The sequence below is a fragment of the Pseudomonas gozinkensis genome, assembly GCF_014863585.1.
Taxonomy (GTDB): domain Bacteria; phylum Pseudomonadota; class Gammaproteobacteria; order Pseudomonadales; family Pseudomonadaceae; genus Aquipseudomonas; species Aquipseudomonas gozinkensis.
Map to the genome: position 1 here is coordinate 5,154,019 of NZ_CP062253.1, position 57,671 is coordinate 5,211,689.

50 protein-coding genes (1 of these 50 running past the window's edge) are annotated in these 57,671 nt (G+C 61.0%); 25 read left to right on the plus strand and 25 right to left on the minus strand.

Annotated elements, in window-relative coordinates; genetic code table 11:
• From IHQ43_RS22870 to IHQ43_RS22890, 5 genes are all read left to right on the plus strand, one after another.
• Positions 1–1,401: the 3' portion of an RHS repeat-associated core domain-containing protein gene (locus IHQ43_RS22870; RefSeq protein WP_192562211.1), read on the plus strand. The gene continues 1,392 nt to the left of window position 1, outside the view; only the last 1,401 of its 2,793 coding nucleotides appear in the window; its start codon lies beyond the left edge, outside the window; it ends in the stop codon at positions 1,399–1,401.
• Positions 1,389–4,127: an RHS repeat domain-containing protein gene (locus IHQ43_RS22875; RefSeq protein ID WP_192562212.1), complete on the plus strand. Its 2,739-nt coding sequence runs from the start codon at positions 1,389–1,391 to the stop codon at positions 4,125–4,127. The genes IHQ43_RS22870 and IHQ43_RS22875 overlap by 13 nt, the downstream gene beginning before the upstream one ends.
• A 63-nt stretch (positions 4,128–4,190) precedes the next feature.
• Positions 4,191–5,951 carry an ATP-binding protein gene (locus tag IHQ43_RS22880; RefSeq protein ID WP_192562213.1) on the plus strand — a complete coding sequence of 587 codons (1,761 nt, stop codon included), beginning with the start codon at positions 4,191–4,193 and terminating at the stop codon, positions 5,949–5,951.
• The gene (locus tag IHQ43_RS22885) at positions 5,951–7,279 is read left to right on the plus strand and encodes a sigma-54-dependent transcriptional regulator (protein ID WP_192562214.1); all 1,329 of its coding nucleotides are present in this window, start codon (positions 5,951–5,953) and stop codon (positions 7,277–7,279) included. The genes IHQ43_RS22880 and IHQ43_RS22885 overlap by 1 nt, the downstream gene beginning before the upstream one ends.
• A 312-nt stretch (positions 7,280–7,591) precedes the next feature.
• Positions 7,592–8,911: an MFS transporter gene (locus IHQ43_RS22890; RefSeq protein ID WP_007960177.1), complete on the plus strand. Its 1,320-nt coding sequence runs from the start codon at positions 7,592–7,594 to the stop codon at positions 8,909–8,911.
• Between the two features lie 129 nt (positions 8,912–9,040).
• Here the strand turns inward: IHQ43_RS22890 and IHQ43_RS22895 are convergent, their stop codons facing one another.
• Positions 9,041–9,799 carry a COG4705 family protein gene (locus IHQ43_RS22895; protein WP_127799631.1) on the minus strand — a complete coding sequence of 253 codons (759 nt, stop codon included), beginning with the start codon at positions 9,797–9,799 and terminating at the stop codon, positions 9,041–9,043.
• 348 nt (positions 9,800–10,147) lie between these two features.
• Here IHQ43_RS22895 and IHQ43_RS22900 point away from each other — a divergent pair, with 348 nt between their 5' ends.
• Both IHQ43_RS22900 and IHQ43_RS22905 read left to right on the plus strand, forming a co-directional pair.
• Positions 10,148–10,465, plus strand: coding sequence for a hypothetical protein (locus tag IHQ43_RS22900; RefSeq protein WP_085610837.1), 318 nt, complete (start codon positions 10,148–10,150; stop codon positions 10,463–10,465).
• A gap of 274 nt (positions 10,466–10,739) precedes the next feature.
• On the plus strand, positions 10,740–11,369 hold the full coding sequence (locus IHQ43_RS22905; RefSeq protein WP_011335689.1) for a flavin reductase family protein: 630 nt from the start codon (positions 10,740–10,742) through the stop codon (positions 11,367–11,369).
• Positions 11,370–11,373: 4 nt separating this feature from the next.
• Here the strand turns inward: IHQ43_RS22905 and IHQ43_RS22910 are convergent, their stop codons facing one another.
• Entirely contained in the window at positions 11,374–11,616 is a 243-nt protein-coding gene (locus tag IHQ43_RS22910; RefSeq protein WP_007960172.1) for a hypothetical protein, read from the minus strand.
• Positions 11,617–11,659: 43 nt separating this feature from the next.
• Entirely contained in the window at positions 11,660–12,013 is a 354-nt protein-coding gene (locus IHQ43_RS22915) for a putative quinol monooxygenase (protein WP_192562215.1), read from the minus strand.
• Between the two features lie 335 nt (positions 12,014–12,348).
• Between IHQ43_RS22915 and IHQ43_RS22920 the strand changes: the two genes are divergently transcribed.
• The gene (locus tag IHQ43_RS22920; RefSeq protein ID WP_192562216.1) at positions 12,349–13,290 is read left to right on the plus strand and encodes an AraC family transcriptional regulator; all 942 of its coding nucleotides are present in this window, start codon (positions 12,349–12,351) and stop codon (positions 13,288–13,290) included.
• Positions 13,291–13,455: 165 nt separating this feature from the next.
• Here the strand turns inward: IHQ43_RS22920 and IHQ43_RS22925 are convergent, their stop codons facing one another.
• The 6 genes from IHQ43_RS22925 to IHQ43_RS22950 form a co-directional block, all read right to left on the minus strand.
• Positions 13,456–14,511: an ABC transporter ATP-binding protein gene (locus IHQ43_RS22925; RefSeq protein WP_007960168.1), complete on the minus strand. Its 1,056-nt coding sequence runs from the start codon at positions 14,509–14,511 to the stop codon at positions 13,456–13,458.
• An 18-nt stretch (positions 14,512–14,529) separates the two neighbouring features.
• Complete coding sequence (locus tag IHQ43_RS22930; protein ID WP_192562217.1) at positions 14,530–15,378, minus strand: ABC transporter permease; 849 nt, start codon at positions 15,376–15,378, stop codon at positions 14,530–14,532.
• The gene (locus IHQ43_RS22935; RefSeq protein ID WP_007960163.1) at positions 15,375–16,283 is read right to left on the minus strand and encodes an ABC transporter permease; all 909 of its coding nucleotides are present in this window, start codon (positions 16,281–16,283) and stop codon (positions 15,375–15,377) included. The genes IHQ43_RS22930 and IHQ43_RS22935 overlap by 4 nt, the downstream gene beginning before the upstream one ends.
• A gap of 186 nt (positions 16,284–16,469) precedes the next feature.
• Positions 16,470–17,573: an extracellular solute-binding protein gene (locus tag IHQ43_RS22940; RefSeq protein ID WP_064383797.1), complete on the minus strand. Its 1,104-nt coding sequence runs from the start codon at positions 17,571–17,573 to the stop codon at positions 16,470–16,472.
• A 217-nt stretch (positions 17,574–17,790) separates the two neighbouring features.
• Positions 17,791–19,239 carry an aldehyde dehydrogenase family protein gene (locus tag IHQ43_RS22945; protein WP_192565045.1) on the minus strand — a complete coding sequence of 483 codons (1,449 nt, stop codon included), beginning with the start codon at positions 19,237–19,239 and terminating at the stop codon, positions 17,791–17,793.
• Positions 19,239–20,876: a 5-guanidino-2-oxopentanoate decarboxylase gene (locus IHQ43_RS22950; RefSeq protein ID WP_192565046.1), complete on the minus strand. Its 1,638-nt coding sequence runs from the start codon at positions 20,874–20,876 to the stop codon at positions 19,239–19,241. Before IHQ43_RS22950 ends, IHQ43_RS22945 begins: the two co-directional genes overlap by 1 nt.
• Before the next feature lie 218 nt (positions 20,877–21,094).
• On the opposite strand from IHQ43_RS22950, the gene IHQ43_RS22955 reads away from it, so the two are divergent.
• Positions 21,095–21,973 carry a LysR substrate-binding domain-containing protein gene (locus tag IHQ43_RS22955; RefSeq protein WP_192562218.1) on the plus strand — a complete coding sequence of 293 codons (879 nt, stop codon included), beginning with the start codon at positions 21,095–21,097 and terminating at the stop codon, positions 21,971–21,973.
• Positions 21,974–22,212: 239 nt separating this feature from the next.
• On the opposite strand, the gene IHQ43_RS22960 is transcribed toward IHQ43_RS22955, so the two are convergent.
• Both IHQ43_RS22960 and IHQ43_RS22965 read right to left on the minus strand, forming a co-directional pair.
• Positions 22,213–22,827: an NAD(P)-dependent oxidoreductase gene (locus tag IHQ43_RS22960; protein WP_192562219.1), complete on the minus strand. Its 615-nt coding sequence runs from the start codon at positions 22,825–22,827 to the stop codon at positions 22,213–22,215.
• A gap of 46 nt (positions 22,828–22,873) precedes the next feature.
• Positions 22,874–23,752, minus strand: a complete 879-nt coding sequence (locus IHQ43_RS22965) for an MBL fold metallo-hydrolase (RefSeq protein WP_192562220.1) — start codon at positions 23,750–23,752, stop codon at positions 22,874–22,876.
• Between the two features lie 115 nt (positions 23,753–23,867).
• Here IHQ43_RS22965 and IHQ43_RS22970 point away from each other — a divergent pair, with 115 nt between their 5' ends.
• Positions 23,868–24,773, plus strand: coding sequence for a LysR family transcriptional regulator (locus IHQ43_RS22970; RefSeq protein ID WP_208492425.1), 906 nt, complete (start codon positions 23,868–23,870; stop codon positions 24,771–24,773).
• Positions 24,774–24,859: 86 nt separating this feature from the next.
• Positions 24,860–25,036 (plus strand): hypothetical protein, encoded by a 177-nt coding sequence (locus IHQ43_RS22975; RefSeq protein ID WP_007953274.1) that lies wholly within the window; start codon positions 24,860–24,862, stop codon positions 25,034–25,036.
• A gap of 100 nt (positions 25,037–25,136) precedes the next feature.
• Here the strand turns inward: IHQ43_RS22975 and IHQ43_RS22980 are convergent, their stop codons facing one another.
• On the minus strand, positions 25,137–26,033 hold the full coding sequence (locus tag IHQ43_RS22980; protein ID WP_192562221.1) for a helix-turn-helix domain-containing protein: 897 nt from the start codon (positions 26,031–26,033) through the stop codon (positions 25,137–25,139).
• A gap of 178 nt (positions 26,034–26,211) precedes the next feature.
• On the opposite strand from IHQ43_RS22980, the gene pobA reads away from it, so the two are divergent.
• Positions 26,212–27,405 (plus strand): 4-hydroxybenzoate 3-monooxygenase, encoded by a 1,194-nt coding sequence (pobA, locus tag IHQ43_RS22985; protein WP_192562222.1) that lies wholly within the window; start codon positions 26,212–26,214, stop codon positions 27,403–27,405.
• A 79-nt stretch (positions 27,406–27,484) separates the two neighbouring features.
• A complete protein-coding gene (locus tag IHQ43_RS22990) occupies positions 27,485–29,002 on the plus strand; it encodes an MDR family MFS transporter (protein WP_192562223.1) in 1,518 nt (505 codons plus the stop codon).
• Between the two features lie 36 nt (positions 29,003–29,038).
• Here IHQ43_RS22990 and IHQ43_RS22995 read toward each other — a convergent pair whose 3' ends face one another.
• From IHQ43_RS22995 to IHQ43_RS23010, 4 genes are all read right to left on the minus strand, one after another.
• Positions 29,039–29,887 carry a cache domain-containing protein gene (locus IHQ43_RS22995; RefSeq protein ID WP_192562224.1) on the minus strand — a complete coding sequence of 283 codons (849 nt, stop codon included), beginning with the start codon at positions 29,885–29,887 and terminating at the stop codon, positions 29,039–29,041.
• 124 nt (positions 29,888–30,011) lie between these two features.
• On the minus strand, positions 30,012–30,887 hold the full coding sequence (locus tag IHQ43_RS23000) for an ATPase (protein ID WP_192562225.1): 876 nt from the start codon (positions 30,885–30,887) through the stop codon (positions 30,012–30,014).
• 116 nt (positions 30,888–31,003) lie between these two features.
• Entirely contained in the window at positions 31,004–31,996 is a 993-nt protein-coding gene (locus IHQ43_RS23005) for an NAD-dependent epimerase/dehydratase family protein (protein ID WP_192562226.1), read from the minus strand.
• Between the two features lie 54 nt (positions 31,997–32,050).
• Complete coding sequence (locus IHQ43_RS23010; RefSeq protein WP_192562227.1) at positions 32,051–32,944, minus strand: LysR family transcriptional regulator ArgP; 894 nt, start codon at positions 32,942–32,944, stop codon at positions 32,051–32,053.
• A gap of 96 nt (positions 32,945–33,040) precedes the next feature.
• On the opposite strand from IHQ43_RS23010, the gene IHQ43_RS23015 reads away from it, so the two are divergent.
• The 10 genes from IHQ43_RS23015 (at position 33,041) to IHQ43_RS23060 (ending at position 47,163) form a co-directional block, all read left to right on the plus strand.
• Positions 33,041–33,442, plus strand: coding sequence for an ACT domain-containing protein (locus IHQ43_RS23015; protein WP_007953258.1), 402 nt, complete (start codon positions 33,041–33,043; stop codon positions 33,440–33,442).
• Positions 33,443–33,447: 5 nt separating this feature from the next.
• On the plus strand, positions 33,448–34,050 hold the full coding sequence (locus IHQ43_RS23020; protein WP_192562228.1) for a LysE/ArgO family amino acid transporter: 603 nt from the start codon (positions 33,448–33,450) through the stop codon (positions 34,048–34,050).
• Positions 34,051–34,226: 176 nt separating this feature from the next.
• The gene (locus tag IHQ43_RS23025) at positions 34,227–34,823 is read left to right on the plus strand and encodes a superoxide dismutase (protein ID WP_003227660.1); all 597 of its coding nucleotides are present in this window, start codon (positions 34,227–34,229) and stop codon (positions 34,821–34,823) included.
• Between the two features lie 479 nt (positions 34,824–35,302).
• Positions 35,303–37,354: a putative bifunctional diguanylate cyclase/phosphodiesterase gene (locus IHQ43_RS23030; RefSeq protein WP_102620744.1), complete on the plus strand. Its 2,052-nt coding sequence runs from the start codon at positions 35,303–35,305 to the stop codon at positions 37,352–37,354.
• A gap of 196 nt (positions 37,355–37,550) precedes the next feature.
• On the plus strand, positions 37,551–38,897 hold the full coding sequence (locus IHQ43_RS23035; RefSeq protein WP_007953245.1) for an imelysin family protein: 1,347 nt from the start codon (positions 37,551–37,553) through the stop codon (positions 38,895–38,897).
• Between the two features lie 293 nt (positions 38,898–39,190).
• The gene (locus IHQ43_RS23040; protein ID WP_192562229.1) at positions 39,191–40,618 is read left to right on the plus strand and encodes a di-heme oxidoreductase family protein; all 1,428 of its coding nucleotides are present in this window, start codon (positions 39,191–39,193) and stop codon (positions 40,616–40,618) included.
• Positions 40,619–40,644: 26 nt separating this feature from the next.
• Positions 40,645–41,709, plus strand: coding sequence for an imelysin family protein (locus IHQ43_RS23045; RefSeq protein ID WP_192562230.1), 1,065 nt, complete (start codon positions 40,645–40,647; stop codon positions 41,707–41,709).
• 14 nt (positions 41,710–41,723) lie between these two features.
• Positions 41,724–42,824, plus strand: a complete 1,101-nt coding sequence (locus IHQ43_RS23050; RefSeq protein WP_192562231.1) for a DUF1513 domain-containing protein — start codon at positions 41,724–41,726, stop codon at positions 42,822–42,824.
• A 147-nt stretch (positions 42,825–42,971) separates the two neighbouring features.
• A complete protein-coding gene (locus tag IHQ43_RS23055) occupies positions 42,972–44,120 on the plus strand; it encodes an efflux RND transporter periplasmic adaptor subunit (RefSeq protein ID WP_192562232.1) in 1,149 nt (382 codons plus the stop codon).
• 13 nt (positions 44,121–44,133) lie between these two features.
• Complete coding sequence (locus tag IHQ43_RS23060) at positions 44,134–47,163, plus strand: multidrug efflux RND transporter permease subunit (RefSeq protein ID WP_192562233.1); 3,030 nt, start codon at positions 44,134–44,136, stop codon at positions 47,161–47,163.
• 76 nt (positions 47,164–47,239) lie between these two features.
• Here the strand turns inward: IHQ43_RS23060 and IHQ43_RS23065 are convergent, their stop codons facing one another.
• The 5 genes from IHQ43_RS23065 to colR all read right to left on the minus strand — a co-directional run bounded on the left by IHQ43_RS23065 (position 47,240) and on the right by colR (position 50,965).
• Positions 47,240–47,467 carry a hypothetical protein gene (locus IHQ43_RS23065; RefSeq protein WP_011335717.1) on the minus strand — a complete coding sequence of 76 codons (228 nt, stop codon included), beginning with the start codon at positions 47,465–47,467 and terminating at the stop codon, positions 47,240–47,242.
• Positions 47,468–47,469: 2 nt separating this feature from the next.
• On the minus strand, positions 47,470–48,183 hold the full coding sequence (locus IHQ43_RS23070) for a lipopolysaccharide kinase InaA family protein (RefSeq protein WP_192562234.1): 714 nt from the start codon (positions 48,181–48,183) through the stop codon (positions 47,470–47,472).
• 4 nt (positions 48,184–48,187) lie between these two features.
• On the minus strand, positions 48,188–48,856 hold the full coding sequence (locus tag IHQ43_RS23075) for a class I SAM-dependent methyltransferase (RefSeq protein ID WP_192562235.1): 669 nt from the start codon (positions 48,854–48,856) through the stop codon (positions 48,188–48,190).
• A gap of 161 nt (positions 48,857–49,017) precedes the next feature.
• Complete coding sequence (locus tag IHQ43_RS23080; RefSeq protein ID WP_192562236.1) at positions 49,018–50,292, minus strand: sensor histidine kinase; 1,275 nt, start codon at positions 50,290–50,292, stop codon at positions 49,018–49,020.
• Entirely contained in the window at positions 50,282–50,965 is a 684-nt protein-coding gene (gene colR / locus IHQ43_RS23085; protein WP_007953224.1) for a two-component system response regulator ColR, read from the minus strand. The genes IHQ43_RS23080 and colR overlap by 11 nt, the downstream gene beginning before the upstream one ends.
• Positions 50,966–51,168: 203 nt before the next feature.
• Here colR and IHQ43_RS23090 point away from each other — a divergent pair, with 203 nt between their 5' ends.
• Together IHQ43_RS23090 and IHQ43_RS23095 are read left to right on the plus strand one after the other, a co-directional pair.
• Complete coding sequence (locus IHQ43_RS23090) at positions 51,169–53,118, plus strand: LTA synthase family protein (RefSeq protein ID WP_192562237.1); 1,950 nt, start codon at positions 51,169–51,171, stop codon at positions 53,116–53,118.
• Between the two features lie 51 nt (positions 53,119–53,169).
• Complete coding sequence (locus IHQ43_RS23095; RefSeq protein ID WP_192562238.1) at positions 53,170–53,913, plus strand: phosphatase PAP2 family protein; 744 nt, start codon at positions 53,170–53,172, stop codon at positions 53,911–53,913.
• A gap of 79 nt (positions 53,914–53,992) precedes the next feature.
• Here the strand turns inward: IHQ43_RS23095 and groL are convergent, their stop codons facing one another.
• From groL to IHQ43_RS23115, 4 genes are all read right to left on the minus strand, one after another.
• Complete coding sequence (gene groL, locus IHQ43_RS23100; RefSeq protein WP_192562239.1) at positions 53,993–55,639, minus strand: chaperonin GroEL; 1,647 nt, start codon at positions 55,637–55,639, stop codon at positions 53,993–53,995.
• A gap of 49 nt (positions 55,640–55,688) precedes the next feature.
• On the minus strand, positions 55,689–55,982 hold the full coding sequence (locus IHQ43_RS23105; protein ID WP_003227685.1) for a co-chaperone GroES: 294 nt from the start codon (positions 55,980–55,982) through the stop codon (positions 55,689–55,691).
• Between the two features lie 260 nt (positions 55,983–56,242).
• On the minus strand, positions 56,243–56,719 hold the full coding sequence (locus IHQ43_RS23110) for an FxsA family protein (protein WP_007953217.1): 477 nt from the start codon (positions 56,717–56,719) through the stop codon (positions 56,243–56,245).
• A gap of 65 nt (positions 56,720–56,784) precedes the next feature.
• Positions 56,785–57,516: a HugZ family pyridoxamine 5'-phosphate oxidase gene (locus tag IHQ43_RS23115; protein WP_192562240.1), complete on the minus strand. Its 732-nt coding sequence runs from the start codon at positions 57,514–57,516 to the stop codon at positions 56,785–56,787.
• Positions 57,517–57,671: the final 155 nt, after the last annotated feature.

Consider the following 57,671-nt stretch of genomic DNA (forward strand, 5'->3'; position numbering starts at 1 on the left):
CACTTTGTCGATGTTCGCTACTTGCAGAACCTGCAGATTCGCAGCAAGGACAACGGCGAACGTCTGCACCTCATCACCGTTGCCACCGGCGTCGTACAGGTCACTTGCCTGCACTGGGTAAACAAAAGGCCGGTAGAGATCGAGAACAATCAATTGCGTTACTCCCTGGCAGACCATTTGGGCTCGACTGTGATGGAGCTGGATGGTTCAGCGCAGTTGATCAGCGAGGAGACCTTTTCCCCCTACGGCGGTACCGCCACGCTGGCGGCACGCTCGCAGATCGAGGTGGATTACAAGTTCATCCGCCACTCGGGCCAAGAGACGGATATCTCCGGACTTAGTGACTATGGGGCACGATATTACGCGCCGTGGCTGTGTCGCTGGATCAGTGCCGATCCGGCGGGGGATGTGGATGGGCCAAACCGGTATGCCTACGTCAGCAACAATCCGTTGCGCTATGTGGATGTAACAGGCGGCAGTAAACAGGAAGCACAAATCCGGCTCGCGTCGGATTTCATTTCCACCGTGGGTGGCTTTGCAAGCCAGACCAATCAGGTCATGAATAACGTGATTCAAAGAAAATATCGGACACGAGATCTGTTGGCCAATCTGGTTGCCGAGACAGGAAAAGGCGTCCTTGGATATGAAGCCGGGGTCCAGGCTGCCGGATTCGTCGATGGCATCCTGCCCAGTGTACCGGGGGTACCTTACCTGGGATCTGGAGGGCTGATCGGAGGCAATATTGCCGGCGACGTGACCGGTGCAATGGCCGACACGATAGTCAACACCGTCGCAGAAAGACTCGGGGTCACGCTCGGCCCGCTGATTCCGCAAACATCGACAATGTCTGTCGACCGTATCAATCGCTCGTTGGGCGTTGGTCCCCCGCACAAAGCAATCAATAACTGGCAAGACGTCAAAGACCAGCGCCTGAACCCGGCCCTCGATTCGTTACTCAATCCTGAATTCGTGATGAACAGGATCATGGCGTCGTGGATATCGATCATCCCCGGTGCGCTCAACATGTTTGCCCGAGCCATTGAAACGTACGACATCGGGGTCGGCCTGGATCCGGTCAAACTCCAAAAAATAGAAACCATGTATCAGGAATGGCAAACGGCTGTCGCTGAACACGCTGCGGCCTACGAAGATGCATTCAGCCGATTGGGCGTTGACGTCATCCCGGCTACGGGGCGATTGCAACCGGCTATCAGCCTGGCCAGCCTGCGTGAAGAAACCCGTGCCACCCAGGCAGACATCGCCCATGGGCTCAGAGGCATCAGGGCCTACAGGGAAATGAACACAACGGATAGTCGTTTCCTGAGGTCACAAGCTCATCCGGACATAAGTTTTTCCCGAGCACGCAACTTGTGGTCCAAGGTCCGAGGTTGGGTAGCTTGATTCACAGGCACACCCCCTCGCTCATCGCAAATGACGGGCGAGGCCTGCCTGTTCGCCAGGTCGCCTATCTGCGCGCTATCGCCGACGCCCCGGTGGAAACGCTCATCACCCGCCTGCATCACGACACTGCCGGACGCTGGGTCGAGCAGCGGGATCCGCGTCTGTCCGTAGCCAACTTCGTGAATGTATTCGGGTTAAGTGATCAGCCTCTCAAGATCGTCAGCGTCGACGCCGACACGAGCCTGATCCTGCCAGGACTTGCCGGGGAAGAACTGCAACGCTGGGATGCGCGGGGCAATCACTGGCGCACAACCTTCGATAGTCAATTGCGGGCGGTGAGGCTCGACGTGAACGCGATGCCCGGCGTAGAAAAGATGACCTACGCCGATGCCACCCAGGATCCCGGTCACAACCTGCGCGGACAGATGATCGAGCTGGAGGATTCATCGGGCTCGCTGAAGCTGCACGGCTACGCGCTGACCGGCCCGGCACTGCACGAGACCCGCACCTTTCACGATGGCAAAGCGTATGTCAGCCGTCGCACTTTCAGCCCACTGGGCACGGTGCTGGAGACGATCGACGCTGCCAGTCACAAGCAACAATCGACGTATGACGTTGCCGGGCAACTCATACACACACGGCTCCAGATCAACGGCCAGTCCAACTGGCAACCCGTGTTGATCGGTGCCCGGTACAACCCCGCCGGACAGATCATCGAGCAACAGACCGGCAATGAAGTGCTCAGCCGCTGGCTCTACCGGTCCGCCGATGGCCGCCTGCATCGCCACTGCGCGAAGAAAGCCTCGGGGGAGACACTTCAGGATTTCGAGTATGCATACGACCGGATGGGCAACATCACCCGCATTCTCGATCATGCCTACACGCGGACGTTCTTTCGTAACCAGCAGGTCGATGGCCATCGCGAATTCAGCTACGACTCGCTCTACCGACTGATCCGCGCCACCGGTTACAGCGATGCTCCGCCGAAGGACAACCCGGGCCGACCACAACCGACCGATCCCGACGACCGGCGCAATTACATCGAAACCTACGAATACGACCCCGGTAACAATCTCATCAAGACCACCCACGAGCGCGACGGCGCCAACCACAGCTTCGAGATGTGCATCGACCCCGCCAGCAACCGTGGCGTGCGCTGGAAACCCGGTGACCCGCCACCTGACTTCGCCGGGCTGTTCGACCCGGCCGGCAATCTGCTGGCCCTGCAACCCGGCCAGCCGATGCAGTGGAACCCTCGCGGAGAACTGGAAAAAGTCACCCTGCTCGACCGCAACGGCAGCAGCGCCAACGACGAAGAATACTACCGTTACAGCCAGGGCGAACGGGTCTACAAACGCCACGAGACCCACACCACAAAACTCAGTCACTTCCACGAAGTGCGCTATCTGCCGGGACTGGAGATCCGCACCAAAGACAATGGCGAAGAACTGCACGTCATCACACTCGACATCGGCCCCGACGGCGCGCGCTGCCTGCATTGGGAGAAAGATCCGGACAACATCGGCCCCGATCAGCTGCGATTTACCCTGACCGACCACCTGGGTTCGGCGGTCAAGGAGCTGGGGGCACAGGCACAGTTGATCAGCGAGGAAGGCTATCTGCCGTTCGGCGGCACGGCTTTCTATGCCAAGCGTTCCGCCATCGAGGTCGCTTACAAAACCCTGCGTTATTCCGGCAGGGAGATGGACGTCACCAGCCTGTACTACTACGGAGCCCGCTACTACGCACCGTGGCTGGGGCGCTGGATCAGCGCCGATCCGGAAGGTCCTGTGGACGGACCGAATCTGTACGCGTTTGTGGAGAACAATCCACAGCGCTACGTTGACCTGACAGGCAACGGCAAGTGGGAGGCACTGAATCGCCTGACCCCCGATACAACGCGAGATCGACTTCTGCGCCAAGCCAACTTCCACTTCACGCTACTGGAATCAGTGAGTCTGGGGGTCCGGGATATCGAGCAGCAGGTGCTCAATCATCGAACCGGGAATGCCAGCGGCGCTATTTCCACGGCAAAGCGAACCGGATTTTTTCTCGCGGAAAAAGGTGGATCGTTTGCCATGGGGGCCGGACTGACGGCGGCGGGTGCAGCCATCGGCATTCCTGGTGGCCCATTGGGAATGGTGATCATGGGTACTCTCGGTTTTCTGGCGTCCAAAGCCCTTGGCACAACGACCAAGACCATTGGCAAGAAAATCGGCTTCAACACTTCGGTCAGCCTGCAACCCGATCGACTCAAGAGTGACAAACTCCTGAAAATGACCCGGGCTGACACCGGTCCTCTCGTCAATATCGAAACTCTCAAGGCTTACAACCCGATGACCACTGAGGGCCGGGCGCTGCTGAGAAAAGAGGGGCTGGAAGCCGGCAAAGATATTGCGTGGGCCGCAGGGGGCAAGGTCCCGTACGCAGGACCGGCGATAAAGGCGATTTCGGGGACAAGAGATATTCTCAAAGAGGTCAAAGCCATTGGCCAGGACCTTGCGCAAGAACAAATAGATGCTCTGGATTCAGACATCACCGCTCTGATGGACATGCTGCTGCTCGGCTCAGAACGATTGATCGAACGTGCGACCCTGGCGGGAGAAACACAGTTGCTGGGACGCTCGCTGGAGCGCATCAGACAGAAGACCGAAAAGCGCCGTGGAGAACTCCGGGATCTACGGACGGTGCTGCACTCCAGATCGGCGAGGTTTACCAAGGTGTAGAACACAGTGGAGCGGCGCCTCGTGGTATGGTGCCAGCCCCATTTCACCGTCAGTTTTCTCAGCATGCTGCCGACTTCCCGTACCTTGCGTCTGTCGTTGTACACCCTGCTGATCATCGCCGGCGCCGCCCTCGCCGCGACACTTGCGATCCGCCACGCCGAGCGCCAGGCGCTGGAAGAAGACGCCGCCCGGGCCAATCAGCAACTGGCGCTTTACGCCAACTCGCTGCACACCCTGATCGACCGCTACCGCGCCCTGCCCGCCGTTCTGGCGCTGGACCCGCAATTGCGTGCGGCGCTGGCGGGGCCCGTCAGCCCGGAGCAGCAGGCAGCGCTGAACCTGAAGCTGGAAAAAATCAACGGCGCCGCGCAGTCCTCGACCCTGGAACTACTCGATCACACCGGTCTTGCAGTGGCGGCCAGTAACTGGCGGCTGCCCAGCAGTTACGTCGGTCACAACTACGGCTTTCGGCCCTACTTCAGTCAGACCCGCACCCAGGGCACCGGGCGTTTTTATGCGGTCGGCGTGACCAGCGGGATTCCCGGTTACTTCCTGTCCAGCGCGGTATTGGGCGACAACGAAGAGTTTCTCGGGGCGATGGTGGTCAAGCTCGAATTCCCCGAACTCGAACGCGAATGGAGCCAGGGCAGTGACACCCTGCTGGTCAGCGATGCGCGCGGGATCATCTTCATCGCCAACCAGCCCGGCTGGCGTTATCGCCTGCTGCACCCGCTGAGCCCGGCCGATTACCGCGAGATCAAGGCCACCCGCCAATACGACAAACAGTCGCTGGTGCCGCTGACACATCTGGCGCTGCGCAGCTTCGACGACAACAGTGATCTGCGCCGCGTCGAAGGCCCGCAAGGCACGGCGGATTACCTGTGGGAATCGCTGCCGCTGACTGCCGAAGGCTGGACCCTGCATCTGTTGCGACGCCCGCAACTGTCCTTCGAAGACCAGCGCAATGCCGGGCTCGCCGCCGCCGGGGTGTGGCTGGCGCTGGTATTCCTGTTGCTGTTCCTCAATCAGCGCTGGCGCCTGGCGAAGATGCGCCAGCGCAGCCGCGAAGAGCTTGAGCAACTGGTCGAGGAACGCACCCGCGATTTGCGTACCGCCCAGGACGGCCTGGTGCAATCAGCGAAACTGGCGGCACTGGGGCAGATGTCCGCCGCGCTGGCCCACGAAATCAACCAGCCGCTGACCGCCCAGCGCATGCAACTGGCGACCCTGCGCCTGCTGCTCGATCATGGCCGGGTCGATGACGCCTACAAGGCGCTCAAACCGGTGGATGACATGCTCACGCGCATGGCGGCCCTGACCGGCCACCTGAAAACCTTCGCCCGCAAGAGCCCAAGCGGCTTGCGCGAACGGCTGGATCTGGCGACGGTGGTCGATCAGGCCCTGCAATTGCTCGATGCGCGTCTGCGCGATGAACAGGTCAGTCTGGTGCTGCACCTGACCCGTCCGGCGTGGGTGCGCGGCGATGCGATCCGCCTGGAGCAGGTGTTGATCAACCTGCTGCGCAATGCCCTCGACGCCATGCAAGGCAAGCCTTGCAAGCGTCTGGAAATCCGTCTGGAAGCCGACGAACAGCTGTGGCGACTGAGCGTTATAGACAACGGCGGCGGCATCGCCGAAGAACATCTGGGTCAGGTGTTCGATCCGTTTTTCACCACTAAACCTGTGGGTGACGGGCTGGGTCTGGGGCTGGCAGTGTCCTTCGCCATCGTCCATGAATCCGGCGGACGCCTGTGCGCCGAGAATGGCGACAACGGCGCGGTGTTCAGCCTGACCTTGCCGATCGATCTGGAGGCGCACATCTGATGCTCAATGCGGTGATGGTGGTCGATGACGAAAGCAGCATTCGCAATGCCGTCGAGCAATGGCTGAGTCTGTCCGGGTTCGAGGTGCAGCTGTTCAGCCGCGCCGAGGAATGCCTGGCGGCGCTGCCGGCGCATTTTGCCGGGGTGATTGTCAGTGATGTACGCATGCCCGGCCTCAGTGGCCTGGAACTGCTGGCCGAGGTGCAGCGTCGGGATGCCGACCTGCCGGTGATTCTGCTGACCGGCCACGGCGATGTGCCGATGGCGGTCGAAGCCATGCGCGACGGCGCCTACGACTTCCTGGAAAAACCCTTCAGCCCCGAGACCCTGCTCGGCAGCCTGCGGCGGGCGCTGGACAAGCGTCGGCTGGTGCTGGAAAACCGCGCCCTGCACGAACAGGCCGACAACCGCACCAGACTGGATGCGACGTTGCTCGGGGTATCCCGTGGCTTGCAGACCCTGCGCCGACAGGTGCTGGATCTGGCGACGCTGCCGGTCAACGTGCTGATCCGTGGCGAAACCGGCAGCGGCAAGGAACTGGTCGCCCGCTGCCTGCACGACTTCGGCCCGCGCGCCGACAAACCCTTCGTGGCGCTGAACTGCGCGGCGATTCCCGAGCAATTGTTCGAAGCCGAGCTGTTCGGGCATGAGAGCGGCGCGTTCACCGGGGCTTCCGGCAAGCGCATCGGCAAGCTGGAATACGCCGACGGCGGCACGCTGTTTCTCGATGAAATCGAAAGCATGCCGCTGGCCCAGCAGGTGAAACTGCTGCGGGTGTTGCAGGAGCAGAAGCTGGAGCGGCTGGGGTCGAACCAGAGCATTCGCGTGGACTTGCGGATCGTCGCGGCGACCAAACCCGATCTGCTGGATGAAGCGCGGGCCGGGCGTTTTCGTGAAGACCTGGCGTATCGCCTGAACGTCGCGGAGCTGCGATTGCCGCCGCTGCGTGATCGTCGCGAAGACATTCCGTTGTTGTTCGAGTCCTTCGCTCAAAGTGCCGCCCAGCGCTTGGGCCGGACTTTTCCGCCGCTCAGTGGTGCGCAGTTGAGCCACCTGCTCAGCCATGACTGGCCGGGCAATGTGCGGGAGTTGGCGAACGTGGCCGAGCGTCAGGTGTTGGGGCTGGATGAGCCCGTACAGGCTATCGATCCCGGCCAATCACTGGCGGCGCAGCAAGAGGCGTTTGAGGCGCAGTGTCTGCGGGCTGCTTTGACCCGGCACAAGGGTGATGTGAAAGCGGTGCTTGAGGAGCTGCAACTGCCGCGTCGCACGTTTAATGAAAAGATGCAGCGGCATGGGTTGACCCGGGAAATGTTCGTACCCGACTGATCGCCCCCACGTGATCGTTCCCGCGCTCCGCGTGGGAATGCCTCAATGGACGCTCTGCGTCCGCTTTGGGACGCAGAGCGTCCCGGGCAGCATTCCCACGCGGAGCGTGGGAACGATCAGAAATTTCTGACACCCCCGATCAGATAGGCGGAAATCCGCTCATTCATTCCGGATCATCGGCAAAATCCCGCTCAACCCATCTCCCCAACCCCTCTAATCCGGCCCTCCCCCCGTTGGCACAGCTCCTGCTATAGCCCTCGCAGGCTGCGTTCCAACGCGCTCCACAAAAACAATTAAACGAAGGATCCTTCAATGGATAACTCCAACGCCCTGCCTCTGGGGTCGGCTGCCGTGCCGGCCAAAGAACGAACCACCGCCAGTCGCATCAAGTCGATCTTCAGCGGTTCCGTCGGCAACATGGTCGAGTGGTATGACTGGTACGTCTACGCCGCCTTCTCGCTGTACTTCGCCAAAGCCTTCTTCCCCAAAGGCGACACCACCGCCCAACTGCTCAACACCGCCGCGATCTTCGCCGTGGGCTTCCTGATGCGCCCGATCGGTGGCTGGCTGATGGGCCTGTACGCCGACAAGGTCGGACGCAAAAAAGCCCTGATGGCCTCTGTCTACCTGATGTGCTTCGGCTCGCTGATCATCGCCCTGAGCCCGGGTTATGAAACCATCGGTGTCGGCGCGCCGATCCTGCTGGTGTTCGCCCGTCTGCTGCAAGGCCTGTCGGTCGGCGGCGAGTACGGCACCTCGGCGACTTACCTGTCGGAGATGGCGACCAAGGAGCGTCGTGGCTTCTTCTCCAGCTTCCAGTACGTGACTTTGATTTCCGGCCAGCTCATCGCACTGGGCGTGCTGATCGTGCTGCAACAGTTCCTGACCACCGAAGAGCTGTACGCGTGGGGCTGGCGTATTCCGTTCGCCATCGGCGCGCTGTGCGCAATCGTGGCGCTGTACCTGCGTCGCGGCATGGAGGAAACCGAGTCGTTCACCAAGAAGGAAAAGTCCAAGGAAAGCGCCATGCGCACCTTGCTCCGTCATCCGAAGGAGCTGCTCACCGTGGTCGGCCTGACCATGGGCGGTACGCTGGCGTTCTACACCTACACCACCTACATGCAGAAATACCTGGTGAACACCGTCGGCATGAGCATCTCCGACTCCACCACCATTTCCGCAGCGACGCTGTTCCTGTTCATGTGCCTGCAACCGATCATCGGCGGCCTGTCCGACAAGATCGGTCGTCGTCCGATCCTGATCGCTTTCGGCGTGCTCGGGACGATCTTCACCGTGCCGATCCTGATGACCCTGCACACCATCCAGACCTGGTGGGGTGCGTTCTTCCTGATCATGGCGGCGCTGATCATCGTCAGCGGCTACACCTCGATCAACGCGGTGGTGAAGGCCGAACTGTTCCCGACCGAAATTCGCGCCCTGGGCGTCGGCCTGCCGTACGCACTGACCGTGTCGATCTTCGGCGGCACCGCCGAATACATCGCGCTGTGGTTCAAGAGCATCGGCATGGAAACCGGTTACTACTGGTACGTGACCGCGTGCATCGCGGTGTCCCTGCTGGTGTACATCACCATGAAAGACACCCAGAAACACTCGCGCATCGTCACTGACTGACCGGGTTTATTCAGCCACTGCAATGGTGGCTGTTCTGGCCCTATCGCGAGCAAGCTCGCTCCCACATTGGATCGGCGTACAACTGACCCTGTGGGAGCGAGCTTGCTCGCGATTGAAGTCACCTCGGTATCAGGACAATTCGGCAACGCCCTGTTTGCTGCCATAACGCTTCTGCGCATACGACGCCCCGACAATCATCACCAGCAGAATCCCCGCCAGCACCGCCGACGAACCGATGGTGCCGAAATCCAGTCCGCCCTTCTCATGGGACTTGGTCATCAAGTCGCCCAAGGTCGCGCCAAACGGCCGGGTCAGCACGAACGCCACCCAGAACAGCGCCACCGACGAAATCTTCGTGAAGTACTTGAGCAGCACGACCACGCCAATCGCAGAGCCAATCAACAGCGCGCCACCGGCAAAACCCAGGCCCGAGTCGTCCGCCAGGTAATCGCCGAGCGCGGTGCCCAGGGTGTTGGAAAACAGGATCGCCATCCAGTAGAACATCTCGCCGCGAAAGCTCTGCACCTTGGTGACGTTGAGCGAGTCGCCGCTCAGGCGCCATGCCGCAAAGATCGCCAGCAGGATCGCAATCAGGATCATGGAACCGGTGGCGTAACCCAGTTCCAGCGTGCGGTCCATGAAGTCCGACATGGTGGTGCCGGCGGTGCTGGTGGACAGGATCACGATCCAGTACAGCAACGGCTTGTAAGTCTTGGACATCAGTTGCGCGATCAGCGTCAGGACAAACACGCTGATCAGGATCAGCGAACTGATGGCATAGCCGACGTTAAGGGTCATCGACAGCAAATCCCCCGCGGTTTCCCCCAGGGTCGTCGCGCAGATTTTCATGACCCAGAAGGCCAGGGTGATTTGAGGAAGTTTATTCATCGCGGGCAACGCTCCAGTGTGTGACGGCCGGTTTTTGGCTTTATGGCCGTGGGCAGACTGGCGTTGCGCGGGTGAAAAACCGGTCGGGAATCCATGAAAAATCTGTCACACACGCAAAAAACGGCGATTAATCACCGGTTAATGCCCCTGCCGCATCCTGCACCTACCTGATCGATTAACTGCGCGACGCTCGCTCCGACGACGAAAGCGAATTGAACGCGTCGCCCTTAATATCAAGTTAATCGATTGTTTTTAGCATTATTTTGCGCTTTTTAATCGATTTAGTTGGCGTAGCATGAAACCCATGCGAAACACATCGCCAACGAATAACGAATCTGGAGAACAACCATGAAAACCAAACTGATCCTCGCCCTGACCCTGTCCGTACTGGCTGCCAACACCTTCGCCGCCGACGGTTCGGACAAAACCAAATCCGCCGACTTCATTTCCGGCGCCAGCGCCGCCATCGAAACCAGCCACACCGGCACCTACGCTGCTGACGGTTTCGACAAGACCAATGTCGGCAAAGCGGTTGCTGCCGATGGCTTCGACAAGACCGGCACCGCCAATGCCATCGCTGCCGACGGTTTCGACAAGACCGGCACGGCCAACGCCATCGCTGCCGACGGTTTCGATAAAACCGGCACTGCCGCAGCCATCAGCTGAATATCCGCACCGCCTTCACAGCCCGGCCTCGGCCGGGCTTAGTCATTTCTGGGGGATGACAATTACTTGAGTTCACACCAAACCCTGTGGGAGCTGGCTTGCCAGCGATGACATTTTTTCATTCAAAGTCATTGTCGACTGACAGGCCGCCATCGCTGGCAAGCCAGCTCCCACAAGGTTCTCACTGGGTGGAATATCGGTGTCTGGCTGGAAATATGCGTCGTGTGCTTGCACTATTGGCCACTTGATCCCGCCCTCTTCAGGACCACCCGCCATGCCCGATGACATCCATTTCTACGAACCGGCCAACGGCCACGGCCTGCCCCACGATCCGTTCAACGCCATCGTCGGCCCGCGTCCCATCGGCTGGATTTCGTCGCAGGATGCCGAGGGCCGGTTGAACCTGGCGCCCTACAGCTTTTTCAACGCGTTCAACTACATTCCGCCGATCATCGGGTTCTCCAGCGTCGGTCGCAAAGACAGCCTGAACAACATCGAGCAGACCGGCGAGTTCGTCTGGAACCTCGCCACCCGCCCGCTGGCCGAGCAGATGAACCAGAGCTGCGCCATGGTCGGGCCGGAGGTCAACGAATTCGAACTGGCGGGGCTGACGCCGGTGGCGTCGAAGGTCATTGCCGTGCCGCGCGTGGCCGAAAGCCCGGTGTCCTTTGAATGCAAGGTCACCCAGATCATTCAGCTGCAGCGCGCCGACGGCGAGACCGTGCCGAGCTGGCTGGTGCTCGGCGAGGTGGTCGCGGTGCATATCGCCAAGTGGCTGCTGAAGGACGGGATCTACGATACCGCCGCCGCCGAACCGATACTGCGGGGCGGCGGGCCGGCGGACTATTTCCAGCTGGGGCCGGAGGCGTTGTTCAAGATGTGGCGCCCGGGGGCGACGAAGTAAGCGCTTACCAGATCAGCTCGGCGTCGTCGGTGACGCCCTTGAGCTTGTCCAGTTCATTGATCGCGGCTTCATCGGCGGCGATGGCGCCGGGGAAAACCTGATCGTTCAGCAGTTTGTGAAAGCGCGGTGCGCCGCCGTCGACCAGGGCCTTGACGGCGATGGCCGCGTGATAACCCTTGTTGCCGCCCAACTCGACGGGGACTACAGCGGAAACCGCTTCGAAGTGTTCGAACTCTTTACGTGCCATATCGCAGGTCCTGGCTCAGTCAGATGAGCCCGACATTAAACATTCAACCGGCGAGTTTGTGTATCGGCGCAGTGCATTGCCCTACGGCCTGTGCGGCCGAGACTTCCTTGAACGTGTGGAAATCCAGGCTGTTGACCACCAGTTCCTGCACCAGCTCGGCAAAGATTTCCATCGACGGGCTGCTGAAATAGGCGGTCATCGATTGCTGGTTGTTCCAGAAACCGGAGACCAGCCACAACTGCGGATCACACTGCGAATGCTGCAAGGCGAAGCTCAGGCAACCGGGGGCGGCGCGGGACGGTTCGATCAGGGCGCTCAGGCGCATGCCGAGTTCCGCCGAACGCCCGGCGCGCGCTCGAACGAAGGCCATATGACTGACGGGAATCTGCTTGGACATGTTCAACCCTCCCAGGGAGTCGCGTGGCAGCCGGGGACGGGCTGCGACAGGATTCAAGGTTACGGGCCGGGCCCTGCTCGCCGTTAGTCGATTCCTGTCGTCGCGTTGCACAATCCTGCGAGACTGTCCTGCAGACCTGTAACAAGTCGTGAATTGCTGTCACCGTCCTGTCATACCGGTTTCGAGCAAGTTTTCCGGGATGCGTCCTGTCATGTCTGGGCAGGCAAGCAACGCCATGCAGGATCAGGCAAGCATTTCGCAGGATGTGTCTACCGCTTGCGCTTGCACAAACTTATGCTCTGCACCCATTCCATCCCTTGCCGAGGAGGCTGTGCATGACGTCGTTCGATCGTTTTCAGGCGCCGCCCGATGCCGACATGGAAGCCGACATGGAAAAACAGCGCGCGGAACTGGCGGCCATCATTCGCCGCAATACATCCGAAGATGGCAGTTATGCCACCGCCGTCGGCTCGCTGTTCATGTCGCGCCACACCCAGTCCCATGACTTCGCCCCGGTGCTCGCACAACCGGCGCTGTGCATCATGGCCCAGGGTCGCAAAGAGGTGCGGCTGGCGGACGAATTCTTCAATTACGACCCGCTGAATTACCTGGTGGTATCGGTCTCGATGCCGTTGAGCGGACGGGTGGTGAATGTCTCGCCTGAGGATCCCATCCTCGCGGTGCGCCTGGATATCGATCCGGCGGAAATCACCGCGCTGATCGCCGACGCCGGTCCGATGGGTGTGCCGACCCGGCCGACCGGGCGTGGTTTGTATGTGGAAAAGATCGACAGCGCCATGCTCGATGCGGTGCTGCGTCTGGCTCGCCTGCTCGACGCGCCGAAAGACATCGCCATGCTCGCGCCGCTGATCCGCCGGGAAATTCTCTATCGCCTGCTGCGCAGTCCGCAGGGCCATCGGCTGTACGAAATCGCCATCGCCAACAGCCAGAGCCATCGCATCAGCCAGGCGATCAAATGGCTCAACGGCAACTTCGAACAGCCCCTGCGCATCGATGATCTGGCGAAGGAAGTGAACCTCAGCGTCTCGACCCTGCATCATCGTTTCAAGGCGATGACGGCGATGAGTCCGTTGCAGTATCAGAAGCAGCTGCGCCTGCAAGAGGCGCGGCGTTTGATGCTGGCTGAGGGGCTGGAGGCGTCGGCGGCGGGGTATCGGGTGGGGTATGAAAGTCCGTCGCAGTTCAGTCGTGAGTACAGCCGGTTGTTTGGCGCGCCGCCGTTGAGGGATCTGGCGCGGTTGCGGCTGAGCGTCTGATCTGGACTATTGCGTCGCGGCTACTGGCCTCTTCGTCGGATCGCCGCCCGGACCAAGCCCGCTCCCACAGTGACTGGTGTCGACTACAAAACTTTTGTACGACACAGAACCTGTGGGAGCGGGCTCGCCCGCGAAGAGGTCGGCAGAGCCAGCATCAAATCTGGATCAGGCGCCGAGCACCCGACACGCCTCACTCGGCAACGTCACCGAAACAGGATGCCCGATCCCCAACCCGAAGCCCTGACACGGCGTGCTCAGCGCCGTGAAGGTCACCCCGGAACACTCCACCGTGGTCTCGATCGTCGCGCCGATATCCCGCACAAACGTTACCTTGCCCAGCAGCCGATTGCCCGCCGTGGCCTGGGGCGCCGACAGTTGCAGGTCTTCGGGGCGGATCAGCATTTTCACTTTCTGCCCGACCACGATGCTGCTGCAAATCGGCACTTGCAGTGCATCGCCACCCGGCAGCACGACCTTGCCATCGCCCAGCGCGGTGGCCGGGAAAATATTCCCCGAGCCGATAAAGTCCGCGACGAATTCGTTGGCCGGATGCCGATAGATTTCAATCGGAGTCCCCACTTGCTGCACCCGATGCTCACCGAGGACCACCACGATATCGGCCATGGTCATGGCCTCGCGCTGATCGTGGGTCACCATGATGGTGGTGATGTTCAGGCGTTGTTGCAGCTGGCGGATTTCTACCTGCATCGACTCGCGCAACTTGGCGTCCAGCGCCGACAGCGGTTCGTCGAGCAAGAGGATTTTAGGGTGCGAGGCAATCGCCCGGGCAATCGCCACTCGCTGACGCTGACCGCCGGAGAGTTTGGCCACTGGACGATCAATCATCGGTTGCAGCTGGATCAGTTCCAGCAACTCCACCACCCGCGCCTGTTGATCAGCCTTGCTCACGCCCCGCAGTTTCAGCGGATAGGCGATGTTCTCGCCCACGGTCATGTGCGGGAACAGCGCCAGCGACTGAAACACCATGCCGAAGTTGCGCAGGTGCGCCGGGGTGTGGCCGATGTCCTCGCCGTCCAGGCGGATCTCGCCGCCGGTGAGGGTTTCCAGCCCGGCGATCATTCGCAACAACGTGGTCTTTCCACAGCCCGACGGGCCGAGGAAACACACCAGTTTGCCCTCGGGCAAATGCAGGTTGACGTCTTTTACCGCGCAGGCCGAGCCGTAGTGTTTCTCGACGTTTTCCAGAATCAGACCAGACATAAAAATCACCTCAAGAAATCAAAAGGAAACGCCGCCTTCACCGACCAGCTTCTCCAGCGCCCAGATCAGGACGAAGTCGATCAGCACGATCAGCACGGCAAACGAGAACACGGTAGGGTCGAGCGATGACACGGTGCGGCTGTACATCCAGATCGGCACGGTCATGACGTCGATGGTGTAAAGGAAATAGGTCACGGTGAACTCGTTGAACGAGACGATGAACGCCAGCAGCATCCCCGCCAGAATCCCCGATTTCATCAACGGCACCACCACGTCGACAATGGCGCGCAACGGCGAGGCGCCGAGCATCTGCGCGGCTTCTTCGACTTCGCTGCCGATGGAAAGCATGGCCGCCGTGCAGTTCTTCACCACGAACGGCAGCGCCAGAATCACGTGAGCAATCACCAGCCGCGAAGTGGTCATATGGAACGGCAGGCTGTCGAACACCAGCAGCAAGGCCAGCCCCAGCACCACCATCGGGAACACCAGCGGCAGCGACATCAGTTGCAGCGCCACGCCCTTGCCCCGGAACTCGCAACGGGTCAGCGCGTAAGCTGCCGGCACCGCAATCAGCGTGGCGAAAACCATCGTCAGGCACGCCACCAGCAAACTGGTGCCCATGGCCTGGCCGAGGCTCAGCACATCGCTGGCGTCCGGCGAGACGAAGGTGTGCCACGCCGCCTTGTACCACTGCAGGCTGTAGCTGCTCGGCGGGAAGTCGAGGTTCGACGCACCGCTGAACGACATCACGATCATGGTCAGGATCGGCAACACCGCCAGGAACAAAATGATCCCGGAAAGTATGCCGGCGAATTTGCCGGTATCGCCCGGCAGTAGCGACTGGCGCTTCTTGATCAGGGCACTCATTGCGAAGCCTCCAGCAGACGGCGACGGCGGCCGGTGATGTATTCGGACAAGGTCATGATGGCGAGCGTGGTGACGATCAGCACCACCCCGGCTGCGGATGCGGCGGGCCAGTTCATCAGGGGAGCGATCTGGTCATGCACCATCACCGCGAGCATCGGCACGCGCCGACCGCCGAGCAGCAACGGCACCACGAAGCTGCTGGCGTTGTAGGCAAACACCAGGGTCGCGCCGGTGATGATCCCCGGCAGGCTCATCGGCAACACCACCTGACGGAACACTTGAAAACGACTGGCGCCAAGGGTGGCGGCAGCTTCTTCGTAGCTGCGGGCGACACCGCGCATGGCGCTGGCAATCGGCAGCACAGCGAGCGGAAACGCGGTCTGCACCAGGCCCATCAACACGCCGTTCTGGTTGTACAGCAACATGATCGGCCGCTTGATCAGACCGAGGCCCATCAAGGTCTGATTGAGCATGCCGCCGGGGCCGAGGATCACCAGCCAGCCGTAGCTTTGCAGCAGCAGGTTGACCAGCAACGGCAACAGCACCGCCGCCAGAAAAATCCGCCGCACGAACGGCGAGGTCAGGCGCGACATGGTGTACGCCACCGGAATCGCCAGCACCACGGCAATCACCGCGCTGATCAACGCCAGACGCAAGGTCAGCAGCAACGACTTGAGGTAGTAGGGTTCGAGCAACTGCGCGTAACTGGCCAGGCTGAAACCGGACCACTCCGCGCCCTTGGTGCCGACACTCATGCGCAGCACCAAAAGGCTCGCGGCAATCAGTACGCCGAGAAACAGCATCGACGGCGTGAGGAAAAACCACGCCCGGGCAGTCGGCGAAACACCGCGCGCCGGGCGCACGTCACCCGCACCGACCGGTTGGGTCAGGGATTGATGTTCCATAGCAATGATCTCGTCAATGGAAAAACAACTGACAGACACAGGTTTTCAAACCACCGCGAACCCTGTGGGAGCTGGCTTGCCAGCGATAGCAATCTGTCAGTGACATCATTGTCGACAGGTAGGCCGTCATCGCTGGCAAGCCAGCTCCCACAGGGATTTGCGGTGCTCTGAAGGTTTGTGTTTGCGTCAGGAAGAAAAGATTTCCGTATAGCGACGAATCCACTGGTCATGCACGGTCGCCAGGAAGGCGTTGTCGTGCATGATCGCCTTCTCCGCGATCTGCTCCGGCGTGAGGATGAACGGGCTCTTGCGCGCTTCGGCGGAGATGATCGCCTTGGCGTTGACCGGGCCGTTGAAGATGTCTTCGGCCATCTTGCCCTGCACCAGCGGGTCGAGGGAGTGGTCGATGAAGGCGTAGGCCAGATCGGTGTCGCCCGGACGGTTCTTCGGCATCACCGAGAGCATCAGGTCGGTGTAGAAACCTTCCTTCATGCCGAACGTGGCACCGAGGCCATAGTTCGGATCGCGGATCTGCTTGGGGAAAAACGCCGGAGCGTAGAGGCCGCCCATGTCCAGGGAACCGGTGCGGAACAGCTCGGCGATCTGGTTGGGGTTTTCACCCAGGGTCACCACGCGGTCTTTCAACTCGGCGAGTTTCTTGAAGCCCGGCTCGATGTTGTGCTCGTCACCACCGGCCAGTTTGGCGGCGATGATGATCAGGTCCATGGCCTCGGTCCAGTTCGGCGGCGGCAGGAAAATGTTCGGCGCCAGATCGGCGTCCCACAGCGCGGCGTAACTGTCCGGCGCGGTGCTCTGGGTGCGAGTGCTGTAGACCAGACTGTTGCACCACAGCAGGTAACCGATGCCGTGACCGTTGGCCCCGGTGCGGTATTTTTCCGGGACGTCGACCAGGTTGGGAATGCGGTTGAGATCGGGTTTTTCCAGCAGTCCGGCGGCGGCCAGACCTTCGGCGCCGACGCCAGCCAGGGTGATGATGTCGTACTGCGGACGGTCACCGCCGGCCTTGAGTTTGGCGACCATTTCCGAGGTGCTGCCGGTGCGGTCGGCAATCACTTTGGCGCCGGTCTTGGCTTCGAACGTTGCGGCGATATTGCGCAGTGCGGCCAGGCCCGTGTCATCGGACCAGGTCAGCAGGCGCAGGGTCTTGCCGGCAAAGCGGGTGTCGCTGGCACTGGCCCGGATGAAGGGCATGCTCATGGCCGCCGCAGCCACCGAGGCCACGCCGACGGTTTTGATGAATTGACGCCTGTTCAGATCGTGCTCGCCCATTTAGGACTCCCATTATTCTTGTAAGTATGAGACTGATCGCAACCCTTGCAGCTGCTTGACCGATGTTGCTCAAGCGCCCGGTTTCAAAGGGCTTGAGCGTGGTCTGCGGGTTCATCCTGAGGTCGTGCAAAACACCTGACTATCGATAAAAACTCATTGAAGCCATGACGTCGGCGCATGCCTCGTTGCGAGGCATGCGCTGACCTTTTTCGGGCATTCAGAGCGCGCGGACCACGTGCTTGATTTCCTGAAATGCCGCCAGGCCCCACGGCCCCAACTCGCGGCCGATGCTGCTCTGCTTGTAGCCGCCCCACGCGGTCTGCGGGAAGATCACCTGCGGTGCGTTGAGCCACACCAGCCCCGCCTGCAAGGCGTTGGCGACCCGATCCGCGGTCTCGGCATTGCGCGTGACCACGCTGGCGACCAGCCCGAATTGGCTGTCGTTGGCCAAGGCAATCGCCTCGGCTTCCGAAGCGAAACTGCGCACACAGATCACCGGGCCGAAAATCTCTTCGCACCACAGCGCACTGTCGAGGGGCACTTCGGTGAAGATCGTCGGCTGCAAGAAATATCCGCGCGGCAGATCGGCGGGACGATTGCCGCCACAGATCAGCTTGGCCCCGGCACTGAGTCCACGGTCGATGTGACCGAGCACTCGCTGGTACTGCGCCTGATTGACCAGCGCGCCCATCTCGACTTCAGGGTCGAACGGATCGGCTACACGGATTTTTTCCGCGCGGGCCTTCAAGCGAATCAGGAATTCGTCGGCCAGTTCATCGGCCACCAGCACCCGGCTGGTGGCCGAGCACATCTGCCCGGCGTTGAAGAAACCGCCACCGCAGGCCAGTTCCACCGCCAGATCCAGGTCGGCATCTTCCAGGATCAGCAGCGAGGATTTGCCGCCCAGTTCCAGGCTCACGCCCTTCACGGTTTCAGCGGCGCGCTGCATCACTTGCACACCCACGGCGTTGCTGCCGGTGAAGGAAACCTTGGCGATGCGCGGGTCCGCCGACAGCGGCGCGCCGACCGCCAGACCGGTGCCGCACACCAGGTTGAACACACCTTTTGGCAGACCGGATTCAGCGATGATGGTCGCCAGTTCCAGCTCTGGCAGCGGCGTGACTTCCGACGGTTTGAGCACCACGCAGCAACCGGCGGCCAGGGCCGGCGCGAGTTTCCACGCGGTGGTGACCATCGGGAAATTCCACGGCACGATCAGCCCGACCACGCCGCACGGCTCGCGGCGCACGCGTGCGCTGAAGTCATCGCTGGGCAGTGGCACGTTGCAGTCCTGTTTCGCATCGAGGCCTTCGGCGAGTTCGGCGTAGTACTCGAACGTGGCGATCACGTCGTCGACATCGATGCCCGCTTCGAACTGCGGTTTGCCGTTGTTGCTCGACTGCAACTTCATCAGATGTTCGCGGCCGTTGCGCACCCCATTGGCGATGTTGCGCAGGATCGCGGCGCGCTCGGCGCCGGTGGTTTTCGACCATCCTTTAAAAGCTTCGGTTGCTGCGGTTACCGCTTGATTGACGGCACTTTCGTCACCGCCATTGACCGTGGTCAGCAGCGCTTCGGTGGCCGGATTGATCACGCGCAGGTGTTCGCGGCCAGCGGACCATTGGCCGTTGATGTACAGGCCGTCGAGTGTGGTCGGGAAATTCATCATTGGGCCACCGCCTTCATCCATTGGGTCTGGTCGATTTCGATCAGGGTCGGGCCCTGACGATCGGTGGCGGCGCGCAGTGCACCGCGCAGGTGTTCGGCCGAGCTGATCGCTTCCGCCGCACAACCCAGGGCCTTGGCCACACCGATGAAATCCGGGGTGTAGATGTCGACGCCCACCGGCTCGATGGCGCGGTTGACCATGTATTTCTTGATCTCTTCGTAACCCTGGTTATTCCACAGCAGGATGATGACCGGGGTGCGCGCTTCCACGGCGCTGGCCAGTTCCGGCAGGGTGAATTGCAGACCGCCGTCGCCGATCAGACACACCACCGGCGGACGCGCGCCGTGTTCGAGGTTGCCGCCGAGCCACGCGCCGATTGCTGCCGGCAAGGCGTAACCGAGGGTGCCGTAACCGGTGGACGAGTTGAACCAGCGACGCGGACGCTCCGGGTTGAACGTCAGGTTGCCGGTGTACACCGGTTGCGTGGAGTCGCCGACAAAGACTGCGTCCGGCAATTCGTGCAGCACGGTTTCGAGGAAGCGGGTCTGGGCCAGGGTCGGTGCATCCCAGGTCGCGGCCAGGTCTTCACGCAGACGGGCGGCGCGTACCTGCCCCCAATCGTTGCGGCGCTCGGCCAGCGGTTTGTGCGACAACGCGCTGAGCAGCGCTTGTGCGGCGTTGCGGGAGTCGGCCACCAGCGCCACGTGCGGCGGATAGTTGCGCACGGTCTGGTCTGAATCAATATCGACGCGCAGCAATTTGCCGGGGATTTCGAAACCGCCGGCGAAGGTGACGTCGTAGTCGGTTTCCGCCAGTTCGGTGCCGATCGCCAGGATCACGTCAGCATCGGCCACCAGGGCACGGGTCGCTACCAGGCTCTGAGTCGAACCGATCAACAGCGGATGGCTGGACGGCAGCATGCCTTTGGCGTTGATGGTCAGGGCCACCGGCGCATCGAGCAGTTCGGCCAGTTCGGTGAGTTCGGCAGCCGCGTCGATGGCGCCACCACCGGCGAGGATCAGCGGACGCTGGGCGCCGGCCAGCAGTTCAGTCATGCGGCTCACGGCGGCCGGCGCAGCACCGGCGCGGTCGATGTTGACCGGCACGCTGGTCAGCAGTTCGTCGGCTTCTTCGACCAGTACGTCCAGCGGAATTTCGATGTGCACCGGACGCGGACGCCCGGCCTGGAACAGCGCGAAAGCACGGGCGAGCACGCCCGGCAATTCGGACGCCGACATCAGGGTGTGGGAGAACGCCGCCACGCCGCCGACCAGTGCGCTCTGGTTCGGCAGTTCATGCAGCTTGCCGCGACCACCGCCCAGTTGACTGCGCGACTGCACGCTGGAGATCACCAGCATCGGGATCGAATCGGCGTAAGCCTGGCCCATGGCGGTGGTGATGTTGGTCATGCCGGGGCCGGTGATGATGAAGCACACACCCGGTTTGCCGCTGGTGCGGGCGTAGCCGTCGGCCATGAAGCCGGCGCCCTGTTCATGGCGCGGAGTGACGTGGTTGATGCTTGAACGGGCCAGCCCGCGATACAGCTCCACGGTATGCACCCCGGGAATGCCGAACACCTGCTCGACCCCATAATCCTCGAGTAACTTGACCAGTACTTCGCCACACGTCGCCATGTCTTTGCCCTTTTTGTTCAATTGAGACATCGGGACCTTGTGGGAGCGAGCTTGCTCGCGAAAGCGGTGGATCAGTTACATCCATGCCGGATCGCCGCCCGGGGCATGCCTGCTCCCACAGGGATCCGGGAATGGCTCATTGAAACGGGCGACCCGTAGCCGCAACAATCGATAAAAGCTCATACTAGCCATGTCCTCACGTCATACCTTGGATCCACATGAAACGACTGCCTCCCCTGCCCGCCCTGCATACGTTTCTGATCACCGCGCAGTGCTGCAACTTCACCCGGGCCGCCGAGCAGTTGCACATCACCCAGGGCGCGGTGAGCCGGCAGATCGCCGGGCTCGAGGAACATCTGGGCTATGAGCTGTTCATTCGCCTGGCCCGAGGTCTGGAACTGACGGCCGAAGGTCGCGAATGGCTGCCACGGGTGCAGCAGGTGTTCAGCCTGATCGGAGATTCGGTGGAGCAGATCGGCGCCAGGCGCGAGACCCTGCAACTCAAGGCGCCGAGCTGCGTGATGCGCTGGTTGCTGCCGCGCCTGCTGCAATGGCAGCGCGAGCGCCCGGACGTGCCGGTGAAACTCACAGCGTCGTTGCAGCACGGGGTGGACTTTCATCGCGAGCAGTTCGACGCCGCAGTGATCTACGGCACCGCGCCCCACGACTCGCCCGCCACCCTGCATCTGTTCGATGAACAACTGACACCGGTCTGTTCACCGACGCTGCTCAACAGTGGGCCGGCCCTGCACACACCGGCAGACTTGCAACAACACCTGCTGCTGCATCCGACCCACACCGATGACGACTGGACACTCTGGCTCGAAGCCGCCGAACTGCACTTGAGCAATATCGCCAGCGGTCAGCATTTCGAAACGCTGGATCAGGCGATGTCGATGGCGTCCCACGGGACGGGGGTGGCGATCGGCGACTGGTCACTGATCGGCGACGACTTGAACGCCGGGCGACTGGTGATGCCGTTCGATCTGAAGGTGAAGACGGGACTGGGCTATTACATCGTCGCGCCGGCATCGGAGCCGTCGGCGAAATTGCAGGAATTGATGGGGTGGTTGGTGGAGCAGGCGCACACACGTTGAACACCCCAAATTCCCTGTGGGAGCGAGCTTGCTCGCGAATACGGTGTGTCATTCAACGTTGATGTCGACTGACACGCCCTCTTCGCGAGCAAGCTCGCTCCCACATTGATCGTTCCCACGCTCTGCGTGGGAATGCCTCACTGGACGCTCCGCGTCCGCTTCGGCATGGGACGCGGAGCGTCCCGGGCTGCATTCCCACGCGGAGCGTGGGAACGATCAGCGAGTGAACGATCCAGTACTTAATATCCGACGGTGAACCGCTGACGCGAATGCTTCGGCGTTTCCACTTCGTCGATCAACGCAATCGCGTAGTCGGCAAAGGTGATCGAGCTCTGGCCTTCAGCACTCACCAGCAAGTCATCCTTGCCCACGCGGAACTTGCCGGTGCGCTCGCCTTCGACAAACAGCGCCGACGGCGACAGGAACGTCCAGTCCAGTTCCTTCTCTTGACGCAAGGCATCAAGGAACGCCGCGCCAGCGCTGGCCTCGGCCTTGTACTCGGCCGGGAAACCGGCGCTGTCGATCACGCGAGTGCCGTCCGGCAGCAACAGCGAACCGGCACCGCCGACCACCAGCAGACGTTTCACCCCGGCCTGTTTCACCGGACCGATCAGCGCGCTGGCCGGCACGGTGGCGAAATGCGCGGCACTGATCACCACATCGTGACCGGCGACAGCGTCCTGCAACGCCGCGGCATCCAGCACGTCGACGTTCTTGCTGACCACACCGGCACGGGCGCCGATCTTCGAGGTGTCCCGAGCGATGGCGGTGACGCTGTGGCCACGACGCAGGGCTTCTTCCAGCAATTGGCTGCCGGCACGGCCGGTGGCACCAATGATTGCGATCTTGCTCATGACATTCTCCAGTTGGCTTGAGAGTGCTGCGTTTTTCAGAATCGGGTTACCACTTCATCTCGCCCTTGGCGACTTTGGCGCTCAGCTCCAGCGAGCTTTCTTCGCCCAGTGTCGGGTAGCGTTTTTTCATCGCGGCGATCAGCGCGGCAGAGTCCTTGGCTTTCGCGGTTTCGGCATCGAACGCCTTGATGTAGTCGGCGGTGAATTTCACGGCCGCCAGCGAACGGGCGCTGTCACCCAGGTAGTGACCCGGCACCACGGTTTTCGGTTTCAGGGTTTCGATCGAGTGCAGGGTTTCCAGCCAGTCGGCGTGGGATTGCGCGGTCTGGGTGTCGGCCATCCACACGTGAATGTTCTCGGCGACAACCACACCGCCGACCACGGCTTTCAGCGACGGGATCCACACGAAGCTGCGATCCGGTTGTTTGCCTTCCAGGCCGACCACCTGCAGTTTCTGCCCTTCGAGCATCAGGCTGTCGCCCTTGAGCACGCCCGGCACGATGGTTTTGGTCGGCACGTCGGCGCCCATTTTCGGGCCCCAGAAGGCGAGTTTGCCGTCGACGGTTTTTTTGATGTGATCAACGGTCGGTTGCGAGGCCAGGACCTTGGCATTCGGGAAGGCTTTGGTCAGGGTGTCGAGACCGAAGTAGTAATCCGGGTCACCGTGGCTGATGTAGATAGTGGTCAGTTGCTTGCCGCTGGCGCGGATCTTTTCCACCACTTGCTCGGCCTGGGATTTGCCGAACTGGGCGTCCACCAGAATTGCGTCCTTCTCGCCGCTGACCAGCACCGAAGTCACCGGGAAGATCGCGTTGGTGCCCGGGTTGTAGACGTCGAGAGTCAGGTTGGCAGCCGCTGCGTGGGCAGCAAAGCCGAGGGTGGCGGTGGCCAGTAAAACGCGCTTGAGGGTGGTGAAGCCGATCATGGGTTGCTCCGCTGTTCGAATGCCGTGCTTGGCGATGGGGACAGAGCTTAGTTGCCAGACTCGTTACAAAAAATGCGATGCTTGAACATAGTTTGTTTCTGAAAGCGGGCAAATCATGGATCGTCTCCAAGCAATGCGGGTGTTTGTCACGGTGGTGGATCTGGGCAGCCAGTCGGCGGCGGCCGATCACCTGGACCTGTCGCGCCCGGTGGTGTCGCGCTATCTGGCGGAACTGGAAGACTGGGTCGGCGCGCGCCTGATGCACCGCACAACGCGCAAACTGAGCCTGACCGCCGCCGGCAACGAAATCCTGCCGCGCTGCCGGCAGATGCTGGAGCTGTCCGGCGACATGCAGGCCGCCGTCAGCGAACCCGCCGATGCGCCTCGGGGTTTGCTGCGGATCAGCGTCAGCACCTCGTTCGGCCAGGCGCAACTGGCCGACGCCATGGCGGCGTTCGTCAAAGCGTATCCGGGGGTGAACATCGACCTGCAAATGCTCGATCGCACCGTGAACCTGGTGGACGAGCGCATCGACCTGGCGATCCGCACCAGCAACGACCTCGATCCCAACCTGATCGCCCGGCGTCTGACGGTCTGCCGCTCGGTGGTCTGCGCCGCGCCCGCCTACCTGCAGGAACATCCGCAGCCGCAGCGCGTAGAAGATCTGAGCCGGCACAACTGCCTGACCCATTCCTATTTCGGCAAGAGCCTGTGGCATTTCGAGGAGGATGGCGAGCCGGTCTCGGTGCCGGTGCAGGGCAACATCAGCGCCAACGAGGCCAGCACCCTGCTGCGCGCGACCCTGGCCGGCGCTGGCGTGGCGATGCTGCCGACCTATCAGGCCGGCGTGCATATCCACAGCGGCGAACTAATGCGCCTGCTGCCCCACGCCGAGCCGCGGCAGATGAACATCTACGCCGTGTATGCCTCGCGCAAGCACATGCCGGCGGCGTTGCGCTGCATGCTGGATTTTCTGGTGCAGCGTTTTCCCGAAAACCCGCAATGGGATATCGGGCTGTAATCCCGCTCGCAGAGCCGCTGGCAACTCCACGGCGCTGACCTATGCTGAAAGTAGTACCCAAGGGTATTCGTTCAGAGGTCAACGCCATGAACACCAGAACAAGAAGATACCTCGCGATTTTCATCACCTGCGCGGCCACGCTGGCGCTGTACGGCACCGCGGCGTGGCGAGTGGAGCAGTTGCGACAACTGCCCCGTGAGTACGCGAGCTGCAACTTCGAGCGCTGCATCCCTCACAACGCCACCCTCAACGCCCTGCGCTGATACAGGACGTCTGTGGGAGTGAGCTTGCTCACGAAGGCGGCGTGTCAGGTGGCTAAACTGCCGGCTGATACACCGTCTTCGCGAGCAAGCTCGCTCCTACCTATTCACTCTCTTGTTGTTCGGATTTGAGTCGGTCGCGGAACGCCTTTGGCGAGATCCCCACCCGGCGCCGGAACAGGCGCGTGAAGTTGGTCGGATCGGAAAACCCCAACACCTCGGACATCTCGTAAATGGTCATGCTGGTGTAAGTCAGCAGACGCTTGGCTTCCAGCAACTGACGCTCGTGCATGATCTGCAACGCCGGCTGCCCCGCCAGTTCACGGCAGGTACCGTTGAGGTGCGAGACGGAAATCCCCAGCCGATGGGCCAGGTCTTCGACCTTGACGTGCTGACGGTAGGTTTCTTCCACCAACTGAATGAACCCGTTGAGGTATTCGCGCTGACGCTGCGGGCGTTGCGTGGCGTTGTGACGGCGGATCGCCTGACGGCTGACCCAGACCATGATCACGCTGACCAGCGAATGCATGAGCATTTCCCGCGCCGGTTGATGGCCGTTGTACTCGGCCTGCAACGCGGTAAACAGACTGTTGAGGTATTCCGCGTCCTTGCCCGCCGGGTAACTTTCGGCCTGGGCAAGAGCCTGCACCGCGCTGCCCAGTTGCGCCTGCAAATGGTTGATCAACGGTGTGGCGAGGGTAACGACAAATCCTTCGACGTCCTCGGAAAAACGGAATCCATGCACCGATAACGGCGGCAGGATCTGGATCGCGGCTTCGTTCAGTTGCGTGCGTTGGCCTTCGATTTCAAGCTCTGCCTGACCTTTGAATACGAAGAGCAACTGGCACAAATCGGCATGGCGGTGGGGTTTGATTTCCCATTGGTGTTCGCGGCTGCGTTTGGAAATGGTTTCACAGTGCAGCAAGTCAGGGGTCGGCCAGTCCAGGCTTTCACCGTAGAGCTTGAACACCGGAATCGAAGGCAGGTCAGGCTTGTTCATCACTTCAATCCAGGCCTCGAGGTTTGCGGGCGATAATCGCACCGATTGGCAGAATGTACAGGTATCGGCTCAGTTTTCACCTTCAATTGACAGACCCGCAAGGGAAAAATGCAAGCACTCGAATCCTGAAAATCATTCACCGGCCGTTGTCGCGTGAAGCTTGCGAGTCATAAAAACAATGAAAACGCTGAAAACCCAAGTCGCCATCATCGGCGCCGGTCCGTCCGGATTATTGCTCGGCCAACTGCTGCACAACGCCGGCATCGACACCCTGATTCTGGAGCGCCAGACACCCGACTATGTGCTCGGCCGAATCCGCGCCGGTGTGCTTGAACAAGGCATGGTAGAGCTGTTGCGCGAAGCTGGCGTGGGTCAGCGGATGGACGCCGAAGGTCTGGTGCACGGTGGTTTCGAACTGGCCCTCGACGGGCGCCGGATCCACATCGACCTGCAAGCCCTGACCGGTGGAAAAACCGTGATGGTCTATGGCCAGACCGAGGTCACCCGCGACCTGATGGCCGCTCGTCGGGAGACCGGCGGACAGACCATCTATGAAGCCAGCCATGTCGTTCCCTGTGGCATGAAAAGCGACGAAGCCTATGTCACCTTCGAAAAGGACGGCGAAACCTGGCGTGTCGATTGCGACTACATCGCCGGTTGCGACGGTTTCCACGGCGTGGCCCGGCAGTCGATTCCGGAGGATTGCCTGAAAGTCTTCGAACGGGTTTATCCGTTTGGCTGGCTGGGGATTCTCGCCGACACACCACCGATTCACGACGAACTGGTCTACGCCCGCCACGAGCGTGGCTTCGCCCTGTGCAGCATGCGGTCGGCGACTCGCACCCGCTATTACCTGCAAGTGCCGGCCGAGGAAAACGTCGACGACTGGTCGGATCAGCGCTTCTGGGATGAGTTGCGCAATCGTCTGCCGAAGGATCTGGCACAGAAGCTGGTGACCGGTCCGTCGATTGAAAAGAGCATCGCGCCGCTGCGCAGTTTTGTGGTCGAGCCGATGCAGTACGGCCGGATGTTTCTGGTCGGGGATGCGGCGCACATCGTTCCGCCGACCGGCGCCAAGGGTCTGAATCTGGCAGCCAGCGATGTCAGCACGCTGTTCAGGATTTTGCTGAAGGTCTACCGCGAAGGTCGCACTGACTTGCTGGAGAAATACTCGGAGATTTGCCTGCGTCGGGTGTGGAAAGCCGAGCGGTTTTCCTGGTGGATGACCTCGATGCTGCACCGCTTCGACGAGCATGATGATTTCAGCCAGCGGATCTGCGCCTCGGAACTGGACTACTTTGTCAGTTCAGAAGCCGGTCAAAAAACCATTGCAGAAAATTACGTCGGACTTCCTTATGAGGCTATCGAATAGCCTGCTACCGACTTACACTGGCGAGCACTTACCCGCTCGCCCTGGCGTTGCGGGTCAATCACTGCCCGCAGGTTCGCCCGTGACCAATCTCAACCATCCCGAAACGCCCAAACCGGCCATTCGCAGCGTGCTGGTCGCGCTGATGATGGCGATCTTTCTCGGTGCGCTGGACCAGACCATCGTCGCCGTTTCCATGCCGGCCATCTCCGCACAATTCAAGGACGTCAGCCTGCTGGCCTGGGTGATTTCCGGCTACATGGTGGCGATGACCGTGGCGGTGCCGATCTACGGCAAGCTCGGTGACCTGTACGGGCGGCGCAAACTGATGCTGTTCGGCATGGGCCTGTTCACCCTCGCCTCGCTGTTCTGCGGCGTGGCCCAGAGCATGGAGCAACTGGTGCTGGCGCGGATTTTCCAGGGCATCGGCGCCGGCGGGATGATTTCGGTGAGCCAGGCGATCATCGGCGATATCGTGCCGCCTCGCGAACGCGGGCGCTATCAGGGTTACTTCAGCAGCATGTACGCAGTGGCCAGCGTCGCCGGCCCGGTGCTCGGCGGTTACATGACCGAGTACCTGTCATGGCGCTGGGTGTTCCTGATCAACCTGCCGCTGGGTCTCGGCGCGTACTGGGTGGCGCGACGCAACCTGATCGGCCTGCCGATTCCCCAACGTAAACCAATCATCGATTATCTCGGCACACTGCTGATGATCATCGGCCTGACGGCGCTGTTGCTGGCGATCACTCAGGTCGGCCAGGGCCATGCGTGGCGCAGCAGCGAAGTGCTCGGTCTGTTCGCTTGTGCGGTGGCGGTGCTGGCGGTGTTCGTCTGGCACGAGCGACGCGCCCGGGAGCCGCTGCTGCCGATGCACCTGTTCACCAACCGCAGTGCGCTGCTGTGCTGGTGCACGATTTTCTTTTGCAGCTTCCAGGCGATTTCCCTGATCGTGCTGATGCCGCTGCGCTTCCAGAGCGTGACCGGCGCCGGGGCGGACAGCGCGGCCCTGCACTTGTTGCCGCTGGCGATGGGGTTGCCGATCGGCGCGTATTTCGCCGGACGTCGCACCTCGATCACCGGTCGCTACAAACCACAGATTCTGACCGGCGCACTGCTGATGCCGATCTCGATCCTCGGCATGGCCTTCAGCCCGCCTGATGCGACGCTGCTCAGCAGCCTGTTCATGTTGCTCAGCGGGATCGCCGGTGGCATGCAGTTCCCGACCTCGCTGGTCGGTACGCAGAACTCGGTCGAGCAAAAGGACATCGGCGTCGCCACCAGCACCACCAACCTGTTCCGCTCACTGGGCGGTGCGGTAGGCGTGGCATTGATGTCGGCGCTGTTGCTGGCGTTGTTGCAGGATTCCAGTTTCGCCCACCTGGCCGGTAGCTCGCTGATGAGCGAAGGGCATTCCGGAAACGTGTTGCTCGACGGCCTGAACGCGGCGCCCGGTGACGCACAGAATGCTTTGCGTGCCGAATTGCTGGTGACGTTCCGGCATTTGCTGATGGTCAGTGCGGCGGTGTCGCTGCTCGGGCTGGCGGCGGCGATTGCGATGCCGAACCGGTTGCTGCGGGGCCGTGAACACGGCGCCCGCTGACTAAAGAACACCGTCGCTCCCACAGGGGAAGTGCATTCAAGCACTGTAATAACCGACCGCCACCAGCATGTTCCCGACCTTCTTCAGGTAGGCATGCTTGTCCTCGACCTTGCCGGTCACCGGGTTTTTCCAGCGGTACTCGTACTCGCCCTCATCCTGCTTGCCGATCAGCGCCAGAATCGGTTCGCCCACCGGTTTGCCTTCGGGGTCATCGACCTTGGCGAAATCGGTATTGATCAACCGCAGGTTGGTGCCGTGGGCGACGTAGCGCCGGTTGTCGAGATTGACCACGAACACATACAAATCGTCCTGCAGGTAACCGCCCTTGAGCGAGTTGATCGCGGACAGCGTGCCCTTCTCGTCCTTGGTCAAATCGGTTGCGGCCTTGTCGAGCAATGCCTTGGCTTGCTCCGCCGATGCTCGCGGCAGGTAGTAACCCACCGCCAGAATCCTCTGACCGATGCGCTGATAGTAAACGTGCTTGCGCTCGACCTTGCCGTCGGACCAGTTCTGCCAGCGGTATTCGGCCTGCTGGATACCGTTGCCTTCCGGCACGTTCAAGGCGTCCTTGAAGGATTTCTGCAAGTCCGGCCCGAGGACCTCGCTCACGTCGCGACCGATCAATGCCGACGACGGCCCGCCACTGGCGAGCATCACGCCCTTGGTATCGACCACGAATACGTAACGATCCTTGTCGACGAATTCGCCCTGACGGCTGAACGCCGCGAACGCCTTGTCACCGTTGTCGTGGTAATAGGCCAGGGCCTTTTCCAGCAAGGCGATGGCGGCCTTGCTGTCATCTTTTTCCGTAGTGGCCGCGTTGGCCTGACCGAAACTCGACAGCAGTACCGCGCCGAGCCAGGCCAGCTTGTGCACAAACCCCATGACGCATCCCTCGTTCTTGTTGGTGTTTCAAGAGCGTAGACGGCCTGAAGGCATGTATGGATATTCAGAAAGCTTCTGAATGTTGCTGTGGCGAGGGCGTTCGCTCCCTCGCCACACAAGAGGCTTACGGACGGGCGTTGAGTTGCTGTTGCAGGTTCTGGATCTGCGCTTGCAGGGTGTTGATGTTGCGGGTCATCTGCCCACGAAACGCATCGAACTCGGCGGTGTTGGTGCCGCCCTGCGCAGCGGCCGGACGGTTGTCCTGCTCGCTCTTGAGGATGACGATTTCCTGCTCCAGACGATCGATCGCAGGGTTCGACCCACCTTGTTTTTTCAGGGCCGAGATGTCGGCACCGAGGCTCTTGAACTGCGCGTCGAAGCCTTTGACCTGGGCATCCAGGCTCTTGAGCTGGGCGTCGACCTTGCTGGTGTCGGCCGGTGTGCTTTTCAGCGTCGCCAGTTCGGCGCTCAGGGCTTTGACCTGGGCTTGCAACTGGGTGTTGGCGGTCTGTTGTTCGGTGGTCTGCGCGGTCATCTGCGCCAGGCGCTTGTCCAGATCTGTCGCCTGCCCGGCCACGCCCTGCTGCTGTTTGCTCTGATCCTGAAGCGCGCTTTGCAGCTGTTTGATCTGCAGCTTCAGGGCTTCACTGTCGGTGGTGACGTTGGTCTGGCTGGCCACGACCTTGCCGGAAATGTCCTGCAGGCGCCCCGCCGCTTCCTCACTGATGCGCGCGAAACTTTCCTGAGTCGCCACCAGTTGCTGCTCCATCAGCGAAATCTGCTGGAAGCTCCACCAGGCCAGACCGATGAATGCAAAGAACAATGCGCCGACCAGTGCCCACAACGGCCCGGTGCTGGCAGCCTTGACCTTGACCACCGGCGGCGTGCGCGAATGCACGGTGGTGCGGGCGGTGGCCGGAAAATCGTCGTCATCGAGGGTATCGGCGCGCAGGCTCGGTACATCGTCGAAATCGTCGTGGGCATCGTTACGCATGGACATTGAGGCAACCTTTGTGAAACGCGGTGATGGCAGATTGGGGCGAAGTATAAACCCCGCGGCCGCTGGGGTTGACCCTCAAGCCGTGGCGCGGTTCAGTGCCGGCCGGCAGATTCGTATCAACGAATGTCCTGGGCCTTCCACCAGCCACAGAACTCATCGAGGGCCGTCCACAGACTGACTTTCGGATCGTAGTCCAGATAATGCCGGGCGCGACTGATGTCGAGGGTGAAATTTTTGTTCATCACCTGCATGCCCAGGCGCGACAGGGTCGGCTCGGGACGCCCGGGCCAGAGCTTGCACACACCTTCGTTGAGCGCCGCCACGCTGTAGGCCAGCCCGTAGGAACGGTACTTGGTGACCTGTGGGACTTCCATCTTGCGCATCACGTAATTGACCACATCCCACAGCGGCACCGGGGCGCCGTTGCTGATGTTGTAGGCCTTGCCCAGCGCCGAGGCGTCGGCCAGCAGGCTGCTGAGCAACGCTTCGTTGAGGTTGTGCACGCTGGTGAAATCGACCTTGTTCAGACCGTTGCCGATGATCGCCAGACGCCCCTTGCGCTGCATGTTCAGCAAGCGCGGAAAGATGCTCATGTCGCCGGCGCCGGTGACGAAACGCGGGCGCAGGGCGAGGGTTTCGAGGCCGAACTCCTTGGCGCCGAAGACCTTTTGCTCGGCCAGGTATTTGGTCGCGGCGTAGTGATGCTTGAAGCTCTTGGGCACTTGTTCTTCGGTCAGGCCAAGATGATCGCGACCGTCAAAGTAGATCGATGGCGACGACAGATGCACCAGCCGCCGAACCCGTTGTTTCAGGCAGGCCTCGACCACGTTTTCGGTGACTTGCACATTGCCCTGATGGAAGTCCTGATAACGGCCCCATAAACCGACCGCGCCGGCGCAATGCACCACGGCTTCGACGTCGCTGCACAGCGCACGCACCAGATCCGGATCGCTCAAATCGCCTTGAACGAACTCGGCACCGCGACGCACCAGATGCTCGACACCCTCGGCCCGGCGACCGTTGACCCGCACGTCCAGGCCCTGCTCCAGGGCGAAACGCGCAAAGCGTCCGCCAATGAAGCCGCTTGCGCCGGTGACCAGAATTTTCATGTAGAGCTCCGCTGTCTTTCGTTTTGCCTGATTCGTGAGTCTTGACGCTGGCCGTCAGTCCAACGGCACCAGCCATTGCGCCGACGAGCGCACCAATTGCTCGGTCAACAGCCCGAGCAACTGACCGCCATTGCGCCAATGATGCCAGTACAAGGGCACGTCGATCGGTTTATCTGGCAACAGTTCGCGCAGCACACCGCGCTCCAGTTGCTCGCGCACCTGTAACTCCGGCACCAGTCCCCAGCCGAGCCCGACTTCTGTCAGGCGGATAAAACCTTCGGACGACGGGCACAAATGATGCTCGAAAACACCATCGACACCGAGGGAGGCGAGGTAGCGATGCTGGAGAAAATCGTCAGGGCCGAAGACCAATGCGGGGGTGCGCGGCAATTGTTCGGCCCGCACGCCGTCGGGGAAATGCCGCTCAATGAACGCCGGACTGGCCAACGCCCGATAGCGCATCGCCCCGAGCAGCACGCTGCGCGCACCCGCCACCGGCCGTTCACTGGCGCACAGACAACCGGCCACCTCACCGGCGCGCATGCGCTTGAGGCCGACGGTCTGGTCTTCGACGATCAAGTCCAGCAACAGATGTTGTTCGGCGCAGAAGCCGCCCACCGCCTCGGCCCACCAGGTGGCGAGGCTGTCGGCGTTCAGGGCGATGCGCAGGCGTTCCGGCAGACCTTCTTCGTCCAGCGCCGGCACCAGCGTCTGCAAATCCCGCTCAAGCAGACGCACCTGCTGCACATGGTTGAGCAAGCGCCGGCCAATCTCGGTCGGCGACGGCGGCGTGCCGCGCACCAAAACCGGCTGGCCGACCCGCGCTTCCAGCAGTTTGATCCGCTGGGAAATCGCCGATTGCGAAAGGCCCAGCACCTGCGCCGCCCGTTCGAATCCGGCCTGCTCGACCACGGCGGCCAGAGCGGAAAGCAATTTGTAGTCGAACATCAGTTTTCCTAATGAGCGATCAGCACTATTGGTTTTTCTTATACAGCGTCAACCGGGAGAATAGCCAGCAAGCACTCTTTATCAAGGACCACCATCATGGCTGGCGAAACCTCATTGACCACCCTGCTGCGCAGCATGAGCCCGCAGCTCAATGCCGGCGAATACGTGTTCTGCACCCTGCGCGACGGCCAGTTGCCGAGCGGCCTGGAAGTTGTAGGCAGTTTCCGTGAACAGGAAGGCCTGACAGTGATTCTCGAACGATCCCACGCCGAGCGCGCCGGTTTCAGCTTCGACTACGTCGCAGCCTGGATCACCCTGAACGTGCATTCGGCGCTGGAAGCGGTCGGCCTGACTGCCGCTTTCGCCACCGCACTGGGCAAGGCCGGTATCAGTTGCAACGTGATCGCCGGTTATTACCACGACCATTTGTTCGTCGGTCAGGCCGACGCCGAACGCGCCATGCAAGTGCTGCGCGATCTCGCAGCCAACGCGGAGTAACCGTCATGTGGCAAAGCTATACCAACGGTTTGCTGGTGGCGTTCGGGCTGATCATGGCGATCGGCACCCAGAATGCCTTTGTCCTGGCCCAGAGCCTGCGGCGTGAACATCACCTGCCGGTCGCCGCGTTGTGCGTCGCCTGCGATGCATTGTTGGTGGCGGCCGGTGTGTTCGGTCTGGCCACGGTGCTGGCGCAGAACCCGACGTTGCTGGCAGTTGCCCGCTGGGGCGGGGCGGTGTTCCTGATCTGGTACGGCAGCCAGGCATTGCGCCGGGCCTTCTCGAAACAGAGCCTGCAACAGGATGAAAACCAGACCGTGCGTTCGCTACGGGCGGTGATGCTCAGTGCACTGGCGGTGACGTTGCTCAACCCGCACGTCTATCTCGACACCGTTTTGCTGATCGGTTCTCTCGGCGCACAACAGTCGGTGCCCGGCGCTTATGTCGTGGGCGCGGCGAGTGCTTCGTTGCTGTGGTTCTTCACCCTGGCGTTCGGCGCGGCATGGCTCGCACCGTGGCTGGCACGGCCGAGTACGTGGCGGATTCTGGACTTGCTGGTGGCGGTAATGATGTTCACGGTGGCAGGGCAATTGATATTGGCTTCATGATTTATTCCAAACAGCTCTGGAACCTCTATCCCACACAGTTGTTGCGTGGTTAAGCCGCACCCCCGGTGCTATGATCCGAACCCTGCGCCGCAAAGAGTAAAAACTCGCCGGTGCATTTCTGGCCGCCCGTGATCGGCCTTGCGCTCACCGCAACAGACCTGATTAGGAGAATCATCATGGCTTTCGAATTGCCGCCGCTGCCTTACGCACACGATGCCCTGCAGCCGCACATTTCCAAGGAAACCCTGGAATTCCACCACGACAAGCACCACAACACCTACGTCGTGAACCTGAACAACCTGGTGCCAGGCACCGAGTTCGAAGGCAAGACCCTGGAAGAAATCGTCAAGACTTCCTCGGGCGGCATCTTCAACAACGCCGCTCAGGTCTGGAACCACACCTTCTACTGGAACTGCCTGGCGCCAAACGCCGGCGGTCAACCAACCGGCGCACTGGCTGAAGCCATCAACGCGGCTTTCGGTTCGTTCGACAAGTTCAAGGAAGAGTTCAGCAAAACCTCGATCGGCACCTTCGGTTCCGGCTGGGGCTGGCTGGTGAAAAAGGCTGACGGTTCTCTGGCTCTGGCCAGCACCATCGGCGCCGGCAACCCGCTGACCAGCGGCGACACCCCGCTGCTGACCTGCGACGTCTGGGAACACGCTTACTACATCGACTACCGTAACCTGCGTCCTAAGTACGTCGAGGCGTTCTGGAACCTGGTCAACTGGAAGTTCGTGGCCGAGCAGTTCGAAGGCAAGACCTTCACCGCTTAAGCTGCACGCCAGACAAAAACCCGGCTATTGCCGGGTTTTTTTATGCCCGCGTTTTTTAATGATCGTTCCCACGCTCCGGCGCGGGAATGCCTCCGGGGACGCTCTGCGTCCAGTGACGCGGAGCGCCAGGGGCTGCATTCCCGCGCGGAGCATGGGAACGATCAATTTCGTGCTGGCTTCAAACCTTCGGTAGCTCCTGCCAGGAATAGCGCTTCTCTCACGATGAAAGCTGTCTGCAGCTGCTTGCTGCTGTGCCACGGCGAACTAACATCAAAAGAGGAAAAATTGTCCAAAGCCGCTCAAGTTGGGGACCGAAACTACCGACACAGTACAAATAGGGCAAATACTCCAGACAGCAGCATTTCGGCCAAGGCCACGGACAAATTTTCCGCGGCTTGATTGTCCCTTTGACTGCCAACACGGGATTGCCAATACTCATTGCAACTTGACGCTACCCGCACGGAACAAGGAATAACCCTTTGAAGCTGGAACTCAAGAACAGCTTGTCGGTGAAGTTGCTCCGGGTCGTGCTCCTGTCGGCATTGATCGTCGGCGTGGTCTTGAGCTGCGCGCAGATCGTCTTCGATGCCTATAAAACACGCCAGGCCGTCGCCGGCGACGCCGAACGCATTCTCGACATGTTCCGTGATCCCTCCACCCAGGCGGTCTATAGCCTGGACCGGGAGATGGGCATGCAGGTGATCGAAGGCCTGTTTCAGGACGACGCCGTGCGCCAGGCCTCCATCGGCCATCCCAACGAAGCGATGCTCGCGCAGAAATCCCGTGAGCTGCAGCATTCCAACAGCCGCTGGCTGACCGACCTGATCCTCGGCCAGGAACGCACGTTCACCACCCAACTGGTGGGACGCGGGCCCTACAGCGAATATTACGGCGACCTGAGCATCACCCTCGACACGGCCACCTACGGTCAGGGTTTCATTGTCAGCTCGGTGATCATCTTCATTTCCGGCGTATTGCGCGCCCTGGCCATGGGCCTGGTGCTGTATCTGGTCTATCACTGGCTGCTGACCAAACCGCTGTCGCGGATCATCGAGCACCTCACCGAGATCAACCCGGACCGCCCCAGCGAACACAAGATTCCGCAGCTCAAGGGCCACGAAAAAAACGAACTGGGAATCTGGATCAACACCGCCAACCAGTTGCTCGAATCCATCGAACGCAACACCCACCTGCGCCACGAGGCGGAAAACAGCCTGCTGCGCATGGCCCAGTACGATTTCCTCACCGGCCTGCCGAACCGCCAGCAATTGCAGCAGCAACTGGACAAGATCCTGGTGGATGCCGGCAAGCTGCAACGGCGGGTCGCCGTCCTTTGCGTAGGTCTGGACGATTTCAAGGGCATCAACGAACAATTCAGCTATCAGACAGGCGACCAGTTGCTGCTGGCACTCGCCGACCGTCTGCGCGCCCACAGCGGTCGCCTCGGCGCCCTCGCCCGCCTCGGTGGCGACCAGTTCGCCCTGGTACAGGCCGATATCGAACAACCTTACGAAGCAGCGGAACTGGCGCAAAGCATCCTCGATGATCTGGAGGCGGCATTCGCCCTCGATCATCAGGAAATCCGCCTGCGCGCCACCATCGGCATCACCCTGTTCCCGGAGGACGGCGACAGTACCGAGAAGCTGCTGCAGAAAGCCGAGCAGACCATGACCCTGGCCAAGACCCGCTCGCGCAACCGCTATCAGTTCTATATCGCCAGCGTGGACAGCGAAATGCGCCGCCGTCGCGAGCTGGAAAAAGACCTGCGCGATGCCCTGCTGCGGGATCAGTTCTACCTCGTCTATCAGCCACAGATCAGCTACCGCGATCACCGTGTGGTCGGCGTCGAGGCACTGATTCGCTGGCAGCATCCGGAACACGGTCTGGTGCCGCCGGACCTGTTCATTCCGTTGGCCGAACAGAACGGCACGATCATCGCCATCGGCGAATGGGTGCTGGATCAGGCCTGCAAGCAACTGCGCGAATGGCACGATCAGGGTTTCGTCGACCTGCGCATGGCGGTCAACCTGTCCACCGTGCAACTGCACCACGCCGAGCTGCCACGGGTGGTCAACAACCTGTTGCAGATGTACCGTCTGCCACCGCGCAGTCTGGAGCTGGAAGTCACCGAAACCGGCCTGATGGAAGACATCAGCACCGCCGCCCAGCACCTGCTGAGCCTGCGCCGCTCCGGCGCCCTGATCGCCATTGACGACTTCGGAACCGGCTACTCCTCGCTGAGCTATCTCAAGAGTCTGCCGCTGGACAAGATCAAGATCGACAAGAGTTTCGTCCAGGACCTGCTGGATGACGACGATGACGCGACCATCGTTCGCGCCATCATTCAACTGGGCAAGAGCCTGGGCATGCAGGTGATCGCCGAGGGCGTGGAAACCGCCGAACAGGAAACCTACATCATCTCCGAAGGCTGCCACGAAGGTCAGGGCTACCACTACAGCAAACCGCTGCCGGCGCGGGAGCTGAGCGTTTATCTCAAGCAGGCCCAGCGCAGCAACGCGGCCATCCTCTGAAACCTCCCTGCAAAACCCGGCAAAACCCTTGATCTGTCAGGCGTGGTCTACGCTGTTCATCCAGCGCAAACCTCGCGCAAATAGGAAATATTTCCAGCTACAACCCTTTACACATAATGCGAAAGATTTGCATTATGTCGCAGCTTTTGCGCACCCCCGCGCCTGTCCACTCAATTACCGAAGCAGGATGTTCGCCATGATTCGTATGCCTCTGGCTACCGCCAGTCTGCTGGCCATCGCTATTTCCCTCGCCGGTTGCGGCGAAGGTAAAGACAAAGAAAAGGCCGCCGCTCCTGCGCCGACTCCGGCTGCGAGCACCGCTGCACCGGCTGCGCCTGCTGCTGCCGGTAAAGTCGACGAGGCCGCCGGCAAAGCCGTTGTCTCGCACTACGCCGACATGGTCTTCGCCGTTTACAGCGATGCCGAATCCACCGCGAAAACCCTGCAAACCGCCATCGACGCGTTCCTCGCCAAGCCGAACGCCGACACCCTGAAAGCCGCCAAGGCTGCCTGGGTCGCCGCCCGCGTTCCTTACCTGCAGAGCGAAGTATTCCGCTTCGGCAACACCATCATCGACGACTGGGAAGGTCAGGTGAACGCCTGGCCTCTGGACGAAGGCCTGATCGACTACGTCGACAAATCCTACGAACACGCACTGGGCAACCCGGGCGCCACCGCCAACATCATCGCCAACACCGAAGTCCAGGTCGGCGAAGACAAGGTCGACGTCAAGGACATCACCCCGGAAAAACTCGCCAGCCTGAACGAGCTGGGCGGTTCCGAAGCCAACGTTGCCACCGGCTACCACGCCATCGAATTCCTGCTCTGGGGCCAGGACCTGAACGGCACCGGGCCTGGCGCCGGCAACCGTCCTGCGTCGGACTACCTGGAAGGCGCCGGCGCTACCGGCGGTCACAACGACCGTCGTCGTGCCTACCTGAAAGCCGTGACCCAGCTGCTGGTCAGCGACCTGGAAGAAATGGTCGGCAACTGGAAGCCGAACGTGGCCGACAACTACCGCGCCACCCTGGAAGCCGAACCGGCTGAAAGCGGCCTGCGCAAAATGCTGTTCGGCATGGGCAGTCTGTCCCTGGGCGAACTGGCCGGCGAGCGCATGAAAGTGTCCCTGGAAGCGAACTCCCCGGAAGACGAACAGGATTGCTTCAGCGACAACACCCACAACTCGCACTTCTACGATGCCAAGGGCATTCGTAACGTTTACCTGGGCGAGTACACCCGCGTCGACGGCACCAAAATGACCGGCGCCAGCCTGTCGTCGCTGGTGGCCAAGGTCGACCCGGCTGCCGACACCGCGCTGAAAGCCGATCTGGCCGCTACCGAAGCCAAGATCCAGGTCATGGTCGATCACGCCAACAAGGGTGAGCACTACGACCAGTTGATCGCCGCCGGCAACACCGCCGGCAACCAGATTGTCCGTGACGCCATCGCTTCGCTGGTCAAGCAGACCGGTTCGATCGAAGCCGCTGCCGGCAAACTGGGCATCAGCGACCTGAACCCGGACAACGCCGATCACGAGTTCTGATCACAGCGTCCGCGTTAAAAAAGGCGACCTTAGGGTCGCCTTTTTCATAACTATTTTTTGTGATGATGCTGATGGCCCCATCGCTGGCAAGCCAGCTCCCACAGGTTTCCGGGTGTTTGCAAAATCCGTGTACGCCATCAATCACTGTGGGAGCTGGCTTGCCAGCGATAGGCACACCTCGGTCTCAAGTGAAACCCTGCCGCAAATCAAGCAAACGATAATTCCTCTTATTCAAACCCCCTCGCCCTGTTAGACTTTGCGCCTTTAAATTCGCCCCTCTTGCAGGAAGTCTGATGCCCTCGCTGCCTCTTCGCTTGTCCGCACTGTTTCTGGCCCTGGGCCTGAGTGCCTGCGATGACGCCCCGCGTTTCACCAAGGCCGAGCCGGGTGAGGCCCGTTCCGGCGGCGCGGCGACCGTGCGCAAGAGCGATCAGAACGCGTTTTCCCTGCCGTCGGCCAACCTGCCACCGTCGCGGCGGGTGGACTTCAGTGTCGGCAACAGTTTCTTTCGCAGCCCGTGGGTGATCGCGCCGTCGACCACCACGGCCCGCGATGGCCTCGGCCCGCTGTTCAACACCAACGCCTGCCAGAATTGCCACATCAAGGACGGCCGTGGTCATCCGCCGACGCCGGATGCGGCCAACGCAGTTTCGATGCTGGTGCGCCTGTCGATTCCCGATGCGCCGGCCTATGCCAAGGTCATCGAACAGGTCGGCGTGGTGCCCGAGCCGGTCTACGGCGGCCAGTTCCAGGACATGGCCGTCCCCGGCGTCGCGCCGGAAGGCAAGGTGCGGGTCGATTACACGCCAGTGCCGGTCCGCTTCAAGGACGGCACCGAGGTCGAGTTGCGAAAACCGGTCTTGCAGATCACCCAGCTCGGCTACGGCCCGATGCACCCGGACACGCGTTTCTCTGCACGCATTGCACCGCCGATGATCGGCCTGGGCCTGCTCGAAGCGATCCCGGAAGAAGCGATCCTCGCCAACGCCACCGCCCAGGCCAAAAAGAACAACGGCATCAACGGCCGGCCAAACCGGGTCTGGGACGATGAGCAGCAAAAGACCGTCATGGGCCGATTTGGCTGGAAAGCCGGCCAACCGAACCTCAATCAACAAAATGTTCACGCGTTTTCTGGTGATATGGGCCTCACCACGAGCCTGAGACCGTTTGATGACTGCACCGACGCGCAAACCGCCTGCAAACAGGCGCCGAACGGCAATGGCCCGGACGGCGAACCTGAAGTCAGCGACAATATCCTGCGCCTGGTACTGTTTTACAGCCGCAACCTCGCCGTTCCTGCCCGCCGTGGGGTCAACGATGCGCAAGTGCTGGCCGGCAAGAATCTGTTTTTCCAGGCGGGTTGCCAGTCCTGTCACACGCCGAAATACACCACTGCCGCCAACGCGGCCGAACCTGAACTGGCCAATCAAGTGATTCGCCCGTACAGCGATCTGCTGCTCCACGACATGGGCGAAGGCCTGGCGGACAACCGCACCGAATTCCAGGCCTCCGGCCGCGACTGGCGCACCCCGCCGCTGTGGGGCATCGGCCTGACGCAGGCGGTCAGCGGCCACACCCAGTTTCTGCATGACGGCCGCGCCCGCAACCTGCTCGAAGCCGTGCTCTGGCATGGCGGCGAAGCGAAAGCGGCGCAGCAACAGGTTTTGTCTTTCAACGCCGAGCAGCGTGCCGCGCTGCTGGCGTTCTTGAACTCACTTTAAACATTTAAAAGAATCGGGAGCCCGACATGTTCCGTCCCAAGCTGTTGTTCACCAGCCTTGCCGCACTGGCCCTCGGCGCGTGCTCGCCGCAGGATCCGCAAGCGGTCACCTCGGCGGCCATCGCCAAATCGGTGATCCTGCCGACCTACACCCGTTGGGTCGAAGCCGACAAGCAACTGGCCGTCAGCGCCCTCGCCTACTGCCAGGGCAAAGAGTCGCTGGACACCGCCCGCGCCGACTTCCTGCACGCGCAGAAAGCCTGGGCCGAGCTGCAACCGCTGCTGATCGGCCCGCTGGCCGAGGGCAACCGTTCGTGGCAGGTGCAGTTCTGGCCGGACAAGAAAAACCTGGTCGGCCGTCAGGTCGAGCAACTGGTCGTCGCGCAGCCGCAGATCGATGCCGCCGCACTCGCCAAATCCAGCGTTGTGGTTCAAGGCCTGTCCGCTTACGAGTACATCCTGTTCGACGCCAAGCCTGACGTCGCCAACGACGCGCAGAAAGCCAAGTACTGCCCACTGCTGGTAGCCATCGGCGAGCGTCAGAAACAACTGGCCGAAGAGATTCTCAGCAGCTGGAACAACACCGACGGCATGCTCGCGCAGATGAGCAAATTCCCGAACCAGCGCTACGCCGACTCCCACGAAGCGATCGCCGATCTGCTGCGGGTACAGGTCACCGCCCTCGACACCCTGAAGAAAAAACTCGGCACGCCGATGGGCCGTCAGAGCAAGGGCGTCCCTCAGCCGTTCCAGGCTGACGCATGGCGCAGCCAGTCGTCCATGGAGTCGCTGGAAGCCAGCCTCGCAGCAGCCAAAACTGTCTGGGAAGGCGTCGACAACAAAGGCCTGCGCGGCCTGTTGCCGGCCGAGCAAAAGCCGCTGGCGGACAAGATCGATGCAGCCTACGCGGCGTCGCTCAAACTGTTCGGCAGCACTCAGCGCTCGTTGACCGAAATGCTCAACGATGACGCCGGTCGCCAGCAGCTCAACGACATCTACGACAGCCTCAACGTCGTCCACCGCCTGCACGAAGGCGAGCTGGCCAAGGCGCTGGGCATCCAACTGGGCTTCAACGCCAACGACGGTGACTGATGAGGGCACGTGCCATGCTGCGACGCCAGGCTCTGACTTTAGGTAGTTTGCTGCTGGGAGCAGTGACACTGGGCGGCTGGACGCTGTTCAAACGCAAGGACCAAAGCCCGCTGCTGCTGTCGGCGCGGGACGACACCGACGGCAAGCATTACGCCGTCGGTTATCGGCTGGACGGCACTCAGGTGTTCGCCACCGAAGTCGGCCAGCGCTGCCACGACATCATCAATCACCCGACGCTGCCGATCGCACTGTTCGTTGCCCGCCGGCCGGGCACCGAGAGCTACCTGATCGACCTGCGCAACGGTGCATTGCTGCAGACCGTGACCTCGCAGCCGAACCGGCATTTCTACGGCCACGCGGTGATCCACCACAGCGGCGACTACCTGTACGCCACCGAAAACGACACCAGCGATCCGGGCCGTGGCCTGCTCGGGGTGTACAAATTCGAAGGCGAACGGCTGGTGCACAGCGGCGAGATTTCCACCCACGGTCTCGGCCCGCATCAGGTGTCGTGGATGCCCGACGGTGAAACCCTGGTGGTGGCCAACGGCGGGATCCGCACCGAGGCCGAAAGCCGGGTCGACATGAACCTCGACGCCATGGAACCGAGCCTGGTGCTGATGCAGCGCGACGGCACCCTGCTGAGCAAGGAAACCCTCGCCCAGCAGATGAACAGCGTGCGGCATTTGGGGATCGCCAGCGACGGCACCATCGTCGCCGGCCAGCAATTCATGGGGCCTTCCCACGAACGCTCGGAGCTGCTGGCGATCAAGCGTCCGGGCCAGCCTTTCGTGGCGTTCCCGGTGCCGGACCATCAGCTGCAGTCGATGGGGCATTACACCGCCAGCGTCGCGGTGCACAGCGACCTGCGTCTGGTGGCACTGACCGCGCCGCGCGGCAACCGCTTCTTCATCTGGGACCTGGACAGTGGCGAAGTCCGTCTCGACGCGCCCTTGCCTGACTGCGCCGGCGTCGGTGCGGTGAAGGACGGCTTCGTCGTGACCTCCGGTCAGGGACGCTGCCGCTACTACGATTGCCGTCAGGACGATCTGTTGGCCAAACCGCTGGATTTGCCCGCAGGGCTCTGGGACAACCATCTTCATCTGATGGCCTGAAATTCGCCGCCGACCGCTCGGTCGGCGGCCGCGCTTTTCTCCACCTTCCTCCCTTACACCCGGTAAAAACTGGCAGTTGGAATCCCTGCCGGACTCGGGGTAATGTGCCCGCCTGTCTCGCCTGATTTTCTCCAAGGAACTGGAAATATGCTGCGTCGCCGCATGCTGATCATGTTGGGTGTTGTACTGCTGATCGTTCTGCTTCTCGCCGGTTACAAGGCCTTCTCGATCTATACGATGATCCAGGGCTTTTCCAGACCGAAGCCGCCGATCAGCGTTGCCGTGGCCACGGCTGTCGAACGCCCGTGGCAGATGCGCCTGCCCACCGTCGGTACGCTGAAGGCGCTGCAAGGCGTCGACCTGAGTCTGGAGAACGCCGGCACCGTCACCGAGCTGAAATTCGAATCGGGACAGAAGGTCAAGGCCGGCCAACCGTTGCTGCAACTGGACAGCGCCGTCGAAGCCGCCTTCCTCGAAACCGCCAAGGCCGATCTCGGCCTCGCACAGCTGGATTACGGTCGCGGCAGCCAGCTCGTCGGCAGCAGTGCCATCTCCAAGGGCGAATTCGACCGGCTCTCGGCGCAGCTGCAAAAGAACAAGGCCACGGTCAATCAACTCAATGCGGCGCTGGCGAAAAAACGCATCGTCGCGCCCTTCAGCGGCACCATTGGCATCCGCCTCGTCGACATCGGCGACTACCTCGCCAGCGGCACCAAGATCGCCACCCTGCAGGATCTGAGCAGCCTCTACGCCGATTTCTACGTGCCTGAACAGTCGGTGCCGAAACTGGCCATCGGTCAGCCGGTGCAGGTTACGGTCGCGGCGTATCCCGGCCAGAACTTCACCGGCGCCATCAGCGCCATCAACCCGATCGTCGAAAGCACCACCCGCAACATCCTGGTACGCGCCACCCTGGCCAACCCCGATGGCAAATTGCTGCCGGGCATGTTCACCAGCATCGAAGTGCTGCTGCCGGATCCGCAGAAACACATCGTGGTCCCGGAAAGCGCGATCACCTATACCCTCTACGGCAACTCGACGTACGTGGTCACCCAGAAGAAAGCCGAAGACGGCACCGTCGAAAAGGACGACAAGGGCCAGCCGGTGCTGATCGCCGAGCGTCGGTTCGTCGAGACCGGCGAACGCCGCGATGGCCAGGTGATGATCAACAAGGGCGTGCAGAGCGGCGAACAGGTGGTGACGGCCGGCCAGATCAAACTGGACAACGGCGCCCACATTGCCATCAGCGACGACAAGACCCTCGGCGAGCAGAACAGTCCGCCCCGCGCCGACTGATCAAGGAAACCCCATGGCTTTTACCGATCCGTTCATCCGTCGCCCGGTGCTCGCCACCGTGGTCAGCCTGCTGATTGTGCTGCTGGGTTTCCAGGCCTGGAGCAAGCTGCCGTTGCGCCAATATCCGCAAATGGAAAACGCCCTGATCACGGTGACCACCGCGTACCCCGGGGCCAACGCCGAAACCATCCAGGGCTACATCACCCAGCCGATGCAACAGAGCCTGGCCAGCGCCGAGGGCATCGACTACATGACCTCGGTCAGTCGTCAGAACTTCTCGGTGATTTCGATCTACGCGCGCATCGGTTCCAACAGTGACCGGCTGTTCACCGAGCTGCTGGCCAAGGCCAACGAGGTGAAGAACAAACTGCCTCAGGACGCCGAGGACCCGGTGCTGAGCAAAGAGGCCGCCGATGCCTCGGCGCTGATGTACATCAGCTTCTTCAGCAAGGAGCTCAACAACCCGCAGATCACCGACTACCTGTCGCGGGTGATCCAGCCAAAACTGGCGACCCTGCCGGGTATGGCCGAGGCGGAGATTCTCGGCAATCAGGTGTTCGCCATGCGCCTGTGGATCGACCCGGTGAAACTCGCCGGTTTCGGCCTCAGCGCCAGCGACGTGACCAACGCGGTGCGCCAGTACAACTTCCTCTCCGCCGCCGGCGAAGTGAAAGGCGAGTACGTGGTCACCAGCATCAACGCCAACACCGAACTGAAGTCCGCCGAAGCCTTCGGCAAGATCCCGCTAAAAGTCAGTGGCGACAGCCGGGTGTTGCTCAGCGATGTGGCACGGGTGGAGATGGGCGCGGAAAACTACAACTCCATCAGTTCGTTCGGTGGTACGCCTTCGGTGTACATCGGAATCAAGGCCACGCCCGGCGCCAACCCGCTGGACGTGATCAAGGAAGTGCGCAAGATCATGCCGGAGCTGGAGGCCCAGCTACCGCCCAACCTCAAGAGCGAGATCGCCTACGACGCCACGCTGTTCATCCAGGCCTCAATCGACGAAGTGGTGAAAACCCTGTTCGAAGCGGTGCTGATCGTGATCGTGGTGGTGTTCCTGTTCCTCGGTGCGCTGCGTTCAGTGGTCATTCCGGTGGTGACCATTCCCCTGTCGATGATCGGCGTGATGTTCTTCATGCAGATGATGGGCTACTCGATCAACCTGCTGACCCTGCTGGCGATGGTGCTGGCCATCGGGCTGGTGGTCGACGACGCGATTGTGGTGGTGGAAAACATCCACCGGCACATCGAGGAAGGCAAGACACCGCTGGACGCCGCGCTCGAAGGCGCCCGGGAAATCGCCATGCCGGTGGTGTCGATGACCATCACCCTGGCGGCGGTGTACGCACCGATCGGTTTTCTCACCGGGCTGACGGGGGCGCTGTTCAAGGAGTTTGCATTGACCCTCGCCGGGGCGGTGGTGATCTCCGGCGTCGTCGCCCTGACCCTGTCGCCGATGATGTGCGCCGTGCTGCTGCGCCATGACGAAAACCCCAGCGGTCTGGCCCATCGCCTCGACCGGATTTTCGACAGCCTCAAGCGGCGCTATCAGAGCATGCTCCACGGCACGCTAAACACCCGGCCGGTGGTGCTGGTGTTTGCGGTGATCGTGCTGTGCCTGATTCCGGTGCTGCTCAAGTTCACCAAATCGGAACTGGCGCCTGACGAGGATCAGGGCATCATTTTCATGATGGCCAACGCTCCGCAGCCGACCAACCTCGATTACCTGAACACCTACACCGACGAGTTCATCAAGATCTTCAAGGAGTTTCCGGAGTACTACTCCTCGTTCCAGATCAACGGCTATAACGGCGTGCAGAGCGGCATCGGCGGTTTCCTGCTCAAGCCGTGGAACGAACGCAGCCGCACGCAAATGGAAATCCTCCCGCAGGTACAGGGCAAACTCGAAGGCATTCCGGGCCTGCAGATCTTCGGTTTCAACCTGCCGTCGCTGCCCGGCACCGGCGAAGGCCTGCCGTTCGAGTTCGTGATCAACACCGCCAACGACTACGAGCTGTTGCTGCAAGTGGCTGACCGGATCAAGAAGCGCGCCATGGAGTCTGGCAAGTTCGCCTTCGTCGACCTGGACCTGGCTTTCGACAAACCCGAAGTGGTGGTCGACATCGACCGCGCCAAGGCCGCGCAGATGGGCGTTTCGATGCAGGATCTGGGCGGTACCCTCGCCACCTTGCTGGGCGAAGCCGAGATCAACCGGTTCACCATCGAGGGCCGCAGCTACAAGGTCATCGCCCAGGTCGAACGGGCCTACCGCGACAACCCGGACTGGCTGAACAACTACTACGTGAAAAACACCCAGGGCGAACTGCTGCCGCTATCGACCCTGATCACCGTGACCGACCGCGCACGACCGCGACAACTCAATCAGTTCCAGCAACTCAACGCCGCGAAGCTGTCCGGCTTTCCACTGGTGAGCATGGGCGAGGCCATCGACAGCGTGGTGCAGATCGCCCGTGAGGAAGCCCCGGCCGGTTTTGCCTTCGATTACGGCGGCGCATCCCGGCAGTTCGTTCAGGAAGGCAGCGCGCTGTGGGTCACCTTCGCCCTGGCCCTGGCGATCATTTTCCTGGTGCTGGCGGCGCAGTTCGAAAGCTTCCGCGATCCGCTGGTGATTCTGGTGACCGTGCCGTTGTCGATCTGCGGGGCGCTGATTCCGCTGTTCCTCGGCTGGTCGAGCATGAACATCTATACCCAGGTCGGGCTGGTGACGCTGATCGGGCTGATCAGCAAGCACGGGATCCTGATTGTCGAGTTCGCCAACCAGTTGCGCAAGGAGAAGGGCCTCACGCCTCGGGAGGCGGTGGAGGAAGCGGCGGCGATTCGTCTGCGTCCGGTGTTGATGACCACCGCAGCGATGGTGTTCGGCATGGTGCCGCTGATCGTGGCCACCGGCGCCGGCGCCGTCAGCCGGTTCGACATCGGAACCGTGATTGCCACAGGGATGTCGATCGGAACGTTGTTCACGCTGTTTGTCCTGCCCTGCGTTTACACCGTGCTGGCGAAACCCGATCCCAAGCCATGATAAAAAACCATGACGCAATAAAAAGGCCTCGCATCAGCGAGGCCTTTGGCTCTTGAAGAAAGAGATTTCAATCGATTCAACTCTGCGGCCTCATCCCTTGAGAAAGTCCGAACATGAACAGCAACAGATCATGGTCCGGCTGAGTGGCCACGGCAGCTTTCGCCACCCGTGGCATCGGGCAATGCGGATCGCTCGCCGAGGCGCCGATCACCTGCATGCGTGGCTGTTCCCAGGCCGCCACCGCCAATGATGCAACTGCCAAGGCTCCTACCAGAAACAAACCTCGTGCAATTTCTAGTTTCATCGCTATAAACCTTTGATAGCGCTGCCAAACGCCGTCTCATAAAAGTAGACGAGTTTTTTCCAGTCGGTAGCGCTGAACGACGAGTGGCGGCGCAGTTGCTTCATGTCATGGGCGGCCGCGCGATGAGCGGTCAGACGCTGACGGCATTTCTCCAGATCGATCAGGGCGACTTCGACCTTGGCCGAATCACCTTCACCGCTCACCCGCACAAAGACGTGCTTGATGTAAATGCAGCTGTGCTGCCAACGGCCCTTGTGCATGCGCGCCAGGTTTTCGGCAAGGTCCTTGAGCACTCGCTCATACACCGCTTCACCGTACTGCTCGCGACCACCGCCGGCTTCCCAATGCTCAAGTTCCTGAAAGCCATCGAGCGATTTGGTCACCAACAGCGCGCGCCACTTGTGCTGAGGATCGGGCTGAGCACCGCAAAAAACAATTTCCGGCACCCGGACGCCAAGTCTGGATACACCGGTCAGAGCATCCAGTTCGCGCAACACGGTCGGTCGACCGAACGGATGCAGCCAGCTACGATAGATATGTCCGGTCTGGCGTTTGGCATACAGCAGTTGGCCTTCGCGTCCCATGACCCGTTGCACACCACTTTCGCCACCACGGCGCACATTGGGCTCTTCGACCCACTCGCCGCGCTGGTTCCAGTAGTAGTCGAAGCGATCCTTGGGAGCGACTTCCGCGTCTGCTGCAAATTGCACTGCCATCCTCTTACCTCTTGCGTAATACGTAAACTCGCCACATGGCATAGAGCGGAATGAAGTCCAGTTGTTCCTGGATACGGAATCCCGCGTCTTCGAATTCCTTTTCAACTGTTGCGGCCGGTAACACAAACCGGTTCTGGTAACCTTCCTGCCCGCGCTTTTTCTCGGCGCGCTTGCGTTTCCAGGCTTTGAAATTTCCATCAACCCACAATGAAATGATCACACTGTCCCGGGTGACACGCTCGAACTCGCGCAGAATCGCCCGGCGGTGTTCGGCTTCACCGATGTGGTGCAGCAGTCGCATGCAGAAAATGCTGTCGACGGCGTTATCAGGCAAGGCAATGTCGAACGCAGACGTGTGCAAAGGTTGTACCCGTTTCACCACATCCGCCGGTTGTGCCTGCATGGCGGTCTTGATCATCGACTCGGAGTTGTCCGCTCCGATGATCACCCGATTAGGCTTTTCCGCCAGCAATGGCCAGAAACGTCCTGCACCGCATGGCAGATCCAGCACCAGTCCCGGCTCGCCGACAAGGGTCAACGCCTTGCGAGCCAACTGCTGATCCCGCCAGTTGGACAAACGACGCCCCAGACCGTCCTGATGTTTGCGCAGGTATTTCTGCGCATGGTTGTCGTCGTACTTTTCGGAAAAATCGAGCTTGATCGGACCGGCCATCACCAGGACTCCTGAATTACTGATGACGCCACCTTAAGCAGCGTCGTGTCAGCGTCAGGTCATCCCTTTGTGAAAAAAATGTCATGTAAATCGACAAACTATTTCAAGGTTATACAGGATTTAGACAGATTGGAGGCACTCTCGTGTGATAGAAACACCGGTCAGCGCTTGCCCAGATCCACCTCGAAACGGCAGCCATTGGGCTCCATCGTGCTCAATGTGACGCTCCATCCCTGGTTCTCGCAGATGCGTTGAACCAATGACAGGCCCAATCCCAGACCTTCGCCGCGCTTTTCGTTGCCGCGCACGAAGGGCTGGAACATGGCTTCGCGCTTTTCCTCGGGAATACCGACACCGGAATCCTCGACCACAAAACCGTTGGCATTGAGCGTCAAGCGAATGAACCCTTGCTCGGTGTAGTGCAAGGCGTTACGCAGCAAGTTGCCCATCACGGCATTGAGCAGCGTCGCGTTGTAACGGGTGCCGGGGGGATTACCCGGCTCGAAAATCAGCTGCAAGCCCTTGGATTCGATGGGTTCGCGCCACAGGCACAGCAAGCTGTCAGCCACTTGCGAGAGGTTATGCTGGGGCGCCGCACCTGCGTCTTCACGCTGGGCGCGAGCGAGCATCAGGAAAGTTTGCACCAGCTCACGCATCTCTTCGCTGGCCCGCGCAATACGCTGAACCTGGGCCTTGCCACGCTGGTCGATTCCCGGGTTTTCCAGCAGCAGTTCACAGGAGCTGGCCAACACCATCAGCGGTGTACGCAATTCGTGGCTGACGTCGCTGGTGAACAATCGCTCCCGCGTCAGCGCCTGACGCAAACGCCCAAGCGTGGCATCGAACGCCACCGCCAGTTCGCCCACCTCGTCTGCCGCGTAATCCGGCGCCAACGGAGGCGCCAGCCCGAGCAACTGGTCGCGATGGCGCACCTGGCGGGCAAGTCGCACCACCGGGGCCATCACCTTGCGCGCCAGCACCCAGCCAAGGAATACCGCCAGCGCCAGACTGAGCACGAAGCCCACCAGTACGACGGCGAACAGTACGCGCTCGCGCTCTTCGAAATCGCTTTGATCTTGCAGCAGCACATAACGCCGACCATCGACGATCTCGACCATCGCGTGATACGACAACTGCTCGCGAAAGACTTCATGGAAACCCGAATCCAGGTGCCGCAGGTCCTTGGGCAGCTCGAAATCGCCCGGCCCGCCGCTGAAGTAGAACAGTTGATCCGGCTCCGGCCGGTGGCTCCAGTCCGAGACGTTGTCCATCAGCAGCAGTCGTTGCAGGTCCCCGCCCAGCCCGGCGGAAATCAGTTTTTCCTCGACCAGGTGCACGGTCGCGACGATGCCCATCGCAAACGCCCCGGCCACCAGCGCGCTCATCAGCGCAAAGGCGATGATGATCCGCTGGGCAAGGCTCTGCTTAAACTCCATCGCGGCCCTCGGCCAGGCGATAACCTACGCCGTGCACGGTGTGCAGCAACGGTTTGGCAAACGGTTTGTCGATCACCTGACGCAACTGGTGAACGTGGCTGCGCAGGCTGTCGCTGTCCGGGCAGTCATCGCCCCACAGCGCTTCTTCGAGAATTTCCCGGCGCAGCACATGCGGGCTCTTTTGCATCAGCACCGCCAGCAGTTTGAGGCCGACCGGGTTGAGCTTGAGCAATTTGCCCTCGCGGGTCACCTCCAGGGTGTCAAGGTCGTAGCTCAGATCGCCGACCTGCAGGGCACGCCGGCCGCCGCCCTGGGTGCGGCGCATCACGGCTTCGACCCGGGCCGCCAGTTCCGACAGCGCAAACGGCTTGACCAGATAATCGTCGGCCCCGGACTTGAAGCCTTGCAAGCGGTCATCGAGCTGATCGCGGGCGGTGAGCATGATCACCGGCGTATCGCGACGGGCGTCTTCGCGCAGGCGCTTGCACAGGGTATAGCCGTCGATGCCCGGCAGCATGATGTCGAGCACGATCAGGTCGTAATGCTCGGTGGCGGCCAGATGCAGGCCCGACAGACCGTCCTGGGCGCAATCGACGGTGTAGCCTTTAAGCCCCAGGTAATCGGCCAGATTGGCCAGGATATCGCGGTTGTCTTCGACCAATAGAATTCGCATGGGCACCTCCTCCGTACACGGTAGCGGCCGTCTTGGCCCGCGCAGCTTACGACCATCGCCGACTCAGGGCTAGGGCGGCAAGCCTCACAAATCGAGTCTTTCAACCAAATTCATTCCTTAACAAGTTTTTCACTATCGGTTCACGACCTGACTACAGTGACAAGGCGAGACTCTCGCGCCATTAGATATAAGGAATGTAGACAATGGACTTTTTCAAGACGGCGCCTGTGCGCTTTCTGCTACTGGTCACCGGCGCCTGGCTGGTGGTGTTTCTCCTGACCCGAACCGTGCTGTTGCTGACTCATCTGGATGAGGCTGGCGGCGTAGCGCTTTCCATGTTTGGCATCGGCTTGCTGTATGACCTGGGCTTTCTCGCCTATGCCGCGTTGCCGTTGGGCCTGTACCTGCTGTTGTGTCCGCCGGCCCTGTGGCGCCGACGCGGTCATCGCTGGTTCCTTCAGGGGCTGCTGACGGTCAGTCTGTTCGCCATGCTGTTCACCTCCGTGGCCGAATGGCTGTTCTGGGACGAGTTCGGCGTGCGCTTCAACTTCATCGCCGTCGACTATCTGGTGTATTCCGATGAAGTCCTGAACAACGTGCTGGAGTCGTACCCGATCGGCACCTTGCTGAGCATTCTTGCGTTGCTCGCCGTCGCGCTGAGTTTCGCGTTGCGCAAACCTTTCAACGCGGCGCTCGACGCCCCGCTGCCACCACTGCGCGGTCGCCTGCTCAATGCGTTCGGTCTGTTGGTCGTCGCGGGTCTGAGCCTGCAACTGCTCAGCCAGGACGCGCCGCGCGCTCAGGGCGGCAATGCCTATCAGAATGAACTGGCGAGCAATGGCCCGTATCAGTTCTTCGCCGCGTTCCGTAACAACGAGCTGGACTATGGCCAGTTCTACAGCAGTCTGTCGCCGGAAAAAGTCGCCAGCCAGATCCGTGCTGAACTGAGCGAGCCCAACGCGCGCTTCATCGGCCAGGACCCACAGGACATCCGCCGGGTGATCGACAACCCGGGCACTGTGCGTAAGCCGAACATCGTGCTGGTTACCATCGAAAGCCTCAGTGCCAAGTACCTGGGCAGCAATGGCGATGAGCGCAACCTGACACCGAATCTGGATGCCTTGCGCAAGCAGAGTCTGTACTTCAACAACTTCTACGCCACCGGCACCCGCACCGATCGGGGCCTGGAAGCCATCACCCTGGCCATTCCGCCGACACCGGGCCGTTCGATCGTCAAGCGCATCGGCCGCGAAAGCGGCTTCGCCAGCCTCGGGCAGCAACTGAGTGCCGTCGGCTACGACAGCGTGTTCGTCTACGGCGGACGCGGTTACTTCGACAACATGAACGCGTTCTTCAGCGGCAACGGCTACCGTGTCGTCGATCAGAGCAGCGTCGATGAATCGGAGATTCACTTCAAGAATGCCTGGGGCATGGCCGACGAGGATCTGTACAAACAGACGCTGAAACTGGCCGATGCTGATTACGCCAGACAGCAGCCATTTCTGTTGCAGCTGATGACCACCTCCAACCACCGCCCTTACACCTATCCGGACAACCGGATCGACATCAAGTCCGGCAACGGTCGCGATGGCGCGGTGAAATACACCGACTATGCCATCGGCCAGTTCCTGGAGCAGGCACGGCAGAAACCGTGGTTCGACAACACGATCTTCATCTTCGTCGCCGACCACACCGCCGGCAGCGCGGGCAAGGAAGACTTGCCGATCAGCAACTACCAGATCCCGCTGTTCATCTATGCACCGAAGCTGATCGAGCCACGGGAAAACGCTCAACTGGCCAGCCAGATCGACCTCGCGCCGACCCTGCTGGGTTTGCTGAACCTCGATTACCAATCGACGTTCTTCGGTCGCAACCTGTTGCAGGACAACCCGCTGCCACCCCGGGTCGTGGTCGGCAACTATCAGCACCTGGGACTGTTCGACGGCAAGGATCTGGCGATCCTCAGTCCGCGTCAGGGCCTGCGCCGGCATGACGATGCGCTGACCGAAAGTCGCGAGTCCAAAGCCGGCAGCGACGACCCGCTGATCAGCCGCGCCATCACGTATTACCAAACCGCCAGTTATGGCTTCAAGCAACAGCTGCTTGGCTGGAAAGCGCCCAAGGAGGGTGCCGAGCAAGTCAGCGAACGTTAATCGAAGCGCCCCGGGCTGATGCCCCGGGGCGTTTCCCGCTCTGGATATGTCATGTCATCAAGCGTTGTACGCCCTGCCCCTCGCCCGCTGAATGTCTGGTTGTGCCTGGGCATTCCAGCCGTGGCGGCCGTCATTCTGGTTCTGTTGGAGCTGACCGATCTGGACATGGATCTGGCCCGGCTCTTCTATGACCCGGCTGCCGGCGACTTCATCGGCCGCCACAGTTACTTCCTGGAAAACATCCTCCACGACCGCGCCAAACAAGTAGTGATCGCCTTTTCGGTGTTTGCCATCCTCGGGTTCATCGGTGCGTTTTTCATCGACCGGCTCAAACCGTTCAAGCGTGAGCTGGGTTGCCTGGTGTTGTCGCTGGGTCTGGCCACTTCTTTCGTCACGCCGGTGAAAGCCGTGACGGCAGTGCAATGCCCCTGGAGCCTGGAACAGTTCGGCGGCCACGAAACCTACAGCAAACTGCTGGATCATCGCCCGCCGACCGACAAGCCTGGCCGTTGCTGGCCGGGTGGTCATGCGGCCACCGGTTTTACCTTGTTTGCGCTGTTCTTCGTGCTGCGTGACCGTCGCCCACGGCTGGCCCGTCAGGCGTTCATCTTTGCCTTCGCGCTGGGTTCGGTGTTCTCGATCAGCCGAATGATGCAGGGCGCGCACTTCTTCTCACACAACGTGTGGACGGCGATCTTTTGCTGGCTGATCTGTCTGGGGTCGTATTACTTCGTGTTGTATCGACCGGCATTGAAAAGCCAGGCCATTGTGAAAGCACAGCCTATCGGTGTCTGAACTGACGCTGGATTGAACGCAATAAAAAACCCCGCTGGCTTGCGCCGGCGGGGTTTTTCGTTACAGGGGTAAGGCTGGCTTACATCATGCCGCCCATGCCCCCCATGCCGCCCATGTCTGGCATACCGCCGCCAGCTGCACCTTCTTTCTTCGGTGCGTCAGCAACGGCAGCTTCGGTGGTCAGGATCAGACCGCCGATCGACGATGCAGCTTGCAGAGCGGAACGAGTTACCTTGGTTGGGTCCAGGATGCCCATTTCGATCATGTCGCCGTACTCGCCAGTCGCAGCGTTGTAACCGAAGTTACCTTTGCCGTTCTTGACTTCGTTGACCACAACGCTTGGCTCGTCGCCGCTGTTGGCAGCGATCTGACGCAGCGGAGCTTCAACAGCGCGACGCAGAACAGCGATACCTACGTCCTGGTCAGCGTTATCGCCTTTCAGGTTGACGATAGCGTTCAGAGCGCGGATCAGCGCAACGCCGCCGCCAGGTACCACGCCTTCTTCAACGGCTGCACGGGTAGCGTGCAGGGCGTCTTCAACGCGGGCTTTCTTCTCTTTCATTTCAACTTCGGAACCGGCGCCAACCTTGATCACTGCAACGCCGCCAGACAGCTTGGCCAGACGCTCTTGCAGTTTTTCACGGTCGTAGTCCGAGGAAGTTTCGGCAACCTGAGCACGGATCTGAGCGATACGCGCCTGGATGTCGCCTTCAACGCCAGCACCGTCAACGATGATGGTGTTTTCCTTGGACAGGGTCACGCGCTTGGCGCTACCCAGGTGTTCCAGGGTGGTGCTTTCCAGGCTCAGGCCGATCTCTTCGGAGATAACGGTACCGCCGGTCAGTACGGCGATGTCCTGCAGCATGGCCTTGCGACGGTCGCCGAAGCCTGGAGCCTTGACGGCTGCGACTTTAACGATGCCACGCATGTTGTTCACAACCAGAGTCGCCAGGGCTTCGCCTTCAACGTCTTCGGCAACGATCAGCAGTGGACGGCCGGCTTTGGCAACGGCTTCCAGTACTGGCAGCATTTCGCGGATGTTCGAGATTTTCTTGTCGACCAGCAGGATCAGCGCGCCTTCCAGCTCGGCAACCATGGTCTCTGGCTTGTTGACGAAGTACGGGGACAGGTAGCCACGGTCGAACTGCATGCCTTCTACAACCGACAGTTCGTTTTCCAGGCCCGAGCCTTCTTCAACGGTGATCACGCCTTCTTTACCGACTTTTTCCATGGCTTCGGCAATGATGTCACCGATGGAGTTGTCGGAGTTGGCGGAGATGGTGCCAACCTGAGCGATCGCTTTAGTGTCGGTGCATGGCGCGGACAGTTTTTTCAGCTCGGCAACAACAGCGATGGTCGCTTTGTCGATACCGCGCTTCAGGTCCATCGGGTTCATGCCGGCAGCGACGGCTTTCAGGCCTTCGTTGACGATCGACTGAGCCAGAACGGTAGCGGTGGTAGTACCGTCACCAGCGTCATCGTTGGCACGGGAGGCAACGTCTTTGACCAGCTGCGCGCCCATGTTTTCGAAACGGTCTTCGAGTTCGATTTCCTTGGCGACGGAAACGCCGTCCTTGGTGATGGTCGGAGCGCCGAAGCTCTTCTCGAGAATCACGTTACGGCCTTTCGGGCCCAGGGTCGCTTTTACCGCGTCAGCCAGGACGTTTACGCCAACCAGCATTTTCTTGCGGGCGGAATCGCCGAATTTAACTTCTTTAGCAGCCATGATCGATATTCCTTAAATACTTTGTAGTAGCGGGAAAATGAGCGGGAAATCAGCCTTCCAGTACAGCGAGAATCTCGTTCTCAGCCATTACCAGCAGGTCTTCGCCGTCGACTTTCACAGTGTTGCTGCCGGAGTAAGGACCGAACACAACCTTGTCGCCGACTTTAACGGCCAGCGCACGCACTTCACCGTTTTCCAGAGTCTTGCCTGGGCCTGCAGCGACGATCACACCGTGGTTGGCTTTTTCAGCAGCCGAACCTGGCAGGACGATACCGCCAGCGGTTTTCTTTTCTTCTTCGCTGCGACGGATAACGACGCGGTCATGCAGAGGACGAAGCTTCATTGTCGATCTCTCCTAATTGTGGTTTTCATCGGCCGGTGTAGTCCCGGCGGGTTTAACGAATCCGGCCTGCGCCGGTTGCGGCTCGTCGAGCGAACCGCGGAAGTCTGTCCGACTCAAAATGTCGGAAACCTTTCGGTGACCGATACATAAGGGCGCATAAGCTTATTACAAGGGCGGGGGCTAAAAAATTTTCACGCAGGCTGCATGAATTAGCCCCACAAACGAACACGGCACCCGAAGGTGCCGTGTCGATGCAGAAGTTACTTGGTGTCGCGGTGTTCGAATTCGCCTTCGATCACATCACCTTCGCGACCCAGCGGCTGGCGCGGTGCAGGACCGCCGCGAGGTTGCAGGTCATCGGCGAACGCTCGCTGGCGCATGGCCTGCTCTTCGGCGCGCTGGCGCATCTTGTTGGCGACCAGTCGACGACTGAACGGCAACAGCAGCACCAGACCGACCACATCGCTGATGAAGCCCGGCAGGATCAACAGGCCACCGGCCAGGGCCAGCATCAGGCCTTCGAGCATGGTTTGCGCAGGCAGTTCGCCGCGGTTCAGGCTTTCACGGGCACGGAGTGCGGTGGCCAGCCCGGCGACGCGCAGCACGAACACGCCGAACATCGAGCCGAGAATGATCAGCAGCAGGGCCGGGAAAAATCCGATCGATCCTGCCACTTTGACGAATACGAACAGCTCCAGCACCGGGAACAGCAGAAAGAGCAACAAAAAAGGGCGCATCAAAGTTTCCTCAACGCAAGAAATGCCTTGCAGTAAGCCTTAGATGACGTCGCCCTTTCGTGAATTCAAGCGTCGGCCACCGCATTTTTTGGCCAGACCTCGGCGTGAGCCAAAGAAACCAAGGCCTCGCGCACTTGTATCGGCGTATGACAAGGCGCTTGAAACGGCAGCCAGTACAGCGCTTGGCCGATGCGCAGGTGCATGCCTTCGGTGTCGATTCCGGCCAGTTGCGCCGGTACGGTTTTCGGCAGGCCGGCGAGGTCGACGTAATGGGCGATGGCCTTGGCGTGGTCGCTGTTCATGTGCTCGACCATGCTGATTTCGGCCTTGCCGGCGAACGGGTTGGCCAGGGTCAGGTGATCGACCCAGTGGATCGCGCCGAAGCCGCCGATGTAGCGATGACGCACGGGTTTGAGCACCCAGAAATCGAAATCGTGAGCCTTGTGGTAATTCTGGGAATCGGGGAAATAGCGGTAGTAGCGCTCGGCGGCGGCTTCGATGGCGGCAGCGGCTTCGAGTTTTTCCGCCTCGGCCAGATAGGTCAGGCGACCAACGGCTTGCACATCGTCGGCCTCGCGCTCACCCACCAGCAGCGAGCATTTCGGATCTTTCTGCAGGTTATGGGTGTGCTGGGCGATGCGGCTGATCAGGATCAGCGGCCGGCCCTGCTCGTCCAGGCAGTAGGGAACCACGGAGCCGAACGGAAAACCGGGCATCGATTTGGAGTGGGTCGACAGCACGCCACGGTATTCCTTGAGAAGCAATTCTCGGGCATTCTTAGCCGCTTCAACGCTCAATTTATGACTCCTTAAATAGAATCCGTCGAAAAAACGGACGGGCGCATGGGATTTGTCCCACACGCCATCGGGCAGTTCTCATGTGCAACAGGCCCCTGGCCGGTGCAGATCGAGAGGCTACCTATAAGGACCACTCTGACCTGCTCTCGGGGGCA

Excerpts from the sequence above, each read along its gene's own strand:
- IHQ43_RS23050 (WP_192562231.1), top strand. The coding sequence starts at position 41,724 with ATGCTGCGACGCCAGGCTCTGACTTTAGGTAGTTTGCTGCTGGGAGCA.
- IHQ43_RS23065 (WP_011335717.1), bottom strand. The coding sequence starts at position 47,467 with ATGAAACTAGAAATTGCACGAGGTTTGTTTCTGGTAGGAGCCTTGGCA.
- IHQ43_RS23000 (WP_192562225.1), bottom strand. The coding sequence starts at position 30,887 with ATGTCCATGCGTAACGATGCCCACGACGATTTCGACGATGTACCGAGC.
- IHQ43_RS22940 (WP_064383797.1), bottom strand. The coding sequence starts at position 17,573 with ATGGGCGAGCACGATCTGAACAGGCGTCAATTCATCAAAACCGTCGGC.
- IHQ43_RS23020 (WP_192562228.1), top strand. The coding sequence starts at position 33,448 with ATGTGGCAAAGCTATACCAACGGTTTGCTGGTGGCGTTCGGGCTGATC.
- IHQ43_RS23035 (WP_007953245.1), top strand. The coding sequence starts at position 37,551 with ATGATTCGTATGCCTCTGGCTACCGCCAGTCTGCTGGCCATCGCTATT.
- IHQ43_RS23095 (WP_192562238.1), top strand. The coding sequence starts at position 53,170 with ATGTCATCAAGCGTTGTACGCCCTGCCCCTCGCCCGCTGAATGTCTGG.
- pobA (WP_192562222.1), top strand. The coding sequence starts at position 26,212 with ATGAAAACGCTGAAAACCCAAGTCGCCATCATCGGCGCCGGTCCGTCC.
- IHQ43_RS22975 (WP_007953274.1), top strand. The coding sequence starts at position 24,860 with ATGAACACCAGAACAAGAAGATACCTCGCGATTTTCATCACCTGCGCG.
- IHQ43_RS23015 (WP_007953258.1), top strand. The coding sequence starts at position 33,041 with ATGGCTGGCGAAACCTCATTGACCACCCTGCTGCGCAGCATGAGCCCG.
- IHQ43_RS23060 (WP_192562233.1), top strand. The coding sequence starts at position 44,134 with ATGGCTTTTACCGATCCGTTCATCCGTCGCCCGGTGCTCGCCACCGTG.
- IHQ43_RS22920 (WP_192562216.1), top strand. The coding sequence starts at position 12,349 with ATGACGTCGTTCGATCGTTTTCAGGCGCCGCCCGATGCCGACATGGAA.
- IHQ43_RS22930 (WP_192562217.1), bottom strand. The coding sequence starts at position 15,378 with ATGAGTGCCCTGATCAAGAAGCGCCAGTCGCTACTGCCGGGCGATACC.
- IHQ43_RS22885 (WP_192562214.1), top strand. The coding sequence starts at position 5,951 with ATGCTCAATGCGGTGATGGTGGTCGATGACGAAAGCAGCATTCGCAAT.
- IHQ43_RS22950 (WP_192565046.1), bottom strand. The coding sequence starts at position 20,876 with ATGGCGACGTGTGGCGAAGTACTGGTCAAGTTACTCGAGGATTATGGG.
- IHQ43_RS22935 (WP_007960163.1), bottom strand. The coding sequence starts at position 16,283 with ATGGAACATCAATCCCTGACCCAACCGGTCGGTGCGGGTGACGTGCGC.
- IHQ43_RS22995 (WP_192562224.1), bottom strand. The coding sequence starts at position 29,887 with ATGGGGTTTGTGCACAAGCTGGCCTGGCTCGGCGCGGTACTGCTGTCG.
- IHQ43_RS23110 (WP_007953217.1), bottom strand. The coding sequence starts at position 56,719 with ATGCGCCCTTTTTTGTTGCTCTTTCTGCTGTTCCCGGTGCTGGAGCTG.
- IHQ43_RS23010 (WP_192562227.1), bottom strand. The coding sequence starts at position 32,944 with ATGTTCGACTACAAATTGCTTTCCGCTCTGGCCGCCGTGGTCGAGCAG.
- IHQ43_RS22910 (WP_007960172.1), bottom strand. The coding sequence starts at position 11,616 with ATGGCACGTAAAGAGTTCGAACACTTCGAAGCGGTTTCCGCTGTAGTC.
- IHQ43_RS23070 (WP_192562234.1), bottom strand. The coding sequence starts at position 48,183 with ATGGCAGTGCAATTTGCAGCAGACGCGGAAGTCGCTCCCAAGGATCGC.
- colR (WP_007953224.1), bottom strand. The coding sequence starts at position 50,965 with ATGCGAATTCTATTGGTCGAAGACAACCGCGATATCCTGGCCAATCTG.
- IHQ43_RS22915 (WP_192562215.1), bottom strand. The coding sequence starts at position 12,013 with ATGTCCAAGCAGATTCCCGTCAGTCATATGGCCTTCGTTCGAGCGCGC.
- IHQ43_RS23105 (WP_003227685.1), bottom strand. The coding sequence starts at position 55,982 with ATGAAGCTTCGTCCTCTGCATGACCGCGTCGTTATCCGTCGCAGCGAA.
- IHQ43_RS22895 (WP_127799631.1), bottom strand. The coding sequence starts at position 9,799 with ATGAATAAACTTCCTCAAATCACCCTGGCCTTCTGGGTCATGAAAATC.
- IHQ43_RS22945 (WP_192565045.1), bottom strand. The coding sequence starts at position 19,239 with ATGAATTTCCCGACCACACTCGACGGCCTGTACATCAACGGCCAATGG.
- IHQ43_RS23090 (WP_192562237.1), top strand. The coding sequence starts at position 51,169 with ATGGACTTTTTCAAGACGGCGCCTGTGCGCTTTCTGCTACTGGTCACC.
- IHQ43_RS22955 (WP_192562218.1), top strand. The coding sequence starts at position 21,095 with ATGAAACGACTGCCTCCCCTGCCCGCCCTGCATACGTTTCTGATCACC.
- IHQ43_RS23005 (WP_192562226.1), bottom strand. The coding sequence starts at position 31,996 with ATGAAAATTCTGGTCACCGGCGCAAGCGGCTTCATTGGCGGACGCTTT.
- groL (WP_192562239.1), bottom strand. The coding sequence starts at position 55,639 with ATGGCTGCTAAAGAAGTTAAATTCGGCGATTCCGCCCGCAAGAAAATG.
- IHQ43_RS22925 (WP_007960168.1), bottom strand. The coding sequence starts at position 14,511 with ATGTCTGGTCTGATTCTGGAAAACGTCGAGAAACACTACGGCTCGGCC.
- IHQ43_RS22900 (WP_085610837.1), top strand. The coding sequence starts at position 10,148 with ATGAAAACCAAACTGATCCTCGCCCTGACCCTGTCCGTACTGGCTGCC.
- IHQ43_RS23040 (WP_192562229.1), top strand. The coding sequence starts at position 39,191 with ATGCCCTCGCTGCCTCTTCGCTTGTCCGCACTGTTTCTGGCCCTGGGC.
- IHQ43_RS22980 (WP_192562221.1), bottom strand. The coding sequence starts at position 26,033 with ATGAACAAGCCTGACCTGCCTTCGATTCCGGTGTTCAAGCTCTACGGT.
- IHQ43_RS23025 (WP_003227660.1), top strand. The coding sequence starts at position 34,227 with ATGGCTTTCGAATTGCCGCCGCTGCCTTACGCACACGATGCCCTGCAG.
- IHQ43_RS23045 (WP_192562230.1), top strand. The coding sequence starts at position 40,645 with ATGTTCCGTCCCAAGCTGTTGTTCACCAGCCTTGCCGCACTGGCCCTC.
- IHQ43_RS23055 (WP_192562232.1), top strand. The coding sequence starts at position 42,972 with ATGCTGCGTCGCCGCATGCTGATCATGTTGGGTGTTGTACTGCTGATC.
- IHQ43_RS22960 (WP_192562219.1), bottom strand. The coding sequence starts at position 22,827 with ATGAGCAAGATCGCAATCATTGGTGCCACCGGCCGTGCCGGCAGCCAA.
- IHQ43_RS22890 (WP_007960177.1), top strand. The coding sequence starts at position 7,592 with ATGGATAACTCCAACGCCCTGCCTCTGGGGTCGGCTGCCGTGCCGGCC.
- IHQ43_RS23080 (WP_192562236.1), bottom strand. The coding sequence starts at position 50,292 with ATGGAGTTTAAGCAGAGCCTTGCCCAGCGGATCATCATCGCCTTTGCG.
- IHQ43_RS22965 (WP_192562220.1), bottom strand. The coding sequence starts at position 23,752 with ATGATCGGCTTCACCACCCTCAAGCGCGTTTTACTGGCCACCGCCACC.
- IHQ43_RS23075 (WP_192562235.1), bottom strand. The coding sequence starts at position 48,856 with ATGGCCGGTCCGATCAAGCTCGATTTTTCCGAAAAGTACGACGACAAC.
- IHQ43_RS22905 (WP_011335689.1), top strand. The coding sequence starts at position 10,740 with ATGCCCGATGACATCCATTTCTACGAACCGGCCAACGGCCACGGCCTG.
- IHQ43_RS22970 (WP_208492425.1), top strand. The coding sequence starts at position 23,868 with ATGGATCGTCTCCAAGCAATGCGGGTGTTTGTCACGGTGGTGGATCTG.
- IHQ43_RS22880 (WP_192562213.1), top strand. The coding sequence starts at position 4,191 with ATGCTGCCGACTTCCCGTACCTTGCGTCTGTCGTTGTACACCCTGCTG.